Annotated in this window: 51 protein-coding genes and 1 pseudogene (2 of these 52 cut by a window edge); 18 read left to right on the top strand and 34 right to left on the bottom strand. The window is 69.3% G+C overall.

Annotated elements, in window-relative coordinates; all coding sequences use genetic code 11:
- Nucleotides 1-471, top strand: the 3' portion of a protein-coding gene (locus OG729_RS35385) for a type 1 glutamine amidotransferase domain-containing protein (RefSeq protein WP_360877769.1). The gene continues 225 nt to the left of window position 1, outside the view; 471 of the gene's 696 nt are visible here — the last part of the coding sequence; its start codon lies off the left edge, out of view; it ends in the stop codon at nucleotides 469-471.
- 84 nt (nucleotides 472-555) lie between these two features.
- Here OG729_RS35385 and pcaD read toward each other — a convergent pair whose 3' ends face one another.
- Genes pcaD through OG729_RS35355 form a run of 6 tightly spaced genes read right to left on the bottom strand, consistent with a single transcriptional unit; the run spans nucleotide 556 to nucleotide 5,633 of the window.
- Nucleotides 556-1,341, bottom strand: coding sequence for a 3-oxoadipate enol-lactonase (pcaD, locus tag OG729_RS35380; RefSeq protein WP_405810037.1), 786 nt, complete (start codon nucleotides 1,339-1,341; stop codon nucleotides 556-558).
- The gene (pcaB, locus tag OG729_RS35375; RefSeq protein ID WP_405810036.1) at nucleotides 1,338-2,708 is read right to left on the bottom strand and encodes a 3-carboxy-cis,cis-muconate cycloisomerase; all 1,371 of its coding nucleotides are present in this window, start codon (nucleotides 2,706-2,708) and stop codon (nucleotides 1,338-1,340) included. Before pcaB ends, pcaD begins: the two co-directional genes overlap by 4 nt.
- Complete coding sequence (gene pcaG / locus OG729_RS35370) at nucleotides 2,695-3,255, bottom strand: protocatechuate 3,4-dioxygenase subunit alpha (protein WP_405810034.1); 561 nt, start codon at nucleotides 3,253-3,255, stop codon at nucleotides 2,695-2,697. Before pcaG ends, pcaB begins: the two co-directional genes overlap by 14 nt.
- Nucleotides 3,252-4,022 carry a protocatechuate 3,4-dioxygenase subunit beta gene (gene pcaH, locus OG729_RS35365; RefSeq protein ID WP_405810033.1) on the bottom strand — a complete coding sequence of 257 codons (771 nt, stop codon included), beginning with the start codon at nucleotides 4,020-4,022 and terminating at the stop codon, nucleotides 3,252-3,254. Before pcaH ends, pcaG begins: the two co-directional genes overlap by 4 nt.
- Before the next feature lie 4 nt (nucleotides 4,023-4,026).
- The gene (locus OG729_RS35360; RefSeq protein WP_405810031.1) at nucleotides 4,027-4,815 is read right to left on the bottom strand and encodes a CoA-transferase subunit beta; all 789 of its coding nucleotides are present in this window, start codon (nucleotides 4,813-4,815) and stop codon (nucleotides 4,027-4,029) included.
- Nucleotides 4,812-5,633, bottom strand: a complete 822-nt coding sequence (locus tag OG729_RS35355) for a CoA transferase subunit A (protein WP_405810030.1) — start codon at nucleotides 5,631-5,633, stop codon at nucleotides 4,812-4,814. The genes OG729_RS35360 and OG729_RS35355 overlap by 4 nt, the downstream gene beginning before the upstream one ends.
- A 150-nt stretch (nucleotides 5,634-5,783) precedes the next feature.
- On the opposite strand from OG729_RS35355, the gene OG729_RS35350 reads away from it, so the two are divergent.
- Complete coding sequence (locus OG729_RS35350) at nucleotides 5,784-6,221, top strand: MarR family winged helix-turn-helix transcriptional regulator (RefSeq protein ID WP_405810029.1); 438 nt, start codon at nucleotides 5,784-5,786, stop codon at nucleotides 6,219-6,221.
- Nucleotides 6,222-6,342: 121 nt separating this feature from the next.
- On the opposite strand, the gene OG729_RS35345 is transcribed toward OG729_RS35350, so the two are convergent.
- The 4 genes from OG729_RS35345 to OG729_RS35330 form a co-directional block, all read right to left on the bottom strand.
- Complete coding sequence (locus tag OG729_RS35345; protein WP_360884909.1) at nucleotides 6,343-6,816, bottom strand: SPW repeat protein; 474 nt, start codon at nucleotides 6,814-6,816, stop codon at nucleotides 6,343-6,345.
- A 132-nt stretch (nucleotides 6,817-6,948) separates the two neighbouring features.
- Nucleotides 6,949-9,354, bottom strand: a complete 2,406-nt coding sequence (locus OG729_RS35340) for a SpoIIE family protein phosphatase (RefSeq protein WP_405811391.1) — start codon at nucleotides 9,352-9,354, stop codon at nucleotides 6,949-6,951.
- A gap of 17 nt (nucleotides 9,355-9,371) precedes the next feature.
- Nucleotides 9,372-11,933 (bottom strand): SpoIIE family protein phosphatase, encoded by a 2,562-nt coding sequence (locus OG729_RS35335; protein ID WP_405810028.1) that lies wholly within the window; start codon nucleotides 11,931-11,933, stop codon nucleotides 9,372-9,374.
- 193 nt (nucleotides 11,934-12,126) lie between these two features.
- Nucleotides 12,127-12,573 (bottom strand): SRPBCC family protein, encoded by a 447-nt coding sequence (locus OG729_RS35330; RefSeq protein WP_360884917.1) that lies wholly within the window; start codon nucleotides 12,571-12,573, stop codon nucleotides 12,127-12,129.
- Nucleotides 12,574-12,763: 190 nt separating this feature from the next.
- Between OG729_RS35330 and OG729_RS35325 the strand changes: the two genes are divergently transcribed.
- Complete coding sequence (locus OG729_RS35325; protein WP_405810027.1) at nucleotides 12,764-13,057, top strand: hypothetical protein; 294 nt, start codon at nucleotides 12,764-12,766, stop codon at nucleotides 13,055-13,057.
- 203 nt (nucleotides 13,058-13,260) lie between these two features.
- A complete protein-coding gene (locus OG729_RS35320) occupies nucleotides 13,261-16,047 on the top strand; it encodes a glycosyl hydrolase 2 galactose-binding domain-containing protein (RefSeq protein WP_405810025.1) in 2,787 nt (928 codons plus the stop codon).
- Here OG729_RS35320 and OG729_RS35315 read toward each other — a convergent pair.
- Nucleotides 16,028-16,495 (bottom strand): nuclear transport factor 2 family protein, encoded by a 468-nt coding sequence (locus tag OG729_RS35315; RefSeq protein WP_360884926.1) that lies wholly within the window; start codon nucleotides 16,493-16,495, stop codon nucleotides 16,028-16,030. The genes OG729_RS35320 and OG729_RS35315 overlap by 20 nt on opposite strands.
- 101 nt (nucleotides 16,496-16,596) lie before the next feature.
- Between OG729_RS35315 and OG729_RS35310 the strand changes: the two genes are divergently transcribed.
- The 5 genes from OG729_RS35310 (at nucleotide 16,597) to OG729_RS35290 (ending at nucleotide 20,531) form a co-directional block, all read left to right on the top strand.
- Entirely contained in the window at nucleotides 16,597-17,160 is a 564-nt protein-coding gene (locus OG729_RS35310) for a TetR/AcrR family transcriptional regulator (protein WP_405810023.1), read from the top strand.
- Between the two features lie 40 nt (nucleotides 17,161-17,200).
- On the top strand, nucleotides 17,201-18,127 hold the full coding sequence (locus tag OG729_RS35305; protein WP_405810022.1) for a MurR/RpiR family transcriptional regulator: 927 nt from the start codon (nucleotides 17,201-17,203) through the stop codon (nucleotides 18,125-18,127).
- Between the two features lie 487 nt (nucleotides 18,128-18,614).
- Entirely contained in the window at nucleotides 18,615-19,016 is a 402-nt protein-coding gene (locus OG729_RS35300) for a hypothetical protein (RefSeq protein ID WP_405810021.1), read from the top strand.
- A 102-nt stretch (nucleotides 19,017-19,118) separates the two neighbouring features.
- Entirely contained in the window at nucleotides 19,119-20,237 is a 1,119-nt protein-coding gene (locus OG729_RS35295; protein ID WP_360884934.1) for a sulfite oxidase, read from the top strand.
- An 87-nt stretch (nucleotides 20,238-20,324) separates the two neighbouring features.
- Nucleotides 20,325-20,531 carry a DUF5988 family protein gene (locus OG729_RS35290; protein ID WP_360884937.1) on the top strand — a complete coding sequence of 69 codons (207 nt, stop codon included), beginning with the start codon at nucleotides 20,325-20,327 and terminating at the stop codon, nucleotides 20,529-20,531.
- Nucleotides 20,532-20,679: 148 nt separating this feature from the next.
- On the opposite strand, the gene OG729_RS35285 is transcribed toward OG729_RS35290, so the two are convergent.
- From OG729_RS35285 to OG729_RS35245, 9 genes are all read right to left on the bottom strand, one after another.
- Nucleotides 20,680-21,609 (bottom strand): amino acid ABC transporter permease, encoded by a 930-nt coding sequence (locus tag OG729_RS35285; RefSeq protein WP_405810019.1) that lies wholly within the window; start codon nucleotides 21,607-21,609, stop codon nucleotides 20,680-20,682.
- A complete protein-coding gene (locus tag OG729_RS35280; RefSeq protein WP_405810017.1) occupies nucleotides 21,606-22,271 on the bottom strand; it encodes an amino acid ABC transporter permease in 666 nt (221 codons plus the stop codon). The genes OG729_RS35285 and OG729_RS35280 overlap by 4 nt, the downstream gene beginning before the upstream one ends.
- Before the next feature lie 111 nt (nucleotides 22,272-22,382).
- Nucleotides 22,383-23,222: a glutamate ABC transporter substrate-binding protein gene (locus OG729_RS35275; RefSeq protein WP_405810015.1), complete on the bottom strand. Its 840-nt coding sequence runs from the start codon at nucleotides 23,220-23,222 to the stop codon at nucleotides 22,383-22,385.
- Between the two features lie 31 nt (nucleotides 23,223-23,253).
- Nucleotides 23,254-24,036 (bottom strand): amino acid ABC transporter ATP-binding protein, encoded by a 783-nt coding sequence (locus tag OG729_RS35270; RefSeq protein WP_405810014.1) that lies wholly within the window; start codon nucleotides 24,034-24,036, stop codon nucleotides 23,254-23,256.
- Nucleotides 24,037-24,163: 127 nt separating this feature from the next.
- The gene (locus OG729_RS35265) at nucleotides 24,164-25,096 is read right to left on the bottom strand and encodes a carbohydrate ABC transporter permease (protein ID WP_360875457.1); all 933 of its coding nucleotides are present in this window, start codon (nucleotides 25,094-25,096) and stop codon (nucleotides 24,164-24,166) included.
- Nucleotides 25,093-26,430 carry a sugar ABC transporter permease gene (locus OG729_RS35260; protein WP_360875459.1) on the bottom strand — a complete coding sequence of 446 codons (1,338 nt, stop codon included), beginning with the start codon at nucleotides 26,428-26,430 and terminating at the stop codon, nucleotides 25,093-25,095. Before OG729_RS35260 ends, OG729_RS35265 begins: the two co-directional genes overlap by 4 nt.
- Before the next feature lie 11 nt (nucleotides 26,431-26,441).
- Nucleotides 26,442-27,770: an ABC transporter substrate-binding protein gene (locus tag OG729_RS35255; RefSeq protein WP_360875461.1), complete on the bottom strand. Its 1,329-nt coding sequence runs from the start codon at nucleotides 27,768-27,770 to the stop codon at nucleotides 26,442-26,444.
- Between the two features lie 28 nt (nucleotides 27,771-27,798).
- Complete coding sequence (locus tag OG729_RS35250) at nucleotides 27,799-29,472, bottom strand: glycoside hydrolase family 13 protein (protein ID WP_405810012.1); 1,674 nt, start codon at nucleotides 29,470-29,472, stop codon at nucleotides 27,799-27,801.
- Nucleotides 29,473-29,674: 202 nt separating this feature from the next.
- On the bottom strand, nucleotides 29,675-30,943 hold the full coding sequence (locus tag OG729_RS35245) for an ABC transporter substrate-binding protein (protein WP_405810010.1): 1,269 nt from the start codon (nucleotides 30,941-30,943) through the stop codon (nucleotides 29,675-29,677).
- A gap of 167 nt (nucleotides 30,944-31,110) precedes the next feature.
- Here OG729_RS35245 and OG729_RS35240 point away from each other — a divergent pair, with 167 nt between their 5' ends.
- The 3 genes from OG729_RS35240 to OG729_RS35230 are packed head-to-tail and all read left to right on the top strand — an operon-like array spanning nucleotide 31,111 to nucleotide 34,732.
- Nucleotides 31,111-31,617, top strand: a complete 507-nt coding sequence (locus OG729_RS35240; protein WP_360875467.1) for a PadR family transcriptional regulator — start codon at nucleotides 31,111-31,113, stop codon at nucleotides 31,615-31,617.
- Complete coding sequence (locus OG729_RS35235; protein ID WP_405810009.1) at nucleotides 31,614-32,420, top strand: ABC transporter ATP-binding protein; 807 nt, start codon at nucleotides 31,614-31,616, stop codon at nucleotides 32,418-32,420. The genes OG729_RS35240 and OG729_RS35235 overlap by 4 nt, the downstream gene beginning before the upstream one ends.
- 2 nt (nucleotides 32,421-32,422) lie before the next feature.
- Nucleotides 32,423-34,732, top strand: a complete 2,310-nt coding sequence (locus OG729_RS35230; protein ID WP_405810007.1) for an ABC transporter permease — start codon at nucleotides 32,423-32,425, stop codon at nucleotides 34,730-34,732.
- A gap of 45 nt (nucleotides 34,733-34,777) precedes the next feature.
- Here OG729_RS35230 and OG729_RS35225 read toward each other — a convergent pair whose 3' ends face one another.
- Nucleotides 34,778-35,077 carry a DUF1876 domain-containing protein gene (locus OG729_RS35225; RefSeq protein ID WP_405810006.1) on the bottom strand — a complete coding sequence of 100 codons (300 nt, stop codon included), beginning with the start codon at nucleotides 35,075-35,077 and terminating at the stop codon, nucleotides 34,778-34,780.
- On the opposite strand from OG729_RS35225, the gene OG729_RS35220 reads away from it, so the two are divergent.
- Nucleotides 35,076-35,282, top strand: a complete 207-nt coding sequence (locus tag OG729_RS35220) for a hypothetical protein (RefSeq protein ID WP_405810004.1) — start codon at nucleotides 35,076-35,078, stop codon at nucleotides 35,280-35,282. The genes OG729_RS35225 and OG729_RS35220 overlap by 2 nt on opposite strands.
- 248 nt (nucleotides 35,283-35,530) lie before the next feature.
- Nucleotides 35,531-36,583 (top strand): chitinase, encoded by a 1,053-nt coding sequence (locus OG729_RS35215; RefSeq protein WP_405810003.1) that lies wholly within the window; start codon nucleotides 35,531-35,533, stop codon nucleotides 36,581-36,583.
- Nucleotides 36,584-36,625: 42 nt separating this feature from the next.
- Here the strand turns inward: OG729_RS35215 and OG729_RS35210 are convergent, their stop codons facing one another.
- On the bottom strand, nucleotides 36,626-37,006 hold the full coding sequence (locus OG729_RS35210) for a cupin domain-containing protein (protein WP_360875479.1): 381 nt from the start codon (nucleotides 37,004-37,006) through the stop codon (nucleotides 36,626-36,628).
- Between the two features lie 140 nt (nucleotides 37,007-37,146).
- Entirely contained in the window at nucleotides 37,147-38,625 is a 1,479-nt protein-coding gene (locus OG729_RS35205; protein ID WP_405810002.1) for a glutamate--cysteine ligase, read from the bottom strand.
- 321 nt (nucleotides 38,626-38,946) lie between these two features.
- Here OG729_RS35205 and OG729_RS35200 point away from each other — a divergent pair, with 321 nt between their 5' ends.
- Nucleotides 38,947-39,399, top strand: a complete 453-nt coding sequence (locus tag OG729_RS35200; protein WP_405810000.1) for a YbhB/YbcL family Raf kinase inhibitor-like protein — start codon at nucleotides 38,947-38,949, stop codon at nucleotides 39,397-39,399.
- Between the two features lie 202 nt (nucleotides 39,400-39,601).
- On the opposite strand, the gene OG729_RS35195 is transcribed toward OG729_RS35200, so the two are convergent.
- From OG729_RS35195 to OG729_RS35155, 9 genes are all read right to left on the bottom strand, one after another.
- Entirely contained in the window at nucleotides 39,602-40,726 is a 1,125-nt protein-coding gene (locus OG729_RS35195; RefSeq protein ID WP_360875485.1) for an ABC transporter ATP-binding protein, read from the bottom strand.
- Nucleotides 40,727-40,731: 5 nt separating this feature from the next.
- The gene (locus OG729_RS35190) at nucleotides 40,732-41,568 is read right to left on the bottom strand and encodes an ABC transporter permease (protein ID WP_360875487.1); all 837 of its coding nucleotides are present in this window, start codon (nucleotides 41,566-41,568) and stop codon (nucleotides 40,732-40,734) included.
- A complete protein-coding gene (locus OG729_RS35185) occupies nucleotides 41,555-42,427 on the bottom strand; it encodes an ABC transporter permease (protein ID WP_360875489.1) in 873 nt (290 codons plus the stop codon). Before OG729_RS35185 ends, OG729_RS35190 begins: the two co-directional genes overlap by 14 nt.
- A gap of 2 nt (nucleotides 42,428-42,429) precedes the next feature.
- Nucleotides 42,430-43,536: an extracellular solute-binding protein gene (locus tag OG729_RS35180; protein ID WP_360875492.1), complete on the bottom strand. Its 1,107-nt coding sequence runs from the start codon at nucleotides 43,534-43,536 to the stop codon at nucleotides 42,430-42,432.
- A gap of 898 nt (nucleotides 43,537-44,434) precedes the next feature.
- Nucleotides 44,435-46,192, bottom strand: a complete 1,758-nt coding sequence (paaN, locus tag OG729_RS35175) for a phenylacetic acid degradation protein PaaN (RefSeq protein WP_405809998.1) — start codon at nucleotides 46,190-46,192, stop codon at nucleotides 44,435-44,437.
- A gap of 6 nt (nucleotides 46,193-46,198) precedes the next feature.
- Entirely contained in the window at nucleotides 46,199-47,173 is a 975-nt protein-coding gene (locus OG729_RS35170) for a hypothetical protein (protein WP_405809996.1), read from the bottom strand.
- Between the two features lie 36 nt (nucleotides 47,174-47,209).
- Nucleotides 47,210-48,703, bottom strand: a complete 1,494-nt coding sequence (locus OG729_RS35165; RefSeq protein WP_405811389.1) for an APC family permease — start codon at nucleotides 48,701-48,703, stop codon at nucleotides 47,210-47,212.
- 358 nt (nucleotides 48,704-49,061) lie between these two features.
- Nucleotides 49,062-49,322, bottom strand: a complete 261-nt coding sequence (locus OG729_RS35160; RefSeq protein ID WP_360875500.1) for a UBP-type zinc finger domain-containing protein — start codon at nucleotides 49,320-49,322, stop codon at nucleotides 49,062-49,064.
- 130 nt (nucleotides 49,323-49,452) lie between these two features.
- On the bottom strand, nucleotides 49,453-51,837 hold the full coding sequence (locus OG729_RS35155; protein WP_405809994.1) for a phosphoketolase: 2,385 nt from the start codon (nucleotides 51,835-51,837) through the stop codon (nucleotides 49,453-49,455).
- 23 nt (nucleotides 51,838-51,860) lie between these two features.
- Between OG729_RS35155 and ppk2 the strand changes: the two genes are divergently transcribed.
- The 3 genes and pseudogenes from ppk2 (at nucleotide 51,861) to OG729_RS35140 (ending at nucleotide 54,044) form a co-directional block, all read left to right on the top strand.
- Complete coding sequence (gene ppk2, locus OG729_RS35150) at nucleotides 51,861-52,682, top strand: polyphosphate kinase 2 (protein ID WP_405809993.1); 822 nt, start codon at nucleotides 51,861-51,863, stop codon at nucleotides 52,680-52,682.
- Between the two features lie 252 nt (nucleotides 52,683-52,934).
- Nucleotides 52,935-53,447: a flavodoxin domain-containing protein gene (locus OG729_RS35145; RefSeq protein WP_405809992.1), complete on the top strand. Its 513-nt coding sequence runs from the start codon at nucleotides 52,935-52,937 to the stop codon at nucleotides 53,445-53,447.
- Between the two features lie 5 nt (nucleotides 53,448-53,452).
- Nucleotides 53,453-54,044: pseudogene (locus OG729_RS35140) on the top strand (response regulator transcription factor).
- 46 nt (nucleotides 54,045-54,090) lie between these two features.
- On the opposite strand, the gene OG729_RS35135 reads toward OG729_RS35140, so the two are convergent.
- A complete protein-coding gene (locus tag OG729_RS35135) occupies nucleotides 54,091-55,821 on the bottom strand; it encodes a GAF domain-containing protein (RefSeq protein WP_405809990.1) in 1,731 nt (576 codons plus the stop codon).
- A gap of 120 nt (nucleotides 55,822-55,941) precedes the next feature.
- Nucleotides 55,942-55,964 carry the final stretch of a response regulator gene (locus tag OG729_RS35130; protein ID WP_405809988.1) on the bottom strand. It continues 700 nt past the right edge of the window, so the window shows 23 of its 723 coding nt (coding positions 701-723); its start codon lies beyond the right edge, outside the window; the stop codon is at nucleotides 55,942-55,944.

Genomic DNA, 55,964 nt, shown 5'->3' with positions numbered 1-55,964 from the left:
GTGACCGCAGCCCTGGCGGAGCTCGCCGTCCTGAAGGAGCCGCTCAAGCTGGAGGACGTCGACCTCGCCGATTACGCGGCGGTGTTCTACCCCGGCGGGCACGGTCCGATGGAGGACCTGGCGGTCGACGCCCGCTCCGGCGCCCTGCTGACCGCGGCCCTGGACTCCGGCAAGCCGCTCGGCGTGGTCTGCCACGGCCCGGCCGCGCTGCTCGCCGCGCGGCGCGAGGACGGCACATCACCGTTCGCGGGCTACCGGCTGACCGGCTTCACCAACGCCGAGGAGACCCAGGCGGGCCTCGCGGACAAGGCGAAGTGGCTGCTCCAGGACCGGCTCGTGGAGATCGGCGCGGACTTCCAGGAGGGCGAGCCGTGGGCTCCTCACCTGGTCACCGACCGCAACCTCCACACCGGCCAGAATCCGTCCTCGTCCGCCCCGCTGGCCGCCGACATCCTCAAGGCGCTGGGCTGACGCTCAGGCCGTTGGGCAGCCCGGCCCGCACAGGCATCGCCGGTTCCGCCTCATGGCCGGTTCCACCTCACGGCCGGTTCCACCTCATGGCCGCAGCCGGCCGAAGTGCGTGACCAGCGCGGCGGTGACGGCCTCCGGCTGCTCGACGCCCGCGAGATGCGCCGCCCCTGCGACCTCGAGCAGGCTCGAACCCGGGACGGCATCGGCGATCTCACGGGCGTGCGCGGGCGGAGTCACCGGATCGTCACGGCCCGCCACCACCAGCGTCGGGACGGTGACCGATGACAGCTCGCCCCGCAGGTCGTACGGGGCGATCGCGTCGCAGCAGGCGGCGTACCCCGCCGGGTCCGTGGCCCGCAGGTCCTCGATGAGCGCGGCGGCGCGCGGCGAGGTGTTCGCGAAGGCCGCCGAGAACCAGACCCCGGTGCGGCTCGCGACCAGGGCTCCGGTGCCCTCGGCCCGTACCAGCGCGGCACGCGCGGCCCAGGCCGCGGCGTCGTCGAAGACCGCCGAGGAGCAGACCACGGCGAGCGAGGCCAGCCGCTGAGGGTGGTGCACGGCCAGGTGCAGTCCGACGGCGCCGCCGAGCGAGATACCCGCGTAGGCGAAGGTCCCCAGGCCGAGGTGGTCCGCAAGGCCAAGCACGGCGTCGGCGAGCGCGGCCACGGTGGCCGTCCCGTCGTCCGGCAGCAGACCGGCCGGGGACCCGCCGTGGCCCGGCAGGTCGTAGCGGATCACGCGGTGCCGGCCGGCGAGTGCCGGGAGCTGCGGATCCCACACGGCGAGCGAGGTGCCGAGTGACGGGCCGAGGATCAGGGGTGTGCCGGAGCCCTCAACCGTGTGGTGGAGCAGGGGCCGCGTGCGGCTCATGTCGGTTCCTCGGCTTTCGTTGCAGCCGATTCGCGTCGTCGCAGGGCGCGATCGGTGAGCGCGGTGGCCGCGCCCGGGTAGCCGGTGGGATCGGTGAGGCCGGCGAGCTGCGCCTTCGGCAGCAGAGCGGCAAGCCCGGGATCCTGGGCGAACACGTCGGCGAGGCTGACGGCCCCGGTGGCGACGTGCCTGGCGGCTTCGCCGACCACCTGCTTGGCGCGAGCGGTGCCGACGTAGGGAGCGAGAACCGCCGCGATCCGCTCACTGACGATCAGACCGTCGGTGAGGTCAAGCCCCTCCCGCATCCGCTGCGGGAACACCCTTAGCCCTTCGGCGAGTTCGACCGCTTCACGAGCCGCCCCGCCCGCCAGCCGCAGCAGTTCGCGCAGTGGTTGCCACTCCGCGTGCCAGGCCCCGGCCGGCCGCTCGTCCTCGGCGGCGAGCGAGCCGAGCAGTACGGCTGCGAGCGCCGGAGCCTGGCGGGCAGCGGCCGCGATCAGCGTTGCGCGTACGGGATTGGCCTTGTGCGGCATCGCGGACGAGCCGCCGCCGCTGCCCTCGGCGACCTCTGCGATCTCGGTACGGGAGAGCACGAGCACATCGGCAGCGAGCTTCCCGAGCGCGCCGCAGGTGAACGCGAGCGCCCATCCGAGATCGGCGACGGGCGTGCGCAGGGTGTGCCAGGGCAGCAGCGGCTCGACGAGGCCTGTCTCCGCGGCGAAGGCCGCGACCAGCGCGATCCCGTCGTCCGCGAAGGCCGCCAAGGTGCCCGCCGCACCGCCCAGTTGGGCCGGGAGCCGCACCGCCGACAGCCGGTCGCCCGCGTCCAGTACGAGGTGGCGCCAGCCCGCCGCCTTCAAGCCGAAGGTCGTCGGCACCGCGTGCTGGGTGAGCGTGCGGCCGGGCATCGGTGTTTCCCGGTGTTCCGCCGCCAGCGCGGCGAGCGCGGCCGCCGTACGGGTCAGGTCGGCCAGCACGCCCGGCAGCGTGCGGGCCGCGATCAGCATCATCGCCGTGTCCACGATGTCCTGGCTGGTCGCGCCGCGATGGACATACGGCGCGGCCTCGGCACCCACCGCCGCGGTCAGGTCAGCGACCAGCGGTATCACCGGATTGGCGCCCGCCCGGGCGCGCAGCGCCAGGTCCCGGGGGTCGTACCGCTCCGCCCGCGCCATCGCGGCCACCGCCTCGGCCGCCTGCGCGGGGGCCGGGCCGAGCGTCGCCCAGGCCCGCGTCAGTGCCGCCTCGGCGTCGAGCATCGCCTGGAGGAAGGCGCGGTCACCGGTGGCCCGCTCGGCAGGCGAACCGGCCCGTACGGGGGCCAGCAGCCCCACGTCGGCCGCGTCCGCGGCATCAGTCGAAGACAAGGAACACCGTCTCCCCCTCGCCCTGCAGGCGGATGTCGAAGCGGAAGGTCCGGTGTCCCTCGGCCGTCGCCAGCAGCGTCGCGCGACGGTCCGGCGCCAGCGACGCAAGCAGCGGGTCCTCGCCGCCGGGGAGGTAGGCCCGGGTGAACAGATGGTGCGTCAGGCCGCGCGCGAACACGCAGACGCTGATGTAGGGGGCGCCGGCAGGTCCACCGGGTGGGAGCGTACGGACGGTGAAGTGCCCGTCGGGGTCCGTCGGCACCCGGCCGAAGCCGGTGAAGTCCACGCCGTTGCGGCCGAGGAAGCCGCCGGTGACCGGGTCGCGCCGCATCGATCCCGGCGCTCCGGCGAGCGACCCTTCGGGATCGGCCTGCCAGAACTCCAGGACGGCGTCGGGTATCGGGGCACCGGCGCCGTCGTACACATGGCCGTGGAGCGTGATCGTGTCGGGGTGCCCGGCGGGAGCGATGTCGCCGCCCCCGGGGAACGGCAGCGCGTACCCGTAGTAGGGCCCGACGGTGTGTGAGGGAGTGGGGAGCAGGCTCATGAGCGGCCGTCCTCGATCCAGGTGGCACACGGACCGTCGAGGACGATGTCCCAGTGGTAGCCGAGCGACCACTCGGGCCGGGAGAGCGAGGGGTCGTAGCGGGCGACGAGCCGTTCGCGCGCCTGCTGGTCGGTGACGGAGCGCAGAATCGGGTCGTACGCGAAGAGCGGGTCGCCCGGGAAGTACATCTGTGTGACGAGGCGCTGTGTGAAGGCCGTCCCGAAGAACGAGAAGTGGATGTGTGCGGGCCGCCAGGCGTTCGTGTGGTTCCGCCAGGGGTAGGCGCCCGGCTTGACGGTGGTGAAGCTGTACGAGCCGTCGTCGCCGGTCAGCACCCGCCCGACGCCGGTGAAGTTGGGGTCGAGCGGGGCCGGGTGCTGATCGCGCAGATGCGCGTAGCGGCCCGAGGCATTGGCCTGCCAGAGCTCGATGAGCTGACCACGCACCGGGCGGCCCCGGCTGTCCAGCAGCTTTCCGGAGACGGTGATCCGCTCACCAAGCGGCTCGCCGGCGTGCTGCCGGGTGAGGTCCCCGTCGATCTCGGTGACATCGGTGGCGCCGAAGACGGGGGTGTGCAGTTCGACGGTCTCCGGGTCTGGTTTGACGGCCACGAGCGGCAGTTTGGGGTGGCGCAGAACGCTGCTGCGGTACGGGGCGAAGTCGCGCGGCGGATGGACGGCGGCCCTGCTGCCGTCGGCGAGTGACCTCTCGTACTCCCGTTGTTTCTCGGCGAGTTCAAGGTCAATGTCGGACTGGGTGAGTGCCATGGGGTCAGGCGTCCTTCCCGGCGGCCTTGAGCGCGCGCAGCGCGGTCAGTTCGGCGGCGGTGGGCGGCTCGGTGGCGGTGATGGTGCCGGCGGTCTTCAACTCCCAGCCGGTGGCGTCCCGTACCTGCTCGACCGTGACACCGGGGTGGAGCTCGGTGAGGACCAGTTCGGCGGTCGCCGGCTCGGGACGGAGCACTCCGAGGTCGGTGATGACGGCGACGGGGCCCGCGCCCCGCATGCCGAGCGCGGCCCGGTCGCCGGGCGCCGAGCCGTGACCGAGGGTGGTGACGAAGTCGAGTTTCGACACGAAGTTACGGGTGGAGTGGCGCAGCACCAGCAACACCTCTCCACAGTTCGCGGCGATCTCGGGGGCGCCTCCCGCGCCGGGAAGCCGGCTCTCGGGCCGGCCGGGGCCGCGGTCCACCACCGTCGTATTGATGTTGGCGAAACGGTCGACCTGGGCCGCTCCGAGGAAGCCGACGTCGATACGGCCGCCCTGGAGCCAGTAGTTGAACATCTCGGGCACCGGCACCACCGCGTCGGCGGTCTCGGCGAGTTCGCCGTCACCGATGGAGAGCGGCAGCCTGGTCGGCTTGGAGCCGATGGCGCCGGACTCGTAGATCAGGACGAGGTCCGGATTGATGGTGTTGCGGGCGAGGTTGGCGGCGGTGGAGGGCAGTCCGATGCCGACGAAGCAGGTCCTGGCGTCGGCCAGCGCGCGGGCCGCGTTGACCTCCATCAGCTCGTCGCGCGTGAAGGCGCGGTCGTGGTCGAAGTCGTCCTTCGTGGTCATCGGGCGAGCGCCCCTTGGGTCCGTACGTGCGTGTCGATCCACCGGGTGAAGGTGTCGCGGTCCCGCGCGATCGTGTCCCAGGCCTGGTAGAAGCCGTTGTCGCGCACCGAGTACCCGGCGGCGTACGAGGGGTGGGCGCCGCCCGGCACCAGCGCGACCGCGTCGATGACCCAGGTCGGCAGGACGACGCCGCCCGGCCGCGGCCAGAGCTCCTCGACGATCTCCTCGACGGTGACGAGGAGCCGGTCCGCGGCGAGCGCGGCCTCCTTCTGGACTCCGGTCAGGCCCCACAGCTGGACATTGCCCGCGCGGTCGGCCTGCTGGGCGTGGATGACCGTGACATCGGGGTTGAGGGCGGCGACCGCCGCGAGCTCCTCCCCGGTGAAGGGACAGACAACGGTGGAGACCGTGTCCGTGCGGGTTGCCAGGCCGGAGCCGCGGTAGCCGCGCAGCACGGCGAAAGGCAGCTTGGACGCGCCCGCGACATAGCGGTTGGCCATGCCGGCGTGGCTGTGTTCGTCCAGCTCCAGCGGGCGCGGCCAGCCGTTCTCGACGGCGTCGCGGAAGCGGTGCAGCGAGCCGACGCCGGGGTTGCCGCCCCAGGAGAAGACCAGCTTCTTCACCAGTCCGGCGCCGATGAGCTGGTCGTAGATGACGTCGGGGGTCATCCGGACGAGGGTGAGGTCGGTGGTGCCCTGGCGGATGATCTCGTGCGCGGCGGCGTACGGGATCAGGTGGGTGAAGCCCTCCATGGCGACGGTGTCCCCGTCGTGGATGAGGTCCGCCACGGCGTCGTGCAGACTGCGGATGTCAGCCATCGTTACTCCGTAGTACCGTCGAATAATGCTCAGTGTACTGATTAAATTGTGCGACGAGCCCGTACACTTCCACGCAGTTGCCGGAGCGTCAATGGTCAGTGCACCTACCGGCGACTACACACCAGAGGGCACCAGCGAAGGGGCAGCCGCATGGCCGCGGTCGATCTGAGCACCCATCCCGGGCATCTCGCCCGCCGGCTCCAGCAGGCACACTCCCTGTTGTGGGGCGCGATGGTCTCCGAGGAGACCACCTCGCCCCAGTTCGCCGTGCTCAACACCCTGGTCGAGAAGCCCGGTGTCGATCAGCGCACGGTCGGCGAGCATGTCCGCCTCGACCGCTCCACCATCGCCGATGTGGTCGCCCGCCTCGCCAGGCGCGGACTGATCGAGCGGGTGCGCGATCCGCTGGACGGCCGGCGCAATGTCCTGGAGCTGACGGACGAAGGCGCGCGGCTGCACCGCAAGCTGATGACCCGTACCGCCCGGATGAACCGGGTCTTTCTCTCCCCGCTCGACGACAGTGAGCAGGAGGTGCTGCTGCGGCTGATCGCGCGGGTCGCCGACGCGGCGGAGGAACTGCGCGCCTGACGCGCCCTCCTGCAGCCACGCGCGGCGGCATCCACTCAACGGTGCCCACGCGCGACGGTGGGGTGCGGACATCGCACCCCACCACCTCTCAGTGATCGAAGCCTTCCTTCGGGCCGGCGCGTCAGCGCATCGGGTCCAGGTTCGTGTCCCCACGACGCCCGCGGGCGAGCATGGGGGTGCCGCGGCGGACGTCCATGGCGGCCATCGCCAGGCCGAGCAGCAGGGCCACGGCGCCCACGATGACGTTGCTGACGATCGTTCGGGTGGTGTCGACGTTGCCTGCCACAACCCACGGAGCGACGATCGTCCATGCTCCGATGGCAATGGCGCACCAGGCCATGGCGTGGGTCCGCTCATAGGCCGAGCCGAACCCTCCCATGCACAGGCAGTAGGCGGCGCCGGTGATGAGGTTGCACACGGCCAGCGTGCTGAGGCCGTTGAACCCGACGATCCAGGGCGAGGCGGCGAGGTACAGGCCCGTCAGCAGGGCCAGCGCCTCGATCGCCTGGGCACGGGGGGTGGTGGTCGCCCGTTCGAACCGGGAGCGCATCTCGGCCAGATCGGGATGTTGCTCGATGCTGGGGTGGGTGGTCATTGCGGGCCGCCTCCTATTCAGAAGCCTTTATGTGCCCTTTATCTCTGATATAACGCTTGCCTGGGCATGCCAGTCAACAGGCGGCGCACAAGCACCTTCCGCAGTTGCTCCCCGGGCGGTCCGGCGCCCGGCTCAGGGGAGCGTCTGCTCGGCCCAAATGGTCTTGCCTGCGGGCGTATGGCGCGTGCCCCACCGCTGGGTGAACTGCGCTATGAGGAAGAGCCCGCGGCCGCCCTCGTCGTCGCTTCCGGCATGCCGCAGATGCGGTGAGGTGTGTCCGGTGTCGGAGACTTCGCAGATCAGCGTCCGATCGCGGATGAGCCGCAACTGGATCGGTCCGGCGGCGTAACGCAAGGCATTGGTGACGAGCTCGCTCACCACCAGCTGTGTGGTGAAGACGAGGTCGTCCTCCAGGCCCCAGTCGACGGCCTGCTCGGTGACCATGTCCCGCGCACGGCCGACCTCCTCCGGATCGGGGGACAGCTCCCACACGGCCACCTGGTGGTCTCCCAGGGTTTGCGTGCGTACGAGAAGCAGCGCGGCATCGTCGTCCACGGTCCCCGGCAGCAGCTTCGCCACGGCCCGGTCGCACAGCTCCTCCAGCGGGCGGCTGTGCTCGCTGAGCACGGCGCGCAATTCGTCCAGCTTGGCGTCGAGGTCCCGGTCGCCCCGCGCCCGGACCAGGCCGTCCGTGAACAGCGCGATGAGGCTGCCCTCCGGCAGTTCCAGTTCCGCGCCCTCGAAGGGCAGGCCGCCCAGACCCAGCGGCGGGCCCGCAGGAAGCTGGGGGAAGGTGACCGCGCCGGTCGCGGGGTTGACGACGGCAGGGAGGAGATGCCCGGCGCGCGCCATCCGGCACCGCCCGGTCACCGGGTCGTAGACGGCGTACAGACAGGTCACCCCGAGCGCCTCGTCGTGGGGTGGCGTATCGCGCTCGAGCGGGGCGGCAGCCCCCTCGTCTGCGGGCTGCCCGATCAGGTCGTCCAGGTGCGAGAGCAGTTCCTCGGGGGGCAGATCCAGCTGGGCCAGCACTCGGACGCTGGTCCGCAGCCGGCCCATGGTGGCTGCGGCGCGCAGGCCGTGTCCGACCACGTCCCCCACGACAAGACCCACCCGCATGCCCGACAGGGGGATCACGTCGAACCAGTCGCCGCCGACCCCCGCCATGACGTCCGCGGGCAGATAGCGGTACGCAAGCTCGAGTCCGCTCAGCCTCGGCAGATTCTGCGGCAGCAGACTGCGCTGCAGCATCAGTGCGGCCGTGTGCTCCCGCGTGAAGCGGCGGGCGTTGTCGATGCATACGGCGGTCCGGGCGGCGAGCTCGTCGGCCACCGCCAGCTCGCCGACGTCGAACGGGTCGTGGTGGTGGTCCCGCGTGAAGGTGACGATGCCGAGCGTGGCGCCCTCGGCCCGCAGCGGGACGACGAGCCGCGAGCCCGGGAGCTCCTCACCCCGCTCGTTCGTCGGATGTTCCAGCACCGGCTTGCCCAGGGTCAGACTGCGTGCCTGGGGCGAGTCCGGTCGGTAGTCGATCCGCTCCCGCTCCGCGGGCGGTGTTTCCCCAGGCCGTGTCTCCATGGTGCCGGGCCCTCCCCCCACGCGGATCAGGCTTCCAGTCCACACTTTGCCCAACGGCGGCTGGTCCCCTTCCAGGACGTCCTCCAGAAGGTCGACCGTGACCGCGTCGGCGAACTGCGGGACGGCGACCACGGAGAGCTCGCGCGCCGTGCGGGCCATGTCCAGGGTCGTGCCGACGTGTGCGCCCGCGCGTACGAGCAGATCCAGCCGCTGCTGCGCGAGATAGCGGTCGGTGATCTCCACCGTCTCCTCGCACACTCCCAGCGTGACGCCTCTGGCGTTTTGCAGTCGGTAGTACGAGCACGACCAGACATGGTCGCGGTCGGGGTCCACGGGCGGGCGGCCACGGTAGTGGAGTTCGATGACGGGCTCACCGGTGGCGAGCACCTGTCGCATCATCGCCTCCAGCGTCGGCGGATACCGCGCGGACAGGACCTCGCCGTGGGTCACCATCTCGTCCGGGCCAAGGCCCAGATACTGCGAGTTGCCCATCTCCTCGTAGAGGGCGGCGTTCGTCCAGACCACGCGCAGATCCGTGTCATAGATGGCAAGACCGACGGGTGACTCGGTGGCCAGCCCACGGAGCATCGACTGCTGCGCCTCCCATTGGTCGGTCTCGTCCGCATCGGCGATCGCCAGCAGCCGGGCGGGGCCGGCTCGGTCGTGGGACACGGAGAGCACCGCGGCGACCACCCGGACGGCGCGGCCGTCCCGGTGCCGCATATGGAGTGTGCTGGTGCCGGCATGCTCCACGACCGCGTGCTGCCCTCCCGTATCGTCGACCACAAGGCTGTCGACCGGGCGCCCGAGCACTTCCTCGGGCGGGTATCCCAGCAGCCCCTGCGCCTTCGGACCCCAGCCGACGATCGTGTCGTCGGCGTCCAGCACGGCCGCGGCTGCGCGGGTGACATCCAGCGGGCCGCGCAGGCCGTTTTCCCCGAGGGCGTTCAGCGCGCTCATGGCAGCTGCCCGGTGCTTCATGAGGCCTCCGCCCACCGGGCTGCCAGGAGCAGCGCGATGTCATCCGGCCGGTCCGGGGCCTGTGTGGCCTTTCGGATGAGGTGATCCGCGGTCTCGGCGAGCGAGGACGAGCCGACCTCGGCTTCGAGCGTGCTGCGCAGCCGCTCGATGCCGAGGTCGATGTCCACTCCCGACTCCTCCACCAGTCCGTCGGTGTACAGGGCGAGCACCGCGCCGGGCTCCAGGAGCAGTTCGGTGACGGGGTACGCCGCCTTCACGTCGACGCCGAGCACGACGCCGCCGGGGAGGTCGAGTACCTCGGTCCTGCCGTCGGGGTGCCGCAGCAGGGGCTGCGGGTGCCCGGCCCGCACGGCCTGTGTGGACCCGGTCGCCGGGTCGAGGACGACGTAACAGCAGCTGGCGAACTGGCCGGGATCGAGGTCGATGAGCAGCCCGTTGGTGCCGCTCATCACCTCCTGCGGATCGTGCCCGCTGAGCGCGAAGGCGCGTACGGCGCTGCGCAGTTGCCCCATCGTGGCTGCGGCGGAGACACCGTGTCCCTGCACGTCGCCGATGACCAGGGCCAGCCCCTGGTCGGTCTCGACGACGTCGTACCAGTCGCCGCCCACCTCCATGCCCTGGGTGCCGGGGAGATAGCGCCCCACCGTGTCGACGTCTCGCAGTACGGGCAGCCGGTGCGGCAGCAGGGCGTCCTGCAGCCCGCGGGCGAGGGCGGCCTCGGTGTCGTACCGCTGAGCCCGCTCAAGAGCCTGCGCGATGAGTCCGGCCAGGGCGGTGAGCACCGTGCGCTCCTCGGCGCTGAAGTCGCGCGGCTGGTCGAAACCGAGGATGCAGGTGCCGACCGGGCGTCCGGAGGCGATCAGCGGCAGGAAGGCCCTGGCGCCGACATTGGCATCCAGGGGGATGCCCGGATAGGCCTCGGCCAGGCGCTCCATGGACTCGAAGAAGATGGGGCGGCCGGAGGTGAGCGTCTCGACGCCGGGCAGCCGGGCGTCGAGCCCCACGCCGTCGAAGGGGGAGAGGAAGCCCTGCGGAAAGCCGGTCTCCCAGGCCAGATAGAGGTGTCTCTCGGTCAGCAGGTAGATCGCCAGTTGACGGCCGCCGAAGGCGGGCAGCAGTTCCTCGGTGACCACGGCGGACACCTGGCGGGCGGTGACGGCTTCGGTCAGGGCGATGGCCAGGGCGACCGGGCGGTACAGCGCAGAGGCCTGTTCGGCCGTGGAGCCGAGTCCGGTGCTGGGCAGAACCATGGACCCGGGCGTGTACGCGGGTTGTTCCGCGGGAGTGAGCGTGGCGGTCACTCCGTCGTGGCCTGGGTAGAGGGAGACCGAGAGCCAGTCGTCAGCCCCGTCACGCGCCAGGAAGTGGACGGGGTCGCTGGCGATCAGGGCGGCGCGGTAGTGCTCCTCGTAGGCGTCGTTGCCGAACCACGGCACGACCTCCCACAGGACCCGCCCGACCAGCTCATCGTGCGGGCGGCCGAGGCGGGTCTCCGCGCTGGGGTTGACGTAGGTGATCCGCCCGAGCCGGTCGAGCGAGAAGAGGCCCCGTGGGATCCGGTCGATCGCCTCACTGGCGATCGGCCCGGTGCCGAGGTCCACCAGAATGCCGGTCAGTTTGGTGCCCGGGCCGCCGCCGTGCCGGTCCGCACACCAGGAGAACTCCAGCAGATGCGGCTTGCCGTCGTGGCCTTGCAGCCGCATTCTGCGCGAGGTCGGCCTGCCCGACTCGGCCGCCTGGCGGGCCACGATCCACAGGCCGTGCACGTCCTCCGGCGCCAGCCGCTTGGCCAGTGCTTCGAAGACGCCGTCGCCGGTCGCCGGATCGGCGCCGAGAATCCCGTACAGCTCGTCGTCGGCGTTGACGACGCCGCTGTCGAGATCCCATTCGAAGTTGCCGACCTGCACCGGCGTCGTGGTGACGGCGGGCACCTGAACGGGCACCGGTTCGCCGTCCCACTCGACGGTCGCATCGTCGTCGGCCAGTCGGGCGAGGGCGGCACCGAGCCACTTGGCGGCATTGTGCAGCCGCAGCCGGTCGGCCTGGCTCACCGGGGTACCGGGCGTGGCCGCACGGAGCACCACCAGCACGCCGAACTTCTCGCGGCCGCTGACGACCGGCGCGTACAGCGAGCCGAAGGGGAACGGCAGCCCCGCCATGAGCTGCGGGAACCGCCGCGTGGCCGCTTCGGCGTCCGCAAGGTGGATGGCCTGTCCCGAACGGTGGGCCTCGGCCACCGGGAACGGCCGGTTCACATGCATACGCCACCAGGGCCGGAACAGCCGTCCGGGCAGCCCGGCCAGCACGGCCAGCCGCAGCAGTCCCTGCGTACTGGAGCGCAGATAGACGCCGCCGGCGTATCCGCCGACCGCTTCGATCGCCCTTACGGTGGTCTGCGCGAGCACCAGGGTCAATTCGTCCGGAACTCGGTCGATGCCCCTTGGTCTCTCGGGCGTCGGTCTCTCAGGCATCGCCCCGCTCTCGGTCAGCGGCGATTGCCCGGCCGCGCGGTACCAGGTCACACAGCCAGCATGCTCCCCGGTGGCAGTGCCTCGCATCTCAGTCGGCCCGGTCGGTGGGCCGTGCCGAAGCCGGGTGCATGGGGGCCCGGCGGTCCCGCACGCGAGAGCTGACCGGCCGGAAATCGCCACGAGGAACCGGACCGGCGACGGGCCTCGAACCGGCCGCCAGGACGCCTCGAACCGGCCGCTACGACGACGAACCGGCCGCCAGGACGTCTCGAACGGGCCGCTACGACGCCTCGACAGCCGCCTTGATTCGCCGCGCGAACGCATCGGCGTCCTTGCGTGCCGCGCTCAGTGCGAGACCCACCAGGACCTTGCCGATGCCATGGCCCTCCAGCCGGTTGAAAACACGCAGCCGGGTCCTGCCCCCGGGGATGGCTTCAAGGTCGTAGCCGCCCTCGACCGCCGTCACGAGATTCTTCGACAGCTCGGTCCAGCGAATCCTGTTGGGCGCCACGAACTCACTGATCCGGAACTCCCTGTGGGTCGTCATCCCGGCGTCCTTGACCGTGCTCTTGTAGACGGTGCCGACCGCGGTCGGGCCGTCCGTCGTCTTCGCCATCTCCTGCACCCGGGGGCTGAACTTGGGGTCGTTCTCGCCATTGGCGAGGAAGGCGAAGACCTCCTCGACGGGGCGGTCGATCTCGACCGTTCCCTCGAACTGACCGGCCATGCTTCCTCCACTGATCGTTCGTGCCCGGCTGCGGTGTGCGGGCATCATCCCAGAGGCGCCCGGAGCCGTCCGGCAGACTCGCGCAGCCCGCCCGCCGCGCGTTCGACGCCGTTCACCCGCCGATGGCCGCCGGTGGGTGAGGAGTGCCGGACGGCCGTGTCCGCGCGTGGCCCCGGCCGTTGCTAAGGGCATGACCAAGACTCATCGCCTTCTCGCCGCCGTGGCTCTCGCCACCGGCGCCTCCGCACTCGCCGCGCCGGCCGCGAGCGCCGCCGACGCCTCGGGCCGGCTCATGCAGCCGGTGTCCGTCACGGGAGTGCTCGACGACCTCGCCGCGAGCCCCGTTCCCGCCGGGGACCGCGCCGAGGTGCCGTCGGTCTCCCACGGGCTGGACGGCCTCGACGGGCTCAGCAAGGTGAACGAGCTGCACCAGCTCACCGACCTGGCCGCGCCGGTGACCGGGCTGCTTCCCTCTGTGCAGTAGCGACAGCGGGAGCAGCGGCCGGCGAGCCCGCGACCCGGTCGGTGGACCGCGGCGGGTTCGCGCATGGTTCCGGACACCTTCAGCCCGTACGAAACCCCCTCATTGACATGGCTCACTCAGATCTCTAGCGTCGAAAGCTAGTTAGTAAAGTTTCCTAACTTGAATCGGCGCGGACGCTCCGAACAGACCTCTGGGAGACCACCGTGGCCCACCGCCCCGCCCTGTCCCGGCGCCTGACCGCCGCGGCCGCCGTTCTAGGCCTGCTTCTCGCGCTCCACACGAGTGCGTCGTCCGCGGACGGCGGGCAGACCGACCGGTCGGGGCAGCGGGCCCATGGCCCGGCAGTGACCACAGTCGCCGCGGCACCGGGCAGCGCGACCGCGCTGACCGGCTACGCCGTCCAGTCGACGGCCAAGGTCTCCGACTCACCGGCCGCGGTCTCCAGCCCCGGCTACCCGGCCAGTGGCTGGTACCCGGCCGGACCACGATCTACGGTCCTCGCCGCCCTCCTCGCCAATGGCAAGTACGCGGACCCGTTCTACTCCACCAACCAGAAGAAGATCCCGGCCGCGGATTTCAGGGTCCCGTGGTGGTACCGCTCGGACTTCACCGTCGCCGATTCTTCTGGGCCCCTCCTGCCCGATGGCGGGCAAGGAGGGCGCACGTATCTCGACTTCAGCGGAGTGATCTCCGCCGCCGATGTGTACGTCAACGGCAGTCAGGTCGCGGACAAGAGCGCGGTCGCCGGTGCGTACACGCACCATGAACTGGACATCACCGCCCCGGTGAAGGCCGGCACCAACACCGTCGCGTTCCGCGTCCAGCCCAACGAGCCCAACAAGAACCTCACCATGGGCTGGATCGACTGGATCCAGCCCCCGCCGGACGAGAACATGGGCATCGCGCGCGATGTACTGGTGCGCCGCGGCGGCCCGGTGGCGCTGCGCGACACGCACGTGGTCACCAACCTCGAGGTGCCCTCGCTCGCCTCCGCGAATGTGACCGTCAAGGCGCAGGCCCGCAACGACTCGGCGGACCCGGTCACGGCGACCGTCTCAGGCACCATCGGCGACATCACCTTCAGCCAGGACGTCACCCTGGCCGCGCACCAGACGAAGACGGTGACGTTCGCCCCGGCCGACTACCCTCAACTGCGCCTGCGGGCACCGCGCGTGTGGTGGCCCGCCTCGATGGGCGAGCAGCCGCTGTACGACCTCGATGTGAGTGCCACCGTCTCGGGAGCCGTCTCGGACAGCGCGCACAAAACGTTCGGCATCCGGGACGTGAAGGCTCCGCTGAACAGCGACGGCGCCCGCCAGTACAGCGTCAACGGCCGCCCGCTGCTCATCAAGGGCGGCGGCTGGTCCCCCGACGAGTTCCTGCGCTGGGACCGTACATACGTCGAGGACCGACTGAAGTACGCCCTCGACCTGGGGCTGAACACCATCCGGCTGGAAGGACACATCGAGCCGGACGAGTTCTTCGACCTCGCCGACCGCTACGGCGTGCTGACCCTGCCCGGCTGGGAATGCTGCGACAAATGGGAGGGCAACAACAACGGCAGTGAGGCCGGGGACAAGTGGACCGCCGCGGACTATCCGGTCGCGAAGGCCTCGATGGCCGCCGAGGCAGCCCGGCTGCGCGACCACCCCAGCGTCGTCTCCTTCCTGATCGGCAGCGACTTCGCGCCCGACGCAACGATCGAGAAGAACTACCTCGACGCCCTCGATGCGGCCGACTGGTCCACTCCGGTCGTCGCGGCGGCATCTGCCAAATCCTCCCCGATCTCGGGCAGTTCGGGCATGAAGATGACCGGCCCCTACGACTGGGTCCCGCCGAACTACTGGTACGCCAAGCGCGAGGGCGGAGCCACCGGCTTCAACTCCGAGACCAGCGCAGGACCTGACATCCCCACGCTCGACACCCTGCGCCGCATGATGTCCCCGGCCGAACTGGACACCCTGTGGAATAACCCGTCCGCCAAGCAGTACCACCGCTCCCCTTCGAGCACCTTCAGCACCCTCAAGATCTACGACAACGCGCTGGCCGGACGTTATGGCGCGGCCACCGGCCTCGACGACTACGTACGCAAGGCGCAACTCGCCCAGTACGAGAATGTGCGCGCGCAGTTCGAGTCGTACGGACGCAACGCCACCGATGCCACGAAGCCCTCCACCGGGGTCGTGTACTGGATGTTCAACAGCGGCTGGACCTCACTGCACTGGCAGCTGCTCGACCGCCATCTGGACCAGGGTGGCGCCTACTTCGGGGCCAAGAAGGCCAATGAGCCGCTGCACGTCCAGTACTCCTACGACAACCGGTCGGTGGTCCTCGTGAACAACCGGCACGCCGCCGCCTCGGGTCTCACCGCACGCGTGACGCTCTTCAACACGGACGGCACCGAGAGGTACGACAGGACCGCGTCCGGGCTGACCGTGGCCGGCGACGGCGCGAAGACCACCGCGCTGACCCTGCCCTCGTCCGTCGCAGGCCTGTCCACGACGTATCTGGCCAAGCTCGTGCTCACGGACGGCGCGGGCAAGGAGGTGAGCCGTAACGTCTACTGGCTCTCCACCAAGGCCGATGTCCTCGACTGGAACAACACCGACTGGTACTACACGCCGACCACCGCCTACGCCGACCTCAAGGGACTGTCCTCGATGGCACGGGCGACCGTGTCCACGACGGCGAGCACCACAACTGGCGGTGACGGGACGTCCACGACGACGGTCACGGTACGCAACACAGGCACCGGCAAGACGCCGGCGCTGCTCACCGATGTCCATCTGGTGAATGCGGACGGCGTGCCCGTGCTGCCCGTGCAGTGGTCCGACAACCAGGTGAGCCTCTGGCCCGGTGAGTCGGCGACCCTCACTGCCACCTACCGCACCGCCGATCTGCACGGTTTTGCGCCCCGGCTGCGGATCTCCGGATGGAACACTCCCACGACGACGGTGCCCGCCTCCGCGCTCAGAAACCGAGGTCGCTGAGCCCGGGGTGATCGTCGGGCCGGCGGCCCAGCGGCCAGTGATAGGCGCGGTCGGACTCCTTGATGGGCGCGTCATTGATGCAGGCGTGCCGCACCCGCATCAGGCCGCTGTCGTCGAACTCCCAGTTCTCGTTGCCGTACGAGCGGTACCAGTTGCCCGAGTCGTCGTGCCACTCGTACGCGAAGCGCACGGCGATGCGGGTCTCGTCGTAGGCCCACAGCTCCTTGATGAGCCGGTAGTCGAGCTCCCTTGTCCACTTGCGGGTCAGAAACGCGACGATCTCGTCGCGTCCGGTGACCCACTCCGCGCGGTTCCGCCAGCGCGAGTCCTCGGTGTAGGCGAGGGCGACCTTCTCGGGAGTGCGGCTGTTCCAGCCGTCCTCGGCCAGCCGGACCTTCTCGATCGCGGTCTGACGCGTGAAGGGAGGGACAGGGGGCCTTACAGACATGTCATCTCCTTGACGATGATGTTCACCAGCGGAGAACGCTCGTTCTCCACCCCTCGGCGCTACGTTAGGAGAACGATGATTCTCGCGCAAGTGGAGCACCGATGGATCTTGATGAAGTCCGCACGCGACTGCTCGACGCCGCCGAGGAGCTGTTCTACGAGCGCGGTGTGCAGGCGGTCGGCATGGACGAGATCCGATCGGCCTCAGGTGTCTCGCTCAAGCGCCTCTACCAGGTCTTCCCGTCCAAGGCGGACCTGGTCCTCGGCTATCTCGAACGGCGCGATGTCCGGTGGCGTTCACGGGTCATGGAGTACGCGGACGGCCACCCCGCCGGGCCGCAGCGCATCCTCGCCGTCTTCGACTGGCTCTTCCAGTGGTTCAGGGAACCCGGCTTCCGCGGCTGCGCGTTCATCAACTCCTTCGGCGAACTCGGCGCCGTCGACCCGGCCGTGGGCGCTGCCGCACGCCGGCACAAGAACGCCTTCCGGCAGTACATGGCGGGCCTGGTCGATGCGGCGGACGTGCCCCCGGGGCTGACCGACCCGCTCGTCCTGCTCGCCGAAGGCGCGATCACCACCGCGGCGATCTCCAACTCCCCCGAACCGGCGCGTCAGGCCCGACGGGCAGCGGCTCTACTTCTTGAGCCGTACGACCACGGTCAGTGAGCTATGTTGAGCACGAATGGCAGGAGAAGGAGTGACACCGGTGCCACCAAGGCAGCAGCAGGCACGCGCACAGGCGTCTGCGATCACGCCGGGGAGGCAGTCCCCCGAGGCTGAGGCTGCGCCCACCGACAGAGTTCTCGCGCTGTTCGGCGGCCACCGGCTGTCCCCCGCACAGCGGCGCATCGCGCAGTACATCGTCGACCACCTCACTGAAGCCGCGTTCATGTCGATCACCGACCTTGCGGAACGCGTGGGCGTGAGCCAGCCGTCCGTCACGCGCTTCGCGTCCTCCCTGGGCTTCAGCGGCTTCCCCGCGCTCCGGGAGGCTCTCCAGCCGATCGCACTCAGCGCGGTCGCCGGTTCACCCGACACCCGCGAAGAGATCCGCCGCAACGAACTGCAGGCCGCCGTCGACGCCGAGATCGACAATCTGGAGAGTCTGCGCCGGCTCCTCGCAGACACCAACCAGGTGCTCGACGTCGGCCGCGAGCTGGCCCGGTCGGTGCCTCTGACGATCCTGGGCCTGCGGATCTCGGTCTCGCTCGCGGAGTACTTCGCCTATGCGGCCCGGCGGATCCATCCCGATGTGCGCACGGTGACCCGCGGAGGCAGCGTCGCCTACGACGCGCTGCTGCAGGCGCGGGAGGCGGGCGGGACATGGGTGCTGGCGTTCGCGATGCCCAGGCACGCCAACGAGACCCTTGCGGCGATGCGCGCCGCCCGCAGCACCGGACTGCGCGTCGCGCTCATTTCCGACCTGTCGCTGGGGCCGCTCGTGGACGAGGCCGACGTGGCGCTGACCGCCCACACGGGCTCGCGGCTCGTGTTCGACTCGTACGCGGCTCCGGGGGTCCTTTCCGCCGCCCTCCTGCAGGCCATGGCCGACGCGGATCCGCAGCGCACGCAGATGCGGCTCGAGGGCTACGAGCAGGTCGCGGAGCAGCACACCTTCTTCCTGGAGGACTGACCGACCCCCCGTCTCCGCGACGGAAGGGGGCGGCTTATGCTGCCAACTATTGGCATGAAATTTTTCATACCCTTGCGTACTCGACGGTATATATATTTACTGCACTGGTGGTCGACACGGGACGCCCCGACGTCGCGAGCCAGACCCACACCCTCATCACCAAGGAAAGCGGCAGTCCGCACGATGCACACCACGCCTAGCCCCGCCGCACGCGGCGCACTCCGCAGGAAGCAGCCGGGCCGGTACAGCTCGCGGGCCTTGCCCGGAACCGCATGACACTGCGCATCAGGGTCGCCGAAAGCGGCGAGCCCCCGCAGTCCACATAGCCGAACACCCAGGGACGTCGCACCTCCTCGCGCCGACCCATGGTGTTCCAAGCGGGCACTCCGTCCCCTATCGGATTGCCCATGGCGGCCCCGGTCAACCCCTGGGCCGGGGCCGCCACAAACCACCGCGATCAGAGCCGATCCGCACACCTCCGGAAGCGATGACGATGTCCCAGACGTTCTCACCGATCAGCTCGGACTGGCCTTACCAGGTCAAGACCCCCGGCAGCCCCGACTGGGAACGCACCGCGGCCCGGTGGCTGCGCGACCTCCTGCCGGCCCGCTATGCCGGCTACTCGACGCTCACCCGGCACCACATACTTCTCGCGCGCCACGCCCAGCTGCAGCTTCAGCACGAGATCCGTGCGGTGCGGACCGCGCTGCAGACGAGCCGGGTGGAGCTGCCCACCCTCGGGGTCTCCGAGGTGATCATCGAGAGCACCATCAGGATGTACGCGACGGAGCTGGAGCAGCTCAATCGCCTGGCCCGCGGCGTACGGCTCATCACCGAGGCGTTCCAGGCGGGCAGCGCGCCCGTGCCGCGCAGGCGGGTACACGCCTAGCGCCTGCGACCGGTCTGTCCCGCGGGGCCGCCCCGTCACCCCCGGTAGACGTGCCGGAAAGGCACAGGTGCCCGGACCCGGCCCTGAGCGCACCATGAAGTCATGGACGCAACGATCGGTGACTTCAGCTCACCAGGGCGCGTCGCCGCGCCCGACGAAGGCATCGGCCTGGACGAGCTGGCCCTTGCGGCCCGTAACCACGGGCTGCCGCTGGAGGCGCTGCGCTACGACCTCACGCCGGACGGACTGCACTACCTCCTGATCCATTACGACATCCCCGCCGCCTCCGCCGACGAGTGGGAGCTCACGGTCGGCGGCCGGGTGCGCACGCCGCTGACCCTGGACATGCGGCGGCTGCGGTCCCTCCCGGCCGTCACCCAGCGCGTCACGATGGAGTGCGCGGGCAACGGCCGGGCCCGTCTGGAGCCGCGGCCGGTGAGCCAGCCATGGCTGGTCGAGGCGGTCGGCACCGCCGAGTGGACCGGGGTGCCGCTGCGCACCGTGCTCGCCGAGGCCGAGCCGGAAGCAGCCGCCGTCGAGGCCGTATTCACCGGAGCCGACCACGGTGTCGAACGCGGCGTCGAGCAGGACTACCGGCGCAGCCTCCCGTTGGCCCTGGCCATCGGCGACGATCCCGAGGTGCTTGTGGCGTACGAGATGAACGGCCGCCCTCTGCCACCGCAGCACGGACATCCGCTCCGGCTGATCGTCCCCGGGTGGTATGGCATGGCGCATGTGAAGTGGCTGCGCGACATCGCACTCACCGACACCCCCTTCACCGGCTTCCAGCAGACGACGGCGTACCGCTACCGGCAGTCGGCAGACGATCCCGGGGAGCCGGTCACCAAGATTGCCCCACGTGCCCTGATGGTCCCGCCCGGATTCCCCGACTTCATGTCCCGCAACCGTGTCGTACGTCCCGGCGAGGTACGCCTGGAGGGCCGGGCCTGGTCCGGCCGGGCGCCCGTGGCAAAGGTGGAGGTGAGCACCGACGGCGGCGGCTCCTGGAGCGAGGCCGCCCTCTCCCCCGAGGACGGACACCGGTGGGCCTGGCGGCGCTGGCAGGCGTCCTGGGCCGCGGCGCCGGGCAGCCATGTACTCGCCGTCCGCGCCACCGACGCGGACGGCCACACACAGCCCCTGACACAGCCTTGGAATCGCGGCGGGTTCGCCAACAACCTCGTCCAGCGGGTCCGGGTCCTGTGCCTGGAGGGCGGGTGAGCCGTCCGACGTGGCGGGTGAGCCGTCCGACGTGGCGGGTGAGCCGTCCGACGTGCGAGCGCCGCAAGGGGCAGGAAGACTGGAGTCATGGCCACCAAGGCAAAGGCGTTCCTGGAGGGTGGTCCGGACGATCTGCCTGAGCGCATCGTCCCGATCACCCCTCCCGGATACGACCTCAAAATTCCGTACCTCGGCGGGTACGAGCACTTCAAGGCGACTCCTCGGCACAAGGAGACCGACGAGGGGCGGCTGACTGTCTACGAGTGGTGGGAACGGACAGAGGTCCCCGGATAGCGTCCGTCCGGCATCAGCAGACAACGGGAAACGCCCCGTGTCGCCCCGGCCCTTCCGACCGGGCGACACGGGCGCCGTCCTTCATTGGCCGGAGCCTGCTGGTAGGTGCGAACCCGCCTGGTTCGTCCGTCACTTCGACCTTCCTCCGTCACTTCGACTGGTCGGGCCGGCCGCCGCCGAGCTCGCCCGGAGTGACGTGCTCACCCGGCCTCGAAAGCTCATCGACCGCGTCGACGCCCACCACCGCGCCGGTACGCTTCTTGCCCCCGCGCCGCAGCCGGCCCTCGAGCCAGCTCGCGAAGGTCGTGAGCGCGAAGTTCAGCAGGACGAAGATCACGGCGACGACGGTGAAGCTGGCGATGGTGTTCGCTCCGTAGTTCGCACTCATCGGGCGGACCGACGCCAGCAGTTCGGAGAAGCCCAGCAGCGCGCCGCCGAGCGCGGTGTCCTTCACGATGACGACCATCTGGCTGACGATCGCGGGGAGCATCGCGGTGATCGACTGCGGCAGCAGCACGTACCGCATCATCTGGCCCTTGCGCATGCCGATCGCCTTGGCCGCGTCGGTCTGCCCCGTGGGGAGGGAGAGAATGCCCGCCCGAACGATCTCTGCGAGCACCGAGGCGTTGTAGAGGACGAGACCGGTGACCACCGCGTACAGCGGCCGGGTGTCGGGACTGATGTCGGTGTACTGGGCGTACGCCGCGTTGGCGAAGAGCATCAGGATCAGCACCGGGATGGCTCGGAAGAACTCCACGACGGTGCCGGCCGCGCCCCGTACCCACGAGTGGCCGGAGAGCCGGGCGATACCGAAGAACGCCCCGAGCGGCAGCGCGATCACCATGGCCAGGGCGGCGGCCTTGAGCGTGTTCCTGAGCCCCGGCAGGAGGTACGTCGACCAGGCGCGGGAGTCGGTGAAGAACGGCCTCCACTTGATCCATTCGAGCTGATTCTTGTCGATGAGGCTCAGGACCACCCACCAGACCAGCAGCGCGAGTGCGACCAGGAACACCACCGTGAACAGCACATTGCGCCGCTTGGCGCGCGGCCCCGGGGCGTCGTAGAGGACGGACGTCATCGCTTCACCGCCGCCTTCTTGCTCACCCAGCCGAGGAACAGTCCGGTCGGAAGGGTCAGGCAGATGAATCCGAACGCGAAGATGGCGGAGATGAGAATGAGCTGGGCCTCGTTCTCGATCATTTCCCGCATCAGCGCCGCGGCCTCGGCGACACCGATCGCGGCGGCAACGGTGGTGTTCTTGATCAGTGCGATCAGCACGTTCGCCAGCGGACCCACCACGGAGCGGAATGCCTGCGGCAGGACGACCAGCATCAGGACCTGGGTGAAGCTCAGGCCGATGGCACGTGCTGCCTCCGACTGACCGATGGGCACGGTGTTGATGCCGGACCGCAGCGCCTCACACACGAAGGCGGATGTGTAGGCGATCAGACCGAGCACGGCGAGCCGGAAGTTGATGGTCGTGAAGTTGTCCGAGCCGAGGCTGACGCCGAGCGTCTGGAAGAGACCCAGCGAGGTGAAGACGATGATCACAGTCAGCGGGATGTTCCGCACCACGTTGACGTAGGAGGTGCCGAAGCCGCGCATCAGGGGCACGGGACTGACCCGCATGGCCGCCAGGAGCGTTCCCCAGATCAGGGCGCCGACGGCGGAATAGAAGGAGAGCTGCACCGTCACCCAGAAGGCCCCCAGGATGTCGTAACCCTCAAGAAAGTCGAACACGATCTCCCGGCCTTCCGCGTGGGTGAAGCCTTCCCCGTGGGTGAAGCCTTCCGCGTGAGTGAAGGGCGAGGCGCGCCGCCGCGACGGGCGGCGCGCCGGTCAGGCACCGCCTCAGCTGACAATGACGCCGATCTTCGGTGCGGGCTCGTTCTTGTAGCCGGCCGGGCCCAGGTTCTTGTTGACGTACTCCTGCCAGGAGCCGTCGCTGACCATCTTCTCCAGGGCGGTGTTGATCTTGGCCTTGAGTTCGCTGCCCTTCTGGACACCGATGCCGTAGTTCTCGTTGCTCAGCTTGAAGCCGCCCAGCTTGAACTTGCCCTTGAACTCGGGCTGCGCGGCGTAGCCGGCGAGGATCGCGTCATCGGTGGTCAGGGCGTCGATGACCTTGTTCTCCAGGCCGGTCAGGCACTCGGAGTAGCCGCCGTACTCCTGCAGCTGAGCGTTCGGCGCGATCTTGGTCTTGACGTTCTGCGCGGAGGTGGACCCGGTGACCGAGCAGAGCTTCTTGTTGTTCAGGTCCTCGGGCGTCTTGATGGAGTTGTCGTCCGCCCGGATCAGAACGTCCTGGTGCGCCAGCAGGTAGGGGCCGGCGAAGTCGACCTTCTTCTCACGCTCCGGCGTGATCGAGTAGGAGGCCGCGATGTAGTCGACATCGCCGCGCTGGAGCAGCGTCTCGCGGTCGGCGCTCTTGGCTTCCTTCCACTCGATGTCGCTGGGCTTGTAGCCGAGCTGTTTGGCCACGTACGTCGCCACGTCGACATCGAGACCCGTGTACTTGCCGTCCGGGGTCTTCAGGCCGATGCCTGGCTGATCGAACTTGATGCCGACAGTGATCGTTTTGTCACTGCTGCCCGACGTGCTCGTGCTGCTGTCGTTGGATCCGCAGGCTGTGGCGGTCAAAGACAGCGCGAGCGCGGCGGCGGCTGCGGCAGAAACCATTCGAAGCTTCATGGTGATCATCCCTAGTGCTCAAGGGTCCGGCTCAGTGGTGAAGGATCTTCGAAAGAAAGTCCTTGGCTCGATCGCTGCTCGGATTGCTGAAGAACTGATCGGGCGTCGTCTCTTCCACGATCCGGCCGTCCGCCATGAAGACCACACGGTTGGCGGCCGAACGGGCGAATCCCATCTCATGGGTGACGACGACCATCGTCATTCCGTCCCGCGCAAGCTGCTGCATGACCTCCAGCACCTCATTGATCATCTCCGGGTCGAGCGCGGATGTCGGCTCGTCAAAGAGGATGACCTTCGGGTCCATGGCCAGCGCTCTGGCGATCGCCACCCGCTGCTGCTGGCCGCCGGAGAGCTGTGCGGGGTACTTGTCCGCCTGGTTGGCGACACCCACCCGGTCGAGCAGCTGGCGCGCCCGCTCGTCGGCGGCCTTCTTGTCCTTCTTGCGGACCTTGAGCTGGCCGAGCGTCACGTTCTGCAGCACGGTCTTGTGGGCGAAGAGATTGAAGGACTGGAAAACCATGCCCACGTCGGCCCGCAGTGCGGCGAGCTCGCGGCCTTCGGCGGGCAGGGGCTTGCCGTCGATGTAGATCTCGCCCGAGTCGATGGTCTCCAGGCGGTTGATGGCGCGGCACAGTGTGGATTTCCCGCCACCGGACGGCCCGATGACCACGACAACCTCACGCTCGGCGATGGTCAGATCGATGTCCTGGAGGACATGGAGCGCGCCGAAGTGCTTGTTCACCTTGCGCAGCACGACCAACCCAGTGCCCGTGTCGGGGGTCGGATTTTCCTTACTCACTGTTACTCCGCTCATCGGCTTCATACTCCGTCCTCCCTGAGGAAGCCGCACGCCGAGAATCGCCGTGAGGGCCCGCCGGACGTGAAGCGTGCTTCACGTCCGGCGGGCCCTCACGACAGCTGTTTGCTAAGCCTCACGACGGCTACTTGACGGAGCCCGCCATCACCCCCTGGACGAAGTGCCGCTGGAAGGCGAAGAAGACGACCAGCGGCACCACCACGGACAGGAAGGCTCCCGGCGCCAGTACCCCGATGTTGGTGCCGAACTGCCGCATCTCGGACTGGAGGGCGACGGTGAGCGGCTGGGACTCGCTGTCGGCGAAGAGCAGCGCGACCAGCATGTCGTTCCACACCCAGAGGAACTGGAAGATGGCAAGGCTGGCCAGGGCGGGACGGCCCAGGGGCAGTACCAGACGGGAGAAGATCCGCCACTCCCCGCCGCCGTCCATCCGGGCGGCCTCCAGCATTTCGCGCGGGATCTCGGCGAAGTAGTTGCGGAGCAGGAAGATCGCGAAGGGCAGCCCGTACGCGACATGGAAGAGGATCACGCCCGGGATCGTGCCGAACAGTCCTACGGCGCCGAACAGCTTGGCCACGGGCAGCAGCCCGATCTGGACGGGCACCACGAGAAGTCCCACGACCACCAGGAAGATCGCGTTGCGGCCGGGGAAACTCAGCCATGCGAAGGCGTATCCGGCCAGCGCCGCGATTCCCACGACCAGTGCGGTGGCGGGCACCGAGATCAGTACGGTGTTCCAGAAGGCCTGCGTGATTCCGGAGTCGGCGAACAGGGCGGTGTAGTTGTCCAGGGACAGCTGCCCGGGATCGGTGATCGCCGTCCACCAGCCCTTTGCCGCGTTGTCCTGCTCGGAGCGCATCGAGGACAGGAAGAGACCGGCGAGCGGGGTGATCCAGACCAGCGCGACCACGATCAGGACGGCCTGGACCAGTCCGTTGCCGAGCCATTTGGTCAGCCGGCTCGCGGGCCGGGGGCGCGGCGGCAGGACAGGGCCGTGGGCGGAGGCCTTGGCCACCCGCGGAGACGGATTGCGCTCGATGGTGCCGTGGCCACTCATGCTCCGCTCCTTCGGAAGCGCCGGACGTTGAAGATCATCGCGGGTACGACCAGCAGGAGGAGCAGCACGCTGAGGGCGCTGCCGAGTCCCTGGTTGTTGCCGCCGCCGAAGGACACCAGCCACATCCGGGTCGCCAGGACATTGGCCTCTTCCTGGACCGGTCCCGGCGCGATGATGTAGACGAGGTCGAAGACCTTCATCACATTGATCACCAGGGTCACAAAGACCACGGTCAGCACCGGTGCGAGCAGCGGCACCGTGATCTTCCGGAAGATCTGCCACTCGGTGGCGCCGTCCATCCGGGCCGCTTCCAGGGCGTCCCGCGGGAGGGACGCGAGTCCTGCCCCGATCAGCACCATCGAGAAGCCGGTCCAGATCCACAGATAGGCACCGATGATCGCCGGTGTGACCAGGGCGGGGCCGAGCCAGGAGATGCCCTGGTAGGGGGCGGCGAAGTTGTCCGCCGGAAGCTGGACGGTGTACGAACCGGCTTCCAGGCCACGGAAGTTGAACGAGCCGTCCGCAGCGGTGGTGGCTTTCGCGGCCACCTTTCCGTCGCGTACCGCCTCGACCAGCATCCCCGGCAGACCCTTCTCCGCCGGATCGACCTTGCCCGGCTTACCACCGCCGCCGGGGGTGAAGTCGAGGTAGACCACGCCCCGTACCTCGTCCGCGGCGGGCGCCGCGGACGAAGCTGCCTGTGCGGGCTTGGCGCCGGAAGGAATCTTGTCCGGTGCCACTCCCACGAAGCCGAGACTGACGGACTTGCCGGGGCTGACCGCTTCGCTCGTACGGTAGGCACCGCCCGGGGCCTTGGTCAGGCCCTGGTCGTCCCGGGCCCTGGCGGTGGGATAGGCGGAACGGTCGTCGAAGGCGTCATGGATGCCGACGGTCACCGCGTTGAGCACGCCCCGGTTCGGGTCCTCCTCGTACGCCAGCCGGAAGATGATGCCGGCGGCGAGGAACGACACGGCCATGGGCAGGAACAGCACGAGCTTGAACGCGGTCGCCCAGCGCACCTTCTCGGTGAGCACCGCGAGCACCAGGCCGAGACCGGTCAGCAGTACCGGAGCCACGACGACCCATATGGTGCTGTTGCGGATCGCCTTGAGCGTCGCGGGATCGTTGAATATCTCGGCGTAGTTCTCGCCGCCGACGAATCGGTCGCCGCTCGCGTCGAAGAGGCTGCGGCCGGCGGAGAACAGCACCGGGTAGACGACCAGGGCGCCGAGCAGCAGCAGGGCGGGCAGCACGAACACCACCGCGATATTGCGCTGCCTGCGTTGGGCCCGCCGCCGCGGATTCGCGGCGGGGGCGGATGTGGTGACAGCCATGGAGTGCGGCCTCAGCTCTTGAATGCCTTGGCGGCCGCGGCTTCCAGCTTGGCCGCGGTGGCCTTCGGGTCCGAGGGGTCGCGCAGGAAGTCCTGGAGGAGCTTCCACTCCCCCGCGCCCTTGGTTCCGCCGAACGCGGCAGGTGCCTGGTCGGACATGTCGAAGCGGACCGTGTCACCCGCGTCGACCAGCGACTTGGCCGTGGCGCGGGTGGTGTCGTCGGCGTACGAGGCGAGGTCCACGTCCTTGTTGGGGGAGATGAAGCCTCCCGCGCCGGCCCACACCGAAGCCGCTTCGGGAGTGGCCAGGAACTCGAGCAGCCGCTGCGCCCCCTTCTGGTTCTTGCCCTCCTTGAGGACCACGGCCGCGTCGCCGCCGCTCACCACCGGTGCCTTGCCGCTGTCGACGGCGGGGAACGGGAAGAACTTGGCGTCCTCGCCGAGCTTCTTGCCGAAGTCGTCCTTGGCCATGCCGCCGACGAAGTCGCCCTCGTAGACCATGCCGGCCTTGGGCTCGGGTCCGAAGACCTGCTCGATCGAGCCCGGGAAGTCGGTGCGCAGCGCACCGTTCGCGCCGCCGGCGACGAGCTTCTTGTCCTTGAACACCTCACCCAGGGTGGTGAGTGCCTTGACCACACTGGCGTCGGTCCACGGCAGGGTGTGGGCGGCCAGCTGGTCGTACTTCTCGGGTCCCGCCTGGGAGAGGTAGATGTTCTCGAACCAGTCGGTGAGGGTCCACCCGTCCTCACCGGCGACGGAGAAGGCGGGCAGTCCCGAGTCGGAGAGCGTGCGGCCGGCCTTGAGCAGGTCCGCGTAGCTCTTGGGCTCGATCACTCCGGCCTGCTGGAACGCGCTCGGGCTGTACCAGACGGTCGACTTGTGGGCCGCCTTGAAGTAGAGGCCGTAGTAGGTCTTGTCGACGGTGCCGTAGTTCTTCCACACCTCGGCGAGGTTGGCGCCCGCGGTCGTCGCGGTCTTCTCCGACAGCGGTGCGAGCCAGCCCTCCTTGGCGAACTGCTGGAGTACGCCGACCTGCGGCACCAGGGCCACGTCCGGCGCGTTCCCGCCCTCGATCTTGCTGCCGACGAAGGTGGAGACGTTGTCGCCGGTGGGCACGAAGACGGTCTTGGCACCGGTCTGCTCGGTGAAGGCGTCCAGGACCTTCTTGAAGTTCTTCTGCTCGCTGCCGGTCCAGACTCCGGCCACGGTCACGGTCTGGCCGCTCAGGTCCTTGCCGCCGCTGGCAGGTCCTGGCGAGCCGCCGCACGCCGTCGCGCCGAGGGTGAGGGCGAGCACCGTCGATGCGGCCGCCGCGGTCCGGATGGTGGTGATTGATCGCATGGTGAAGTCCTTTCGAGGGAGCGTGTGTTCAGGAGGTGGGACAGTCGCCGGTCCACCACGCGGCGGTGGCTCCGGGGAGCACACCGTCCGGGCAGGGGCCGCTGGAGAGGAGCGGAGTGCCCACGACCGGTGCGGGCACGGGGTCGGTGCCGAAATTGACCGCGCAGATCAGCCCGTCGCCGCGGACCATGGCCAGCACCTGCGGGGGCGACTCCAGCCAGCGCAGGCTCCCCTCGCCCAACTGAGGCAGGCTGCGCCGCAGTTGAAGTCCATCGCGGTAGAGGTGCCAGAAGGAGTGGGTGTCGGCGAGCGCCCGGTCGGTGGCGTGTTCGGCGAACCAGTCGGGCTGCGGCAGCCAGGGCCGGGCGCCTGCCGCACCCTGGCTGAAGCCGAACGGGGAGGCGTGGCCCGACCAGGGCAGCGGCACCCGGCAGCCGTCCCGGATGCGCGCGCGGCTGCCGGTGCGGTGGAAGATCGGGTCGGTGAGCACCTCGTCCGGCAGGTCCAGGACTTCCGGGAGGCCGAGCTCCTCGCCCTGGTAGACGTACGCGGCGCCGGGCAGTGCCAGCATCAGCAGGGCGGCGGCGCGGGCACGCGCGGCACCGAGTCCGCTGGCCTCCACTCCGGGCTCGCCCGCGTAGCGGGTGACGGTACGCACCTGGTCGTGGTTGTTGAGCACCCAGGTGACGGTGGAGCCCGTCACGGCGATGTCGCGTATCGCCTCCGTGATGGTCGTCCGGAAGGCTTCGGCGTCCCACGGTGCGCTGAGCAGGTCGAAGAAGAACGCCTGGTGCAGCTCGTCGGACCGTACGTACTCGGCGTGTTCGCGCGCCGTCGGAACAGAGACCTCGCCGACGAGCAGCCGCTCATTGCCGTCGCGGGCCGCGTACTCCTCGCACACGGACCGCCAGCGGCGCCACACCTGGTGGACCTCGGGCTGGTTCCAGGCCAGCGGGTTAACCGAGTCCCGCGACCGCTCGTCGGCTGCGGGGTCGTCCGAGTCGGGCAGCTCGGGGTGCTTGAACAGACCGGCGGCGACATCGATGCGGAAACCGTCGACACCCCGGTCCAGCCAGAAACGCAGTACGCGCTCGAAGGAGTCGCCGATCTCGGGGTTGCGCCAGTTCAGGTCGGGCTGCTCCGGGGTGAACAGGTGCAGATACCACTGTCCCGGCGTGCCGTCGGGCTCGGTGACCCGGCTCCAGGCCGGCCCGCCGAACATCGCACGCCAGTTGTTGGGGGGCTCCGCGCCGTCCGGTCCGCGGCCGTCCGCGAAGTGGAACCGGGCGCGAGCGGCGCTGTCGGCAGGCGCGGTGAGCGCCTCGCGGAACCACGGGTGCTCGCTGGAGCAGTGGTTGGGGACGATGTCGAGCAGCAGCTTGAGTCCGAGCCGGCGGGCGTCGGCCATCAGCAGGTCGAACTCGGCCAGGTCGCCGTAGACGGGGTCGACCTCGCAGTAGTCGGCGACGTCGTAGCCGTGGTCGTGCTGCGGTGACGGATAGAACGGGCTGAGCCAGATCCCGTCGACACCGAGCTTCCTGAGGTACGGAAGTCCGGCCCGTACGCCGGCCAGATCACCGATGCCGTCGCCCGTGCTGTCGAGGAAGCTGCGGACGTACACCTGGTAGATCACCGCATCGCGCCACCATGCGGTGGCGGTACGGGAGGGGTGGCCGAGGGTGGCCGGAAGAGCAGTGAGCATCTCGCGCTGACCTGTTCCTGCTGGATGCGAGAGCGCCCCAGAGCGGGTGCGCCGTTATGCATGCATGTTAAGTAGCGGTGACGGCAAGGTGTCAACGATGCTGCATAAAGTGGCCCTGATATGCCCGAATTTCTGCAGGTATACGGGAGCGGGTCACTACTTAACATGTAAGTAGTGACCCGCTGAAGGAGACGGTTCGGACTCAGCCCCTGCGGGAGATCGATCCCAGCTCACGGGAGAGCCGTGCCACGGCCTGCTGCGGCGTCTGCCGCAGCGCCATCACGTCCTGGACGACGGCCTGCACGGCAAGGCTCACCTGGTCGTACCGAGGGCTCTTGGGCCGCGGCTCGGCCGCGAGCACGCTCTGCCGCAGCGTCGGCAGATACGGATAAGCCCTGATCAGAGCGGGGTCCTCGTACAGCGCGGCGCGCACCGGCGGCAGCGAGCCCTCGGTCAGCACCTGCCGTTGGACGCGCTCGCTGGTGAGATAGGCGATCAGATCGGCTGCCGACTCCGGATGCCGGGAGTGGCTGCTGACCGCGAGATTGGAGCCGCCCAGCACGCTCGTGCCCGGCCCGGACGGCCCCGGGAGCGGCACCGCACCGAACTTGCCGGCCACCTTCGACCCCGGCGCGTTGGCCAGCGAGTACACATAGGGCCAGTTGCGCAGGAAGAGCAGCCGGCCGTCCTGGAAGGCCAGCCGGGACTCCTCCTCCTTGTAGTCGAGGGCCTTCGGGGAGATCCAGCCCTCCCGTACTCCGCCCGCCAGGAAATCGAGGCCTGCCCGGGCCGCGGCGGAGTCCACCGTGACCCGGGCGCCGTCGTCCCGCAGGATCGAGCCGCCCGCCGAGTGAACCGCCTCGGTGGCGTTGACCGTCAGCCCCTCGTACGGCAGGAACTGGCCGGCATAGCCGTCCATGCCGTACTTGGGGGCGAGGGTCCTGGCCTGCCGGGCCAGCGCGGCCCAGGTACGAGGCGGCGGTTCACCGGCCCGCTGAAGGATGTCCTTGCGGTAGTACAGCAAACCGGCGTTGGTGACATAGGGGACGGCGTACAGGCGGCCGTCGAACGTGGCCGTGGCCACCACGGGCGCCAGGAAGGTCTTCAGCGGGAACCGGTCCCGCTGCAACGGGGAGATCCAGCCCGCCGCCGCGAACTCGGAGGTCCAGGCCACATCGATGTTCAGTACGTCGAACCGGTCGCTGCCGGAGCGCAGTTCGCTGATCATCTGGGCCCGGGTCTCGTCCGCCGAGTCGGGCAGTTCGAGCAGCGTCACCTTTTCCTTCGGGCGGCTGCGGTTCCAGTCACTGAGCAGCGGACCGAGATAGTCGGTCAGATCGCCCGCCGTCACCAGCGTCATGGGGCCGCGGCCCCTGGGGGCCGTCGCCGGCTGGGCGCTGAAGCCCGCATAGCCCGCGAGAAGCACGGCGACAACGAGGAGTCCCCTACCGGCGGCGTGCATCCACCGCATAGGTTCCTCCCAGTGCACCGATCCGGCCGCGACGCCGTCCCATGGGGCCTATGTATACCCGTTAGGCATGGGCGATACTAGATGTCCAGGCGGAGAAGGCGGGTGGCGCAAACCACAGCCCATATCCAAGCCAACAAGAAACTACGGACCGGGAGGGAGGGGAGCGCGTGCGGCTGCCGCTCCTGGCACTCCTCACCCGTGGCCCGGCGCACGGGTACGAGCTCAAGCAGGACCTTGAGAAGCTCCTGGGCGCCGCGTACCCTCAGCCCAACGTCGGCCAAATCTATGTCACCCTCGGCCGGCTGGAAAAGGCCGGTCTGATCGCCGGCGAGGACGTCGAGCAGTCGGGCAGACCCAACAAGCGTACGTACCGGCTCACCGAAGCGGGACACGAGGCCGTACGCGCCTGGTACGACGAGACCACGATCGAGCCGCGGGTCCGGGACGAGTTCTTCATGAAGGTCGCCCTTGCCCCCCAGTCCGGTCTCGCCGACCCGATCGCGCTGATCAACAAACAGCGGCGGCAGTACTTGAACACCATGCGTGATCTGTCGAAGCTGGCCGCGGCCGAGGACCGTGACAACAAGGTCTCCCAGCTGCTGATCGAAGGCGCCATGCTGCATCTGCAGGCAGACCTCGACTGGCTGGAACGCTGTCAGGAGGAGCTGGAATGAGCGACGACGACGCCGCTCCCGCCGAGCTGGGCGCAGCCGGTGCCGCACCCGTTCAGGGGGACCCGGTGCCGATCGTGCGCGCCGAGCGTCTGACCAAGACGCATCGCGGCGAAGGCGCGCCCGTGCACGCCGTACGCGGAGTGGATCTGACCGTTCAGCCCGGGGAGTTCGTTGCCGTCACCGGCCCCTCCGGCGCCGGCAAGTCCACGCTGCTGCATCTGATCGGCGGACTGCAGCGACCCGACAGCGGCAGTCTCTGGCTCGACGGCCGCCGGGTGGACGCATACCGCGAGGCCCGCTGGGCAGTGCTGCGCCGCCGGAGCATCGGCATCGTCTTCCAGTTCTTCAATCTGGTCTCCGACCTGACCGTCGCCGACAACGTCGAACTGCCGGCGCTGCTGGCCGGCGCCTCGCCCAAAGCAGCCCGGGAGAGCCGGGCCGAACTGCTCGCCGAACTCGGCCTCGAAGGCAGAGAGCGGTCCCTGCCCGGCGAGCTGTCCGGCGGCGAGCAGCAGCGCGTCGCCCTGGCCCGAGCACTGGTGAACCATCCCGCGCTGCTGCTGGCCGACGAACCGGCAGGCAGCCTGGACAGCAAGGGCACCCGGGAAGTGCTCCGGCTGCTCTCCCGTTTCCATCAGCGCGGCCAGACCATTCTGCTGGTCACGCATGACGCCCGGATGGCCAGCGCGGCCGACCGCGTCATCAGCTTCTTCGACGGGCGAATAGCCGACGATGCGGCTCTCGACGCGGGCCACCGGACCACCGGCCGCGGAGTCTCCGGCGTGCTCGAACTGAAGGAGTGACCGTGCGGGCCACTCTTCGCTGGGCGCACGCCGATCTGAAAGCACACCGCGGGCAGTCGGTCTTCGTCGTCCTGGCCAGCGCCGGCATCATCGCCTCGCTCCTCCTGGCGGTGGCTCTGTTCAGCTACGCCGCCAACCCCTGGCAGCGGATCTTCACCCAGTCCCACGGCGCGCATGTCTGGCTCCACACACAGGGCGCAGCCGACACGGACGCACTGTCCGATCTCGACGGTGTCACCGGTGTCTCGGGCCCGTACCGCACAGGTCGTGCCACCCTCGAGTCCCGAGGCGTCCGAGCGAGCGTGTCCCTGCGCGCGACGGGCAGCAGGCCGCCGGAGATCGCCCGGCCGCTCGTCACCGCCGGCCACTGGCTCGACGCACAGTCGGACGGTGTCGTACTGGAAAGCTCCGTCGCACGCGTGCTGTGGGCGGAGCCGGGAGACATCCTGACCGTCGCGGGAGCGGGCGGCGCGGCCCACACACTCCAGGTCGCCGGTGTCGCCGAGGCCGCGGAACCCCGCTACCGGCCGGGCGGCGACCCCGGTATCGGCTGGGTGCTGCCCGGCACGCTCGACCGCATCGCACCGCGGAGCACCGGGCAGAGCGTGGGGCTGCGTCTTGAGGATCCCGCCGACATCGACTTCACCGTCCAGCAGGCCGTCACCCGGCTCGGCGCCGACCGTGTCACCGAGGTGACCAAATGGCAGCAGGCACGGGCCGAGGCCGGAAGCGACGACCGGCTGCTCGGGCAGCTGTTCGCCGTATTCGGTCTGGGGTCACTGGTGGCCGCCGCGCTCGCCGCATCCGGAGCGATCAGCGCCCGTATCCGCGGACAGTTGAGGGACATCTCCATCCTCAAGGCGATCGGGTTCACGCCGGGTCAGGTGGTACGCGGCTTCCTCGCCCAGCACCTCGCCTTCGCGCTGCTCGGGGTCACCCTGGGCACGGCGGCCATCGCGCTCGTCGGATCCCGGATACCCGGCAGGATCGGGGAGGCGGCCGGGGTGTGGCAGGACCTGCCCGGGCACACCGCTTTGATGATCGGCGTGCCGAGCGGTGCGGTGCTGCTGATCGCGACCGCCACCGGTCTCGCCGCCTGGCGGGCCGGCCGGGTGCCGCCGGTGCCCGTCGCCCGGGCGGCTCTTCCGGCGGCCGCACCGATGACCGGTCTCGGCCGCCGGGCACTCGGCATGCGGGTGCCGCCCGCGCTGGTGCTCGGATGGCGGGCCGCGTTCCCCCGGCGGCCGCGCACGGCGATCACCGTGGCCCGGCTCGCACTCCCGCTGCTCATGATCACGGTTGCGCTCGTGGCCTGGTCCACTCTGGACATGTTCCGCAGCCGCCCCGCGGACATGGGAGTGCCCGCGGCGCTGACCGTTCGGGCCGAGCAGCCCTGGGGCCTGACCGGCCGGGAGCTGAGCCGGGCGCTCACCACTCCCCCGGATGTCGCCGCGGTCCACCCCGGCGTGGAGGTCGCGGCCCTGATGCCGGGACAGACCGGCACCATCACCCTGCGCGGGCTCGGCACCGCCCGCGCCCCCTATCCCTTCACCGTCGCCGAGGGGCGATCGGCCACCGGTCTCGACGAGGCGGTCGCGGGCCAGGGGCTGCTCGACCTTTTGGACGTGCGGGTGGGTGACTGGGTCAGGATGACCGTGGAAGGGCGGCCGCAGATCCTGCACATCGTCGGGCGCAGCATCGAACCGGAAACCGGCGGCCGGGTGATCTCGACGACACTCGACACACTCCGGGAACGCGATCCCTCACTGCGGCCGGACTTCTACCATCTCGTCCTGCGACCGGGCGCGGATCCCCGGGCGGTGAGCAGCGCTCTCGCCGAGGCGGCCGGAGGCACCCTCGAGATCCGCGAGACGCCCAACCCGGCGGACCAGCTGGAACCGGCGCGGGCCGTGATCGCGGCCCTCATCGGGGTGCTTGCCCTGATCGGGCTCACCGAGCTGCTGACGCTCATCGGAACCAGTGTCCGCGACCGTGGCCGTGATCTGCTCGCGCTCAAGGCCATTGGTCTGACGCCTCGCCAGATCAGCGCGACGATCGTAACGGCCGCCGGGTTCACGGCACTGCTGGCCGCCGCGCTCGGCACTGGTCTTGGGGTGCTGTCCGGCAGCTGGCTGGTGGACACCCAGGGACGCTCCAGCGGGATGGGCGCGGGCATCGCCCATGCCCCGCCCGCGCTGTTGCTGGCTTCGGTGGCGGCGGGCGCGGTGCTGGGCGCGGTGGTGGCCGCGGCGGTCCCGGCGACCCGGACGGCGCGCCGCCGTCTGGCGGATTCCCTGGCCGAGACACTCTGACGGACTGCCGCGGTCTACTTGCCGCGGTTTACGGTGTCGCGCGGTCTACGGTGCCGCGTCGGGCCAGCCGTACGCGGAGATCGTGCGCTCACCCATCGGTCCGGCACCCACCGCCTCCAGGTCCCGGTCCGCCACCCGCATCAGCTGCCCCGCGAGGTCCCGCATGGCACGGCCGGCCGCGAGTTCGTCGCCGATCGCGGGGATGTCCACGTCCTGGGGGTTGCAGTGGGCGGTTCCGTGACCGGTCAGCGTCGCGGTGCCGGTCGCCAGCACCGCCGTGGCCTTCGTGGTGCCCTCTTCCTCGACCAGGGACAGGCCGACCTTCCACTCCAGCGTCCGTGTCATGGCCTACCTCCTCGCCCGCGCCGACCGCGGTGGGCCGGCGCGCTGCCGTCCTGCCGTCCTGTCTCCAGGATCCACCCGCCCCCGCCCGGCCGCGAGACTCGCCACGGCCAAGCCCCTGGACCGTGCCGTACTCACCGGCTTCGCCGAACTCGTACAGGCAGCCGGTTCTACCGGCGGCAGCCTGACCGTGTCGCCGAGCTGCTGAGCGGGGCGCGCTCGCCCGCAGCTGCTGAGCCGGGCCGGGCTGGACGTGCGAGCCCGGCTGCAGCGCGAGCCTGACGACGAGGGCGACTTTGCGGAGAAGACGCCGCAGGGCTTCCTGCTGGCCCGCAAACCGGCGGCCGCCGGGCGGTAGACAGCCCCAACTCCCGTTTGGTCCAGACCTATTGACGATAGGTCTGGACCAACTTACCGTCAGGTCGAGGGCCGGGCACGGCGAGGAGGGAGCACAGCATGATCGGTCGGAGGTTACGTGTGCTGGGCGTCGGCCTGGCGGTGGCGTGCGTCGTGCAGTTGCTGGCCGCCGCGGCCCCGACTGCACCGCGGGCCGACACCTGCGCGGTGAAGTCGAAGCCCTCGGGCAAGGTGCTCCAGGGGTACTGGGAGAACTGGGACGGCGCCGCCAACGGCGTTCACCCGCCCTTCGGATGGACCCCGATCACCGACAGCCGCATCCGTGATCACGGCTACAACGTGGTCAATGCGGCGTTCCCGGTCATCCGCTCGGACGGCACCGTCTTGTGGGAGAACGGAATGGACGCGACGGTGAAGGTCGCGACCCCGGCCGAGATGTGCCAGGCCAAGGCCGCCGGTCTCACCATCCTGCTGTCCATCGGAGGTGCGGCGGCCGGGATCGACCTCAGCTCCCGCACCGTCGCGGACCGGTTCATCCAGACGGTCGTGCCGATCCTCAAGGCGTACAACTTCGACGGCATCGACATCGACATCGAGACGGGCCTCGTGGGCAGCGGCAACATCAACCAGCTGTCGACCTCACAGGCCAACCTCGTGCACATCATCGACGGCGTGCTCGCCCAGATGCCCTCGAACTTCGGCCTGACGATGGCGCCCGAGACCGCCTACGTCACCGGAGGCAGCGTGGCCTACGGCTCGATCTGGGGCGCGTACCTGCCCATTGTGAAGAAGTACGCGGACAACGGCCGGCTCTGGTGGCTGAACATGCAGTACTACAACGGCAGCATGTACGGATGCTCCGGCGACTCGTACTCCGCCGGCACCGTCCAGGGGTTCACCGCGCAGACGGACTGCCTGAACAAGGGACTTGTCGTCCAGGGCACCACGATCAAGGTCCCCTACGCCAAGCAGGTTCCGGGACTGCCCGCACAACCGGGCGCCGGAGGCGGCTATATGTCGCCAAGTCTGGTGTCGCAGGCGTGGAACCACTACAGCAACGGCTTGAAGGGCCTGATGACCTGGTCGATCAACTGGGACGGGTCGAAGGGCTGGACGTTCGGGAACAACGTCAAGGCCCTGCAAGGCCGCTGAGGCCGACGGCTGACGAGCCCCCGGCCCCGTGCGGCCGCATGATTACGCCTGGCCGGCCGGCTCCGTCCGGGAAGGCGCCGTGATGTGGTACGCCTTGCGCAGTGTCTCGTGCACGGTCCATGTGGTCCGGTCACCCTCGCGCAGCACACACGCGTCGCCGGGACCGACGTCGAAGGTGGGGCCGTCCTCGACGGCGATGGTGGCCCGGCCGCTGACGACGACGAACAGTTCGTTCGCCTCGGTGTCGGTCACCACTCCGGGGGTGATCTGCCAGATCCCCCGGATCTGAGTGCCGTCCTGCGACTCCCAGAGCACCAGTCCCGACACCTCGGGGGTGCCCTGCACGATCTGCGCCGGGTCGAGAGGATCCGGCTCCAGATCTGCGTCGGGGATGTGTACGGCGAAGCTGGTGAACGTGGTCATGACGGTGACGCTAGATCATGCCGGGTGCCGGGGCCCAGGGACACACTGCCGCCCTCCCGGCCCGGCCGCACGACAATGTGACCGGAGGCGCATCACAACGGGTTCGGCGCGAACACCCAGGCCTGGTACGGCGGGCGGGATCACTCGACGGGCCAGTTATGTACCGGCGCGTTGAGGTGCATGTAGTCGGTGTACTGCCGTGTCATCAGCCGCAGCGCTTCATGGTGCCCGACATGGGTGGTGTCGTAGATGCGGTGGAACATCTCCTTCTGCCACACCGCGCCGTTGCGACCGGTGACACACCGCTGTTCGATGATCCCCAGCAGCGGCTCCCGCCAGGCCGCGTCCATGCCCGAGAGCTCCAGCCCCTTGTGCGCCAGCGGCAACAGACGCCTCAGGACCAGTTCGGACGCCGGCACCTCGCCCATCCCGGGCCAGTACAGACGCGCGTCGATCCCGTATTGCGCCGCAGTGTGCAGGTTGTCCGCCGCGGCCGAGAACGACATCCGTGACCAGACCGGCCGTTCCTCGTCGACCAGCGCGCGGGTCAGTCCGTAGTAGAAGGCACCGTTGGCGAGGACATCGGCGACTGTGGGGCCGGCCGGGAGCACCCGGTTCTCGATCCGCAGATGAGGTTTGTCGTGGGCAACGGCGTAGATCGGGCGGTTCCAGCGGTAGATCGTGCCGTTGTGCAGCGTGAGCTCGGCCAGCTCAGGGGTGTCGCCGCCGTCCAGCGTCTGTTTCGGGTCCTGCTCGTCGCACAGGGGCAGCAGCGCGGGGAAGTAGCGCACATTCTCCTCGAAGAGATCGAAGACGCTGGTGATCCACCGCTCTCCGAACCACACCCGGGGTCGCACCCCCTGCACCTTGATCTCTTCCGAGCGGGTGTCGGTGGCCTGTTCGAAGAGCGGGATACGTGTCTCGTGCCAGAGCTCCTTGCCGAACAGGAACGGCGAGTTCGCCGCCAGGGCCACCTGGACCCCGGCGATCGCCTGCGCCGCGTTCCAGTAGGCCGCGAACTCGCCCGGCGAGACCTGCAGGTGAAACTGGGTACTGGTGCAGGCCGCCTCGGGGGTGATGGTGTCCGCGTACGTCCGCAGCCGGTCCTCTCCGTCCAGGGCGATCCGCAGATCCTCGCCCCGGGCCGCGAACACCTGCTCGTTCAGCAGCCGGTACCGCGGATTCTCGGACAGCGCCGCCTCTCCCACATCCTCCTGCCGCAGGGTCGGCAGGATTCCCACCATGATCAGATACGCGCCGACGGCCGCGGCCCGCTCCTCTGCGTGATTGAGCGCGTCCCGGATCTCCTTCTCCCACGCATCGGGACCGCCGGCCGTCAGGCGCCGCGGCGGAATGTTGATCTCCAGGTTGAACCGGCCCAGCTCACTCGACCAGGCGGGGTCCGCCATCGCCTCGAGCACCTCGGTGCTGCGCATCGTCGGCTCGCCGCGCTCGTCCACCAGATTCAGCTCGATCTCCAGCCCGACCTGGGGCCGCTCGAACTCGAACCGTGACTCACGCAGCATCTGCGCGAACGCATCGAGGCAGTCCTGCATCTTGATCCGGTACCGGCGGCGGTCGTCTCGTGTGAAAACCAGCGCCGGGACATCTCGGCCCATCGGCCCTCCCGAGTCCCCTCGGCAGACACCCTCTCCAAAGCGTCCCACTACCTGGCCGACCGGACCAGTGAAGGCGCCGCCGACGCCGCTCTCACCCGCCCGGCGACGTCCACCGCACGCACCGCCTTGATCACTAAGAGTGCCGCTCATCACCTGCGGCATCGGTGACAGTACGTAGCTCAGGAGGGGCAAGGCTCCTGGAAGGCCAGACCACTGCGCTCACCGCTTCCGAGCCGCCGGCTCGGGTCGGCACGGGCCGATCGAGTGTTTTGCCGACCGGACCGGTGCCCTTCCGTACCCTTTCCGGGTACAGCGCCGCACATGACCGGAATCGAGCTCACAAGCGCGGCGTTCAGCAACCACGAGGCGATCCCCCGCCGCCACAGCGGGGAAGGGGACGATGTCTCGCCTCCCTTGACCTGGTCCGGGGTGCCGGAGGGGACACAGGAGCTGGTTCTGCTCTGCGAGGACCCCGACGCCCCGAGTGGGACGTTCCTGCACTGGCTGGTCACCGGTATCGCCCCGGAAAGTTCCGGTGTGGAGGGGGGCGGGAGGCCTCCCGGCGGCCGCGAGTGGCCCAACGACTTCGGGCGGGTGGGCTGGGGCGGGCCGATGCCTCCACCGGGTCACGGGGCGCACCGCTACTTCTTCCGGCTGTTCGCCGTGTCCGAGCCGCTGCCCCTCCGTGGCCGCGTGTCGTCCGACTCGGTGCATCAGGCCCTGGAGGGGCGGACGTTGGCCGAGGGCGCACTGGTGGGCACGTATCAGCGCTGAGCCGTGCGCGCAGTCGGGCTCCGGGCAGTTGGTCGCCCGGTCCGGCAGTCACCGTATCCGCGCGTCTTTGCGCACCAAGCGTCCGGCGCCCGGCGTCCGGCGGGCCGGCGGGCCGGCGTCCGGCGTCCGGCGTCCGGACGGCGGTCGAAACGTGACGTTTCATACCGTGCGGACGCCGGGAGGACTTCCGGCGAAAGTGCCCTCAGGAATCGAGAACGAGCAGCTGGGCGTGGTCCTGGTCCCAGCCGATGCACACCTCCGCCTCGAGTTCGGCTGCGGTGCGCGAGCTCGGGGACATCTCCCGCAACAGCAGCTCCTGCTCCCCCACCCGCAGGCGGTGGCGGATGGTGGCGCCGAGGTTGGTGGAGGACACCACATTGCCCTTTGCGCTGTTCTCCGATCGTTCGGCGGGAATGAACGCCAGATGCTCCGGGCGGATGGACACCGCGTACCGGTCGCCCGTGGCCCCCCGGTCCCGTACTCGGCAGGTCCCGAGCCGGCCGAGGTCGACGACGGCCGTGTCGCCGGAGCGTTCCACGATGGTGCACGGCAGGAGATTGGTGTCGCCGAGGAAGTTGGCCACCCAGTCGGTCGCGGGATGGGCGTACACGTCCTCGGGAGCGCCCTGCTGCACGATCCTGCCGTCGCGCATCACGACGATTCTGTCCGACATGGACATGGCTTCGTCCTGGTCGTGGGTGACGAACAGGACGGAGATCCCGAGCGACCGCTGGATGGTCTTGATCTCCTCCTGCATCTGCTCGCGCAGCCGCTTGTCCAGCGCCGCCATCGGCTCGTCCAGGAGCAGTGCCGACGGATTGAAGACCAGGGCGCGGGCCAGCGCGACCCGCTGCTGCTGTCCCCCGGACAGCTGGCGCGGGCGGCGGTCGCCCAGCTTGGCCAGACCCACGCGTTCGAGGGCCTCCTCGGCCCGTCGGCGCCGCTCCGCCGGCCGGACCTTGCGCATGCGCAGGGCGAACTCGACGTTCTCCCGGGCGCTCATGTGCGGGAACAGGGCGTAACTCTGGAACACCACACCGAGGTTGCGGTCCTTCGGCGGCAGCTTGTCGACCGGTTCGCCGTTGATCAGCACCGTGCCGGAGGTGAGTTCCTCGAAGCCGGCGACCATCATCATGGTGGTGGTCTTGCCGGAACCGCTGGGGCCGAGCAGGGTGACGAACTCGCCGGGCTGCACGGTCAGATCGAGATCGTCGACCGCGGCGACGTCGCCGTAGGTCTTACGCACGCTGCGCAGTTCGATGGAACCCTGTTGCTGATTCCCCACCACCGGCGAGGCAGCGGTCGGGAGCGTGGCGGATGTTGTCATGGAGCTCACCCTGTCTGGTCGGCGGCCACCGTCGTCAACGGCAGCATCCGGGCGATGGAACGGCGGCGGATCATGAAGAGGACCTGCACAAGCAGTCCGAGCGTGGCGACGGTGACCAACATGGCCGAGGAGACAGCGATCTTCGGCGTCAGGTTGTACTGGATGTCGGTGAACATCTTCACCGGCAGCGTCGTCGCGCTCGGCGACTGCAGGAACAGGGCGATCACCGTCTCGTCGATGGAGACGGAGAAGGCGAAAAGCGCGCCTGCGATGAGACCGGGCCGGATGACCGGGAGGTACACGAACCGTGCAACGGACGGTGTGCCGGCTCCCAGACTCTGCGCGGAGCGCACCAGGGCCGGATTCAGTCCGGAGAGGCTGGCGCGGACCGTGAGGAACGCGTACGGGGTGGCGATCACGGCGTGGGCGAGGCCGATCGGAACAATCGTGCCGACCAGTCCTACGGAGTTGAAGAACTGGTAGAACGCCAGCGCCAGCACCACGGCGGGCACGATCATCGGGGCGAGGATCACCCCGGTCACCGCTGACTGGCCGCGGAACGAGCGTCCGTGCAGCGCCACTGCCGCGCTGCCGCCCAGCAGCACCGCGAGCACCACGGCGATGGCCGAGGCCTGCAGACTCGCCGCGACCGCCGACATCCAGGCCGTGTCGCCGAAGAACCCGGTGACCGCGTCGGTGGAGAACCGATCCGGCGGGAAGGTGATGTACCGGCTGTGGTTGAACGCCATCGGCACCACGATCGCGGTGGGTACGACGAGGAACACAAAGACCGGTACGGCGGCGAGCAGCGCCGGGGAGATCCGGGAACTAGCCGACTGCATGGGCACCTCCCGCGCGCAGGATCCGCTGGTAGACCGCGACGAGCACGCTCACGATGGCGGTCAGCACGAGCGCGAGCGCGGATGCGCCGGCGAAGTCCGTCAACTCCATCGCATAGAAGTCGATCTGATTGGCAATCATCTGGTCTCCCGGTCCACCGAGCACGACCGGTGTGATGAAGAAGCCGGTGCTGATGATGAACACCAGCAGCCCCGCGGCCGAAACGCCCGGCACGGTGAGCGGCAGGATGACCCGGCGGAAGACCGACAGCTCGCCCGCGCCCAGCGAACGCGCGGCCAGCTCCAGCCGGTTGTCGATCGCGGCCAGTGCGGCGAAGATCGGGAACACGGCATAGGGCAGGAGGTAGTGCACCATCCCCACCACGACCGCGAACCGGTTGTGCAGCAGCGTCAGCGGATGGTCGGTGAGCCCGAGCCCCTGCAGGGCGCCGTTCACCAGACCGTTGTCCTGCAGGAGGACCGCCCAGGCGAAGTTCTTCACCAGGACTCCGGTCCAGAAGGGCAGCAGCACCAGGGCGAACAGGACGACCCGGGTGAGCGCGCCGCTGCGCCAGATCGCCCAGGCCAGCAGATAGCCGATCACGACGGTCGCGAGCGTGGAGACGGCGCTGATCTCAAATGTGTTGATCAACGACCTGATGACCAGCGGGTCTTCGAGCACCCGCTGGTAGGCATTGTTCTGCAGGCTGGAGGACACGAGCGTCCCCAGCGGGGTCAGAAACAGGACGGCGTCGAAAGCGGCGATCGGCGCGAGGAGCAGCAACCACGTCCCGCGGACGCGAAAGACGCGTCCGCGGGACGTGGCGCAGGCCTGCACAGGCGCTGCGGCAGCGAGAGGCATTGTCAGCTGCCCGCCTGCCACAGCTTGAACTTCTGCTCCGTCGCCTTGAGGTTCTCCGCCCACCACGCGTCGTCGCGCACCAGAAGGCTGTCCGCCAGCTTCGGGCTGGTGGGAAGAGTGTCGGCAACAGCTGCGGGCAGCTTCGCGAGAGCGGGGGTGTTGGCCAGCGTCAGATTCGTCGTCTGGTCGAAGTCCGCCCCGGCGTCCGCGTCATTGCTCATGAAGTTCATCAGCCGGAACGCAGCCTCCTTGTTCCTCGCACCCTTGGGAACGACGAAGTAGTCGCCCGCGAGGACAGCGTTGGAGGAGGAGAAGTTCAGCCGGGCTCCGTCCTTGCGGGCGGCGCTGATCCGGTTGTTGAAGCTGGTCGACAGCGTGACCTCGCCCGAGGTCAGCTGCTGGACCGGCTCCTGGTTGGCCGTGTGGTAGATCAGCTTGTCGCGTCCGGGGTGCTGCGCAAGGTAGCTGAGCGCCGCGTCCACATCCAGCGGATAGATCTTGTCGAACGGGACACCCGCGGCCAGCCGCGCCGCCTCCAGCACCGAGCTGTCCGAGAGCTGTCCGTACACCGAGCGCTTGGTGGGGTATCTGCCCTGGTCGAAGAACTGGGCCCAGTTCTTCGGTGCCTGTGCGTCGGGGATGTGCTTCTGGTCCCAGGCCATCACGAACAGGAAGCTCAGGTACTTGATGCCGTACTCCGCCTTCGCGTACGAAGGCAGCCCCTTGTCGCTGATGATGTCGTAGTCGAACTTCTCGAGCAGGCCTTCCTTGACGGCCTGGACGTACTCGGGAGCCGTCAGCTCCACCAGGTCCCACTGCACGTCGCCGGACTGCACCTGCGTCTTGAGCGCCGCCAGGCTGGTGTTGGCGAGCAGCGTCGAGCGGATGCCCGTCTTCTTCTCGAACGGCTTCAGGATGGTCTTCGTCAACTGGTCGTTGTAGGAGCCGCCGTACGAGGTGACCGTCACGGTCTTGTTCGGCGGCGCGGTGTTGGAGGACTTGGTGCTGCAGGAGGTGAGCAGGCTTCCCGCGAACGGGGCCGCCAGCGCAGCACCCGCTCCTGTCCTCAAAATCGACCGCCGGCTGATGGGTGTCCTTGGCTGCGTCATTTCGGCACGGCCTCTCTGGGAATTTCCACGCATGCGGAATACGCATGCGGAAGTCGGGCGTTGACAACTTCAGGCTGAGCAAAGGGGAGATCTACGCCGTCATTGGCGGAGTGGGGAGAGTGGCCGCACTGCTGGGGCCGTCGACGAATCGCCGAGGCTTTGCGGGTTCCGCTTGTGCCTTGGCGCGTCGCGAACCTTTGGATCTCGAACGATCCATGGTTCGTCGCGGTGGCTGCGTCACACCGCCGACCGCGTGCCGCAAACCATAGGGTTCGGCCCTCCGGCCGTCAACGATTGTTTTTCCGGCAATGCCTGCGCCAGTCGTCGGCCGCCCCCAGCAACCTGTCCCTGAGGCGGAGTTGGCCCTGCGGCCACCCGGCGCTAACCCTGATGGCGGCAACAAGCCATGCGCGGTGCCGAGCGACCGCGGACGGATCAGCGGGCCCGCCAGCGGACAGGGCGACCAGGGCGGAACAGGTGCCCTTTTCTAATAGTTCGCCCCGGTACTGGACCTTTTCAATATGTGCATGACATCCCTTGAGTGGCCGGCCAGTGGATGAAACGTACACTTCCAGCCCGCTGCTGCCCGGCCTAGGTTTCGTACCGCGAGACGGCAATCGACCGTTCGCGGCCCCGGGCGACCCCCGCACAGGCCGTACGGCACCGCCCCCGCACGCTCCCCCGCACCAAGCTGGGTTCCGACGTCACACGGACCCGGTTCCCCCTTATTGCGCACCCTGGAATCCGCTACGCGTTCGCCGCAATGTCGCGACGACGCCCCCAAATCAACCGACGGTGCCTGCAAAGGATTCGACGTGGCCGACCGCGCACCAAAGCGCTGCTTCCTTCATTCGCGTCAAGAAATTGCGTTAACCCTGACAACCCTGGAATCCGCGGGTCACTGCGCGACGGTCTCCTGACGCCTGCCGGCACCCTCGTATTCGGCGTCGGCGAGCGGCCGGGATTCTCGCCGTATTGCCGGGCGGCGAGACTGCACCACACGAAACCGGCCGGTGATGAAAGAGGGGTCGGCGAGGGCGCTGTGGGCGCCCGGGGAAACCTCCGTACCGCAGAAGTCGCCGTAGACCGCCGACTGGTCCATGAAGACGCTCGCGGCGAGGTTTTCCGACAGATGCACCCCGGCGTCCAGGGCCGCGATCTCGACGGCCCCCAGCACCAGCGGGTCCGTCGAATGGACCGTGGCGTACTGGCCGCCGTGTCTGCGCGCGGTGCGGCGGAAGATGTCCAGGCTGTGCGAGGTCGATTCGGTGGCGATCACGAAGGAGACAGGCCCGGCCCATTCGCGCGCGTACACCTGCTCGTCGTGTGACTCCAGTCGGACGATCAGCGGAGTGCGGATGTCCGCTGCCGGATGGTCGGGGTGTGCGACCGGCTCTGAGGCATGCACCACCATCCCGCATCCGGCCGCGTGCGCGAGCGAGGTGCGGATGCGGTCGCTGCCGATCGCGCCGAGAATCCCCGCCGCGCGTCGCGGTTCCGTAAGGAGCCGCTTCACGGCGCGGCTCAGGTCGACGCTGAACCGCCCTATGGACTTGTGGCCTTCGTCGGTGCGGATCCCGGCGGAAGGCACCAGGATGTTCTGCGGGGATGTGCAACTCTGGCCGCTGCACAGCGAAAGCGACAGCGCGAGCTCTCGCAGCATCCTGCGGTAGCCGTCGGTGGAGTCCACCAGCACCGTGCCGGCTCCTGTCGATGTGGCGAACACCGTGGCCTGACGGGCGTTGCGTCCCAGCCAGTCGCCGAAGCGGACCGAGCCGGTGAAGTCGATGACGCGGACCTCGGGGTCGGTCGCGAGCCGGGACGCCAGTTGCTCGCCGGGCTTCTCCGCGGCCAGCGTTACCACGTTGGGATCGTGCCCCGCCTTCTTCAGCACGTCCCGCGCGACTTGTACGGTCAGGGCGAGCGGCAGCACGGCGCGTGGATGGGGCTTGACGATCACCGGGTTCCCGGTCACCAGGCTTGCGAAGAGGCCCGGATAGCCGTTCCAGGTGGGGAAGTCCGGGCAGCCGATGAGCAGTGAGACCCCGCGCGGTACGACAGTGCAGGTGCCGTCCGTGGTCGGTGGGACGTCCATCTGCAGTGGGCCACCCCTCTCGGCGAGCCGTGCCCCGTACCCGGCGGCCGGGGTGCGCAGCGACGCTGCCAGCGCGTGGGCCACGGCCTCCAGCCCCCGGTCCTGCGCATGCGGACCGCCCGCCCGGTGAGCCGTGGCGTAGGCCTGCCCAGTGGTGTGGTGCAGCGCGTGCGCGATCTCATGGCTGCGGTCATGGAGCAGACAGAGCATTTCCACCGCGAGCTCCGCGCGTCGCCGCGGTCCCGCCGCACGCCAGCCCGCCATGGCCCGCACCGCCGCCCGCACCAACTCACCTGGTTCGGAACGGAGATAGCGCACGCCCAGGCCGATGCCGTACGGAGACGACTCGGTCCCCACCCGATCCCGGGCACCGGGCTGCCCCAGGCCGAAGTCCTGCCCGAGCATCGACCGGAATACCGCTCCCGCACTGTGCGCCGCGCCTCTGCGACGGTCGACAGCTCCGGCCGGCCCCTCAGTGAACGGCGTGAAACTCGCACCGCTCACCGCAGCCTGTACCGCCTGCTCCAGCAGGCTGCGTTCTTCGAAGGAGCCGGCACGCATCAGAGGTCAGCCTTTCCGGTGATCCGCATGCCCCGCCGCCGCGCGGGACGACCGCTCGCGCCAGCGCACGTACTCCTGTTCCGCGTCGCCCGTGTACGACCACGGGACCCGGGTGGCTCGCCCCTTGAGCAGGTCGAAGACCGTCGCCGCCTCGACGAGAAGTCCGGCCTGCGCGAGACCGTGGGCAAGGTGGTTCAGATCGGCGACGTCCTGCGCGGCCTCGCGGGGAGACCGGACCGCTATCCAGCGCTCCATGGTTTCCACGAGGTCCCAGCGCTCCCCGGCCCAGTAACCGACCATCGTGTGCGGCTGGGCCCGTTCCGTCTCGGTGCGATGACGGAACTCCTCCGCGCGAGCGACCTGCGGCATGACCAGCAACGGGGAGCCGGCCGGAGCGTAGACCGCGCAGTCACGGGCGAAGGCGTAGGCCTGGCCGTGCGAGCCGTGCCAGCGCGCCGACATGTAGCGCAGCGCCTGATGGTGCGCCTCACGGTGGTAGGGATCCCGGGCCAGGAGTTCCGGCCACCACCGGTTCATGGAGTGGGTCCCGCTCTCGTACAGCCGGCCCAGCGTGATCAGCGACACCCAGGGATGAGGGTCCTCGGGGAATGCCTCGGAGGCGTTCAGACAGGTGTGGGCCGTGCGGTCCAGACTTGCTGCACCCGGCATGGTTCCCGTACGGGCGGCTGCGAAGTGCCGCATCACCTCGGTGTCCGCGCGGAGCACGAGGGCGTCCGCGCTGCTCGGCTGGGCGGTCTGCCAGGCCTCCACGATCCGCTTGTCGGCGGCAGTGTGGGCAAGCAGCCGGATGCGGTGGCTGCGCCGGTCCCAGTCCTTGTGGGGGCCGGTGGCCAGCAGGTCGTGTGCGCCTTCCCAGCGGCCCATGACCATGTCCTCGCACGCATCGGACAACGCCTTGTCGCCGAAGGTCTGGTCGTAGAGAGGTGCCGCGGAGCGTCGTCGGGTCCAGGCCGGGGCCATGGCAGGCGTCCTTTGATCAGAAGGCGGAACTGGAAGTCAGAAGTCCGTGAGGAGTTCGTCGCGGCTCCTGGCGAGGTTGACGACGTGCGTCTCGTCCATGTCCGCGCCCCCGTAGGAGTCGTCCATGGCACGCGCCCGGTCGGCGTCGAGACGCCCGGGCTCGAAGTACGGCCGCTGGCGAAGCCACGCGGCGAGCATCGGCAGAAGTCCCAGGGCGAGCGTGCCGAACCCGATGGTCAGCGCCGCCGGGCTCAGGGCGGCTACGGACTCGATCATGATCCACAGCATGAACAGCGCGCCGACCAATGGCCAGAGGCCCATGAAGAGGAAGTTGGACACGGAGGTGCGCAGCAGTTTGCGGTGGACGACGACGGCGCCCAGCCCGGCGAGGCTGTAGTAGAAGGTGACCTGCAGGCCCACGCCGCTGACCGCGTCCGACAGCAGCGACTCACCGGGCTCCAGCCGAGCGGCCTCGACGATGGCGAGCGTGCCGGCGGCCACCGCGATGACGGCTGTGGCCACCCACGGCGTATGCCGCTTGGTGTGAATACGGCCGAAGACGGGGAGGAACGTCCGGTCCCGGCCCATGGCGAACAGGGTCCGGCTGGCCTGGATCAGGGCGGTCTCCAGCATGGCGACCGTGGACAGCAGCAGCGCGAGAACGAGCAGCGTGCCGCCCACACCCGGCCAGACCTGCTGGCCGAGCGCGATCAGAATGCCGTCCGGGGTGCTCGACACGGCGGCCGGCGTCATGAGGACATTGACCGCGACGGCGATCAGGGCGAACAGCAGGAACGCCAGCACCACACCGATGACTCCGCCGAAGCCCGAACCACGCGAGCCACGTCGGGTCTCCTCACCCAGATTGCTGGTCACGTCCCAGCCCCAGTACGCGAACGTGGCGATCAGCGCGCCCGTCACGAAGGCGTCCTGCCCCTCGAAATGGCTGAAGCCGAACCAGGACAGGGAGAACTCCGTTCCGCTCCCGTCGGACAGCAGCGCGGACACCGCGAAACCGATCAGCAGCACCAGCTGCACGGCCGTGATGACGGTCAGCGCGCGGGCACCGATGCGGGCTCCGTACCCCACCACCCCGGCCATCAGCAGGAACCAGCCCGAACCCACGACCGCGGCCAGGACCGGATCACCGACCAGGCTCGGCGCGACGAGTGACAACGTCGCATTGCCGGCGGGCACGGTGCTGGACGCCATGAAGACGGTGCAGGCGACCACCAGCGACCAGCCGCACAGGAACCCCAGGAAGGGGTGCAGCGATCGGGCCACCCAGCTGTACGCGGCTCCCGCGTTGGGGTCCACACGCCCGAGCTGGCGGTAGGCCAGGGCGATACCGATCACCGGTATCGCGCAGTAGAGCAGAGCGGCGGGGCTCGCCACACCCACGGCGGCGATCAGCGCGGGAATCGTTCCGGCGACCGTGTACGCCGGACCGCATCCCGCGACAGCCATGACCACCGTGTCGTACGTGCTGAGGGCATCCGCCCGCAGGCCTCCTCCGGTGCCGGATCTCATGCTCAACGGACGTGCCTTTCGGAGAGGAGGCGCAACGGCAGGGGCGTACCTCAGCCGGCTGTGTGACGAGGCGGAGTCCTGGGCCGTTCTCACGTGGGACAGCGGCCCGCCCGGGGGCTGACGAACGGCTCAGGGTGATGGGTTTTCAGCGATCCACGGGCGAGATGACAGCCAAATATGCGGCTGATCAGCGCGGACCCGACAGATCCTGCCGAAATGAATGTCGATTTGCAAGAGTTCGAGCAGAGGAATATCGACATTCATGCCGGACCGTCGGCCCGAGCCGAGGCGGACCACCTGAGCCGGGGCGAAGGCGTTTCGGGGGACGTCCCCAGCGGGTCGGCGCGGCCTGCGTTGATCAGACCATGGCCTCGTGGACAAAGCACCAGCGCCAGTCTTCGCCCGGCTCGAAGGACTGCACGATGGGGTGAGCTACGTCGCCTGCGTGCCGGCGGGCGTGCTTCATCGGCGAAGAGTCGCAGCAGCCCACGTGCCCACAGGTCAGGCACAGCCTGAGGTGCAGCCACGGAGAGCCGAGGCGCAGGCACTCCTCGCAGCCCTGGGGGGTTCTCGGCGTCACCGGGCGCACGAGCGAGAGATGCGGATCCGCCTGCGTCATGGCGGGCCTCCTTCCTCGGCCCGCTCCCAGACTACGACGCCGCACACCGGTCGGAGCCGGCCGAGACCCTCATGTCCGCGCGCTCCACCGGGGGGCGTGCGGAGCCGGGCGTGGGTCGGGCGCCGGGCGATCAGCCCGTCCAGGTCCAGTCGGCGACCTCCGGCAGATCGGTGCCGTGCTCCCGGATCCAGGCGTGGTGGCGGGTGCGCACGTCGGCCATTTCCTGTCGCAGCGCGGCAGCGCGCACCCCCAGGCCCGGGACGCGGTCGATGACGTCCATGACGAGTCGGTACCGGTCTAGATCGTTGCGTACGACCATGTCGAACGGCGTGGTGGTGGTGCCCATTTCCTTGTAGCCACGCACATGGAGGTGCGGGTGACCGGTCCGGCGGTAGGCCAGGCGGTGGATCAGCCAGGGGTAGCCGTGGTAGGCGAAGATCACCGGCTTGTCGGGGGTGAACAGCGCGTCGTACTCGAAGTCCGGCATGCCGTGCGGGTGTTCTTCCTGGGGCATGAGCCTGGCGATGTCGACGACATTGACGACCCGCACGGTCAGCTGCGGCAGATGAGTGCGCAGCAGGCCGGCCGCGGCCAGAATTTCCTGGGTGGGGACATCTCCCGCACAGGCCAGCACCACCTCGGGTTCCCGGCCGCCGTTCTCGGTGCCGGCCCATTCCCACACTCCCGCGCCGCGGGCGCAGTGGGTTCGGGCCTCCTCCAGGGTGAGCCAGTCGAAAGTGGGCTGCTTCCCGGCGACGATCACATTGACGTAGTCACGGCTGCGCAACGCGTGGTCCGCCACCGACAGCAGGGTGTTCGCGTCCGGCGGCAGATAGACCCGCACCACTTCGGGGCTCTTGTTCAGGACGTGGTCGACGAAGCCCGGGTCCTGATGCGAGAAGCCGTTGTGGTCCTGTCGCCACACGTGCGAGGTGAGCAGGTAGTTGAGGGAGGCCACGGGCGCACGCCAGGACAGGGACCGCGAGGTCTTGAGCCACTTGATGTGCTGGTTGACCATCGAGTCGACGATATGAACGAACGCCTCGTAGCAGGAGAACAGCCCGTGGCGGCCGGTCAGGAGATAGCCCTCGAGCCAGCCCTGGCACAGATGCTCCGAAAGGATCTCCATCACCCGGCCGTCGTGCTCGAGATGCTCGTCGGTGGCCAGGGTCTGCGCCTGCCACGCCTTGCCGGTGACGTCGAAGAGTGCCTGGAGCCGGTTGGAGGCGGTCTCGTCCGGGCCGACGACGCGGAAGTCCCTGCGCTCGGCGGAGTCCGCCATGAGCTGCGCGAGGAGACCGCCGAGGACACGGGTGGGCTCATGCAGGGTCGCCCCCGGCTTGTCGACGGGAACGGCGAAGTGTTCCAGCGGCGGCATGGGCAGGTCGCGGACGAGCAGCCCGCCGTTGGCGTGCGGCGTGGCGCCGAGCCGGCGCTCCCCCTCGGGAACGCAGGCCAGCACCTCGGGCCGGGGCCGGCCTGCTTCGTCGAAGAGCTCCTGGGGACGGTACGAGCGCAGCCACTCCTGCAGTTGGGCGAGGTGCGCGGGGTTCTCCCGGACTCCGGCGAGGGGGACCTGGTGGGCTCGCCACGTGCCTTCGACGGGGACGCCGTCGACCTCGGCGGGCCCGGTCCAGCCCTTCGGCGTACGCAGCACGATCATCGGCCAGCGTGGCCGGGCGGCACTGCCCTTGCTGCGGGCGTCGTACTGGATGTCCGCGACACGGTCCAGGGCCTCGTCCATCGCCGCCGCCATCGCCTTGTGCACCGCCTCCGGTTCGTCGCCGGTGACATGCAGCGGTTCATGGCCGTATCCGCGCAGCAGTTCGTCGAGTTCGGCCTCGGGCAGCCGGGCGAGGACCGTCGGGTTGGCGATCTTGTAGCCGTTGAGGTGCAGGATCGGCAGCACGGCGCCGTCGTGAACCGGGTCGAGGAACTTGTTGGAGTGCCAGGACGCGGCCAGCGGTCCGGTCTCGGCCTCGCCGTCACCGATCACGCAGGCCACGAGCAGCTCCGGGTTGTCGAGCGCGGCGCCGTAGGCGTGCGCGAGCGAGTAGCCGAGCTCACCGCCCTCGTGGATCGATCCAGGCGTCTCGGGTGCGACGTGGCTGGGCACTCCGCCGGGGAAGGAGAACTGCCTGAACAGTCGCTCCATGCCGGCCTCGTCCCGGCTCACGTTCGGGTACGTCTGCGAGTAGCTGCCCTCCAGCCAGGAGTTGGCGAGCACAGCGGGACCTCCGTGGCCCGGACCCCAGATGCACACGGCGGACAGGTCGCGGGCCTTGATGACCCGGTTGAGATGGGTGTGGACCAGGTTGAGACCGGGTGAGGTGCCCCAGTGACCGAGGAGCCGCGGCTTGATGTGCTCCGGCCGCAGCTCCTCCGTGAGCAGCGGATTGCCCATCAGATAGATCTGGCCGACCGCAAGATAGTTCGCGGCCCGCCAGTGCGCGTCGAGCGCCTTCAGTTCCTCGGCGCGCGGTGCGGTGCGGTGCTGACGCTTGACCTTGCGCATGATTTCCTCCATAACGTCGTTGCATGGCACTCAAGAAGGGGTCGAAGCAGCCCGCGAAGCTGCCGCGTGCGCTGTACGAGCGTGAGCTGCTCCGGCTGCAGACGGAGCTGGTGAAACTCCAGGAGTGGGTACGCGCCGAAGCCGCCCGGCTGGTCATCGTTTTCGAGGGGCGCGACGCGGCCGGCAAGGGCAGCACGATCAAGCGGGTCACGGAGCATCTCAATCCTCGCGTCGCCAGCATCGTCGCGCTCCCCAAGCCCACCGAACGCGAGCGCACCCAGTGGTACTTCCAGCGCTACACCGAACACCTTCCCGCCGCCGGGGAAATGGTCCTGTTCGACCGGAGCTGGTACAACCGGGCCGGCGTCGAGCACGTCATGGGGTTCTGCACCAAGGAAGAGCACCAGCGCTTCCTCCACCAGTGCCCCATCTTCGAGCGGATGCTGGTGGAGGACGGGATTCTGCTGCGCAAGTACTGGTTCTCGGTGAGTGACGCCGTGCAGGAGGAGCGGTTCAGGCGGCGGCTGGAAGATCCCACCCGGCGCTGGAAGCTCTCGCCGATGGACCTGGAGTCGATCACCCATTGGGAGGCGTACTCCCGGGCGAAGGACCAGATGTTCGTCCATACGGACATCACGGAGGCTCCCTGGAATGTCGTCGAGAGCGACGACAAGCGCCGGGCACGGCTCAACATGATCGCCCACCTGCTGTCGACCGTGCCGTACCGCGATGTGCCACCACCGCAGCTCGAGCTCCCGCCGCGGCCGGCCGCCACGGGCTATCAGCGGCCGCCGCGCGATCTGCAGTCCTACGTGCCCGACCATGCGGCGGGGCTCCTGGACTGACGTCGGCACGCGATCACGCCCGCTCAGGCACGGTCCACACCCACAACCAGGGGCATCATCGCCCCACCGCCTTTCGCCCGAATGCCCAGTGCCTTCCGTCTGCACCGTGGCACCGGGGGTGGAACCGGGGCGAGGGGCGGTTCGGCCCTTGTCGGGGACCTTTGGCCCCCTCTTCTGCCCGGGCAGCCCATGGGACGGCTCCGACGCGTGGCCGGAGTCTGGAGCTGAAGCAGTCCCGAGAGGAGAGTCGCCATGACCATGAACGTGCTCGTCGCCTACGCGACGAAGAACGGCTCCACCGCCTCAATCGCCCGGATGATCGCCGAGGCTCTCGACGAACAAGGTCTGCGCGCCGAGGCCCGGCCCGCTGCCGAGGTCGCCGATGCGGGAGCCTACGACGCCGTGATCCTCGGAAGCGCCCTGTACGCGAACCGCTGGCTGCGTGAAGCGCGGCAGTTCGCCCGACGCCACCAGAGCGAGCTCGACGCGCGCCCGGTCTGGCTGTTCAGCAGCGGTCCGCTGGATGCCTCTGCTCACGAACGTGACATCCCCCCGGTTCGGGGAGCCGTGCGGGCCGGGCATCGGCTCGACGCCCGGCAACACGTCACCTTCGGCGGTCGGCTCGAGGAAGGTGCGTCGGGCTGGATCGCGCGGATGCTGCTCAAGCAGGGCCGTGGCGGGGACTTCAGGGACGAGGGGCAGATCCGGTCCTGGGCCCTGGGCATCGCCGCGGAGCTGGCGACGGAGGGAGCGGTGGAGCGCTGAGCATCATGCCGTCCCGGTCGGTCGGTACGAGGACCTGCGTGCCGTCCGTCGGCATCGGGCCGATCGGACCCAACCACCATGCGGTCCTCGTCGACGATCACGAAGTCGTACGACGGGGACTGACCGACCTTCTCGACGCCGAGCAGGACATCACCGTGGTCGGCGACGCCGGGTCGGTCGACCAGGCTGTTCCCGGGCTCGGCGCTGCGCCCCGATGTCGCCGTTCTCGATGTACGGCTACCAGACGGCGACGGCATCACGGTCTGCCGCGAACTGCGTTCCGAGATACCTGAAACCGTGGCGTCGGGCCAGTCCATGCTGGATCCCGCGACCACCGCGCGGCTGATGAGCAGCCTGCGAGCCGAACCGGCCGAGGAGGCGGCCGAGCCTCCCGCGATCGCCGGCCTCAGGGAGCGGGAACGGGAGATCCTGACGCTGGTCGGTGAGGGATTGACCAACCGCCAGATCGGCAAGGAGCTCTACCTGTCGGAGAAGACGGTGAAGAACCACGTCTCCCGGCTGCTGGCCAAGTTCGGGGTCCATCGCCGGATCCAGGCAGCTGTCCTCGTCTCGCGGCCGGACCGGCCGTCAGGCTGAGGAACGAACGGGACCGACCGGTCCGGGGCCTTCCCGCCGACGTCGGTCAGGCGGTGGGCGCCACGCCAGGCAACGGGACACACCAGGTCAGCCGGGTGCCTCCGCCGGGAGGCACCTCCTGCGCGAAGGAACCGCCCAGGCCGGCGGCCCGTTCCTCGATGTTCTTCAGCCCGCTGCGAGCCACCCCGTCCGGAATGCCCACGCCGTCATCCGTCACGGTCAGAGTCAGTTCGCCGCCCGCCACGACGAGATGCAGGTCGACTGATCCCGCTTCCGCGTGCCTGGCCGCGTTGCTGAGCGCCTCGACAACGACAGCGATCAGGTGGTCGGCGATCCATTCGGGGACATCGGTGTCGACCAGCCCCTCCAGTCGCACCGAAGGTGTGAACCCGAGCGACAGGGCCGCTGCCGCCACTTCCGCGGCAAGACGCCGACGCACCCCTCGCCCCCCGGGGGGCGCGTCATGGGTCCTGAGCCCGAAGATCGTCGATCGGATGATCTTGATGGTGTCGTCCAGGTCCCCCACCGCACGCCCGAGGCGTTCGACGGCCTCTGGATGCTCTACGAACCTCTGGGCGCTCTGAAGTGTCATACCGGTTGCGAACAGCCGTTGAATGGCCAGGTCATGGAGGTCGCGTGCGATCCGGTCGCGGTCCTCCAGGAGGGCGATCTGCTCGGCGTCGCTGCGCCGTTCCGCAAGCTCCATCGCCAGCGCCGCCTGGCCGGCGAACCCGAGCAGGGGCGCCGACTCCTCCCGGCCGAACGCCGTACCGCCCGCGCTGCGGGCCAGCAGCAGCACTCCGCGCGCGCCTCCGCGGGTGCCCATCGGTACCGCCATGGCCGGACCGAGCCCCGCCCACCGACGGCCGTCGTCGCCGCTGCGCGGATCATGCTCGATGTTGCTGCTCAGGACTGGCTCGCCCCCACTGAACGCCGCTGCGACAAAGCCGCCTTCTGCGGGCAGGAGCGAGCCCTTGTGGTCCTGTGCGTTGTTGCCCGCGACCCAGGCCGTACGGAGTCCGTCCGCGCCGGCTGCCGGCACCGCCACCAGACCCAGGTCCGCGGACACGATCTGCCGTGCCCGCTCGACGATCAGCTCGAGTACCTCCGCTCTGGACGCCCCGGAAAGGAGGCGGCTCGTCACTTCCGCGCTCGCCGCCAGCCACTGCTCCCGGCGCCGCGCCTCCTCGTACAGCCGGGCATTCTCGATCGCGACTCCGGCAGCGACGGCCAGAGTGGAGAGCACCGCCTCGTCCTCGGCGTCGAACTCCTTCGCACTGCGCTTCTCGGTGAGATAAAGATTCCCGAAGACCTCGTCCCGCACCCTGATCGGCACCCCCAGGAACGAATGCATCGGCGGGTGATTCGCCGGGAAGCCGTACGAGGACGGATGCTCGGACAGCTCCGCCAGGCGCAAGGGCTCGGGGTGCCGGATCAACTCGCCGAGGATGCCATGGCCGCTCGGCAGATCACCGATCCGAGCCCTCAGCTCGTCGTCAATGCCCTCCGTCAGGAATTGCGACAGTTTCCGGTCGGGGCCGATCACCCCCAGCGCGCCGTACTCGGCGTCCACGAGGACCACTGCCGCTTCCACAATCCTCCGCAAAACTTGCGGAAGATCGAGTTCACGCCCGATCGAGAGCACGGCCTCCAGCAGGCCACGGACACGGTCCCGCGTGCCGCGTACCGCGTCGATGCGTACGTGCAGCTCTTCCAGCAGCTCGTCCAGCCGAAGCCGCGGCAGACTGTCGGTCCCCAGGTCGCGCTCTCGCTCCACAGAGCCTCCGCCGCACTCGAACCGACCTACGAGTCACACTCCGTCTCTCCCACGATAGGACCTGCCCCCGGTCGTGCCCATAGGCCCGGGATTGCGGCGGCGGGGAGCGAGGCAGGCGTCTCAAGGGTGTAGGTCCGGCCCTC

The sequence above is a fragment of the Streptomyces sp. NBC_00210 genome (assembly GCF_045160975.1).
In the GTDB taxonomy this organism is placed as follows: domain Bacteria; phylum Actinomycetota; class Actinomycetes; order Streptomycetales; family Streptomycetaceae; genus Streptomyces.
Note: the sequence above shows the minus strand (reverse complement) of the source record. Positions and strands in the feature narration are given on the sequence as shown.

What these genes read in the sequence shown, in the direction of transcription:
- pcaD (WP_405810037.1), bottom strand. Translation starts at nt 1,341, where the DNA reads ATGAGCCGCACGCGGCCCCTGCTCCACCACACGGTTGAGGGCTCCGGC.
- pcaG (WP_405810034.1), bottom strand. Translation starts at nt 3,255, where the DNA reads ATGAGCCTGCTCCCCACTCCCTCACACACCGTCGGGCCCTACTACGGG.
- pcaH (WP_405810033.1), bottom strand. Translation starts at nt 4,022, where the DNA reads ATGGCACTCACCCAGTCCGACATTGACCTTGAACTCGCCGAGAAACAA.
- OG729_RS35360 (WP_405810031.1), bottom strand. Translation starts at nt 4,815, where the DNA reads ATGACCACGAAGGACGACTTCGACCACGACCGCGCCTTCACGCGCGAC.
- OG729_RS35355 (WP_405810030.1), bottom strand. Translation starts at nt 5,633, where the DNA reads ATGGCTGACATCCGCAGTCTGCACGACGCCGTGGCGGACCTCATCCAC.
- OG729_RS35350 (WP_405810029.1), top strand. Translation starts at nt 5,784, where the DNA reads ATGGCCGCGGTCGATCTGAGCACCCATCCCGGGCATCTCGCCCGCCGG.
- OG729_RS35345 (WP_360884909.1), bottom strand. Translation starts at nt 6,816, where the DNA reads ATGACCACCCACCCCAGCATCGAGCAACATCCCGATCTGGCCGAGATG.
- OG729_RS35340 (WP_405811391.1), bottom strand. Translation starts at nt 9,354, where the DNA reads ATGAGCGCGCTGAACGCCCTCGGGGAAAACGGCCTGCGCGGCCCGCTG.
- OG729_RS35335 (WP_405810028.1), bottom strand. Translation starts at nt 11,933, where the DNA reads ATGCGAGGCACTGCCACCGGGGAGCATGCTGGCTGTGTGACCTGGTAC.
- OG729_RS35330 (WP_360884917.1), bottom strand. Translation starts at nt 12,573, where the DNA reads ATGGCCGGTCAGTTCGAGGGAACGGTCGAGATCGACCGCCCCGTCGAG.
- OG729_RS35325 (WP_405810027.1), top strand. Translation starts at nt 12,764, where the DNA reads ATGACCAAGACTCATCGCCTTCTCGCCGCCGTGGCTCTCGCCACCGGC.
- OG729_RS35315 (WP_360884926.1), bottom strand. Translation starts at nt 16,495, where the DNA reads ATGTCTGTAAGGCCCCCTGTCCCTCCCTTCACGCGTCAGACCGCGATC.
- OG729_RS35310 (WP_405810023.1), top strand. Translation starts at nt 16,597, where the DNA reads ATGGATCTTGATGAAGTCCGCACGCGACTGCTCGACGCCGCCGAGGAG.
- OG729_RS35300 (WP_405810021.1), top strand. Translation starts at nt 18,615, where the DNA reads ATGACGATGTCCCAGACGTTCTCACCGATCAGCTCGGACTGGCCTTAC.
- OG729_RS35295 (WP_360884934.1), top strand. Translation starts at nt 19,119, where the DNA reads ATGGACGCAACGATCGGTGACTTCAGCTCACCAGGGCGCGTCGCCGCG.
- OG729_RS35290 (WP_360884937.1), top strand. Translation starts at nt 20,325, where the DNA reads ATGGCCACCAAGGCAAAGGCGTTCCTGGAGGGTGGTCCGGACGATCTG.
- OG729_RS35285 (WP_405810019.1), bottom strand. Translation starts at nt 21,609, where the DNA reads ATGACGTCCGTCCTCTACGACGCCCCGGGGCCGCGCGCCAAGCGGCGC.
- OG729_RS35275 (WP_405810015.1), bottom strand. Translation starts at nt 23,222, where the DNA reads ATGAAGCTTCGAATGGTTTCTGCCGCAGCCGCCGCCGCGCTCGCGCTG.
- OG729_RS35270 (WP_405810014.1), bottom strand. Translation starts at nt 24,036, where the DNA reads ATGAGCGGAGTAACAGTGAGTAAGGAAAATCCGACCCCCGACACGGGC.
- OG729_RS35265 (WP_360875457.1), bottom strand. Translation starts at nt 25,096, where the DNA reads ATGAGTGGCCACGGCACCATCGAGCGCAATCCGTCTCCGCGGGTGGCC.
- OG729_RS35260 (WP_360875459.1), bottom strand. Translation starts at nt 26,430, where the DNA reads ATGGCTGTCACCACATCCGCCCCCGCCGCGAATCCGCGGCGGCGGGCC.
- OG729_RS35255 (WP_360875461.1), bottom strand. Translation starts at nt 27,770, where the DNA reads ATGCGATCAATCACCACCATCCGGACCGCGGCGGCCGCATCGACGGTG.
- OG729_RS35250 (WP_405810012.1), bottom strand. Translation starts at nt 29,472, where the DNA reads ATGCTCACTGCTCTTCCGGCCACCCTCGGCCACCCCTCCCGTACCGCC.
- OG729_RS35245 (WP_405810010.1), bottom strand. Translation starts at nt 30,943, where the DNA reads ATGCGGTGGATGCACGCCGCCGGTAGGGGACTCCTCGTTGTCGCCGTG.
- OG729_RS35235 (WP_405810009.1), top strand. Translation starts at nt 31,614, where the DNA reads ATGAGCGACGACGACGCCGCTCCCGCCGAGCTGGGCGCAGCCGGTGCC.
- OG729_RS35220 (WP_405810004.1), top strand. Translation starts at nt 35,076, where the DNA reads ATGGCCTACCTCCTCGCCCGCGCCGACCGCGGTGGGCCGGCGCGCTGC.
- OG729_RS35225 (WP_405810006.1), bottom strand. Translation starts at nt 35,077, where the DNA reads ATGACACGGACGCTGGAGTGGAAGGTCGGCCTGTCCCTGGTCGAGGAA.
- OG729_RS35215 (WP_405810003.1), top strand. Translation starts at nt 35,531, where the DNA reads ATGATCGGTCGGAGGTTACGTGTGCTGGGCGTCGGCCTGGCGGTGGCG.
- OG729_RS35210 (WP_360875479.1), bottom strand. Translation starts at nt 37,006, where the DNA reads ATGACCACGTTCACCAGCTTCGCCGTACACATCCCCGACGCAGATCTG.
- OG729_RS35205 (WP_405810002.1), bottom strand. Translation starts at nt 38,625, where the DNA reads ATGGGCCGAGATGTCCCGGCGCTGGTTTTCACACGAGACGACCGCCGC.
- OG729_RS35200 (WP_405810000.1), top strand. Translation starts at nt 38,947, where the DNA reads ATGACCGGAATCGAGCTCACAAGCGCGGCGTTCAGCAACCACGAGGCG.
- OG729_RS35195 (WP_360875485.1), bottom strand. Translation starts at nt 40,726, where the DNA reads ATGACAACATCCGCCACGCTCCCGACCGCTGCCTCGCCGGTGGTGGGG.
- OG729_RS35190 (WP_360875487.1), bottom strand. Translation starts at nt 41,568, where the DNA reads ATGCAGTCGGCTAGTTCCCGGATCTCCCCGGCGCTGCTCGCCGCCGTA.
- OG729_RS35185 (WP_360875489.1), bottom strand. Translation starts at nt 42,427, where the DNA reads ATGCCTCTCGCTGCCGCAGCGCCTGTGCAGGCCTGCGCCACGTCCCGC.
- OG729_RS35180 (WP_360875492.1), bottom strand. Translation starts at nt 43,536, where the DNA reads ATGACGCAGCCAAGGACACCCATCAGCCGGCGGTCGATTTTGAGGACA.
- paaN (WP_405809998.1), bottom strand. Translation starts at nt 46,192, where the DNA reads ATGCGTGCCGGCTCCTTCGAAGAACGCAGCCTGCTGGAGCAGGCGGTA.
- OG729_RS35170 (WP_405809996.1), bottom strand. Translation starts at nt 47,173, where the DNA reads ATGGCCCCGGCCTGGACCCGACGACGCTCCGCGGCACCTCTCTACGAC.
- OG729_RS35165 (WP_405811389.1), bottom strand. Translation starts at nt 48,703, where the DNA reads ATGAGATCCGGCACCGGAGGAGGCCTGCGGGCGGATGCCCTCAGCACG.
- OG729_RS35160 (WP_360875500.1), bottom strand. Translation starts at nt 49,322, where the DNA reads ATGACGCAGGCGGATCCGCATCTCTCGCTCGTGCGCCCGGTGACGCCG.
- OG729_RS35155 (WP_405809994.1), bottom strand. Translation starts at nt 51,837, where the DNA reads ATGCGCAAGGTCAAGCGTCAGCACCGCACCGCACCGCGCGCCGAGGAA.
- ppk2 (WP_405809993.1), top strand. Translation starts at nt 51,861, where the DNA reads ATGGCACTCAAGAAGGGGTCGAAGCAGCCCGCGAAGCTGCCGCGTGCG.
- OG729_RS35145 (WP_405809992.1), top strand. Translation starts at nt 52,935, where the DNA reads ATGACCATGAACGTGCTCGTCGCCTACGCGACGAAGAACGGCTCCACC.